The organism is Clostridium sp. UBA5119 (genome assembly GCF_002414285.1).
Taxonomy (GTDB): Bacteria; Bacillota; Clostridia; order Clostridiales; family Clostridiaceae; genus Clostridium_J; species Clostridium_J sulfidigenes.
This window is the reverse complement of sequence record NZ_DHYX01000059.1, coordinates 1-57,671: the sequence shown is the minus strand read 5'-3', so window position 1 is coordinate 57,671 and position 57,671 is coordinate 1. Positions and strand designations below refer to the sequence as shown.

Below are 57,671 nucleotides of genomic sequence, written 5' to 3'. Positions count from 1 at the left end.
AATGATGATATCTTAGCTATAAGTATAAGTCTTTCTTTATTTTCTAGTTTAAAATAGCCCAAATTTTCATTATTATTATCTCCATAAATGTCTGGAGCTAGAAGCATTATTTCTTTCTTATATTTGCTAATTAAATTTTTATCTGCAATACTCACTATTTTTCTTAATAACTGTGCAATAGTAACCTTTGTAGATTCTTCTTTATTACTTTTCATATAAAAACATCTAAGTCTTTTATTTTCTTTAACATTCATAATGTATTTTATGTGTTTTAATAACCGAGTCTTACCTATTCCAATTTCACCATGAATTAATATAATATTTTTAGTTTCATGATATTTAACTATATGATTTATGGACTCCATAATCATTTTTAACTCTTCATCTCTACCTATTAATGGGATATTAAAATTTAATTCTCTTTTTTCACTATTAACTTCATATTTAAAGTTCATGTTATATATAGAATTAACTTGTTTAATAATATCAAAAATACTATTTATTGAGTTATCTCTACTACTACATAGTTTATCTATTAAATTATATAGTTTTACTCCAAATAACTCTTTATATTCTTGTCCTTCATTACTTTCCATGTGTTTTATAATTATTTTACAAGTTTTAGAATCTCTATATCTTCCTTTATTTTTTAATGAAATATTAATTAATATTTCACATAATCTATTTATATAGTATCCTTCTTCTTTAAATTTATTAGAAGTAACCTCTTCTATGTCTTCTGAATAACTAGCTATACCTGTTTCTCTTGATTGTAAAAGTGTGGTTAATTTATCTTTTAATTTAACTTTAAAATCTAAACTTACATATATATTGTCATCACTAAATGGAACTACTTTCATATAATTGTAACTTTGATTATGTGCTACTACACATATTTCTAAAAATACTTTAATTAATATTTCTTCAGAAATGCCTTTTACAGCATCTAGCAATATCTTGTAATTACTATAAACTTCTGTAGTGTAATAATAATTATCCATCTTATCTTTGTTATCTACACTGTTTATTACACCAAAATCTAAAATTCTTATAACATCATTTTTTATAGTAGGTATTTTTTCATATTCAGATATACAATAATTAATTATTTTGTTTTCCATATTAGAATTATTTACAACATAAATGTTTACCATAGACATGTTATTATTTATGTCTATGGCTTCATATACAGAATAAATTCTATTTTGGTTTAATAATTCCACTATTTTATATCTTTCATTAATTATCTTCATATTTAGTACCTACCTAATTAAAATAATATTAAGTTTAATGTAGATTATTGTTAAATAACTCATAACTATCTATCTTTATTACATATTATACCATACAGCACCATAATAATGTACTTATCCATTTTCTTAATGACAAAATAATTTCTTGTATTTTTAGACAAAAATCTTCAATTTAATATTAAATTTTAACCCTATTGTATACAAATATATATTAAGTTAATATTTCATACCCATCTTCAGTAACCAGTATGGTGTGTTCCCACTGAGCAGATAACTTGTTATCTTCTGTAACGGCAGTCCAGTTATCATCTAACACAACAGTTTCTGGTACCCCTTCATTTATCATTGGTTCTACTGTAAATGTCATTCCTGGTAGAAGAATCATCCCTTCGCCTTTTTGTCCTATATGAGGTACAAAAGGTTCTTCATGAAATTCATTACCTACACCATGACCACCATAATCATAAACTACAGAATATCCTTTGGTAGTTGCAAGCTGATTTATAGCAAATCCTATATCTCCTAAAGTATTAAAAGGTTTTATTTGCTCTATTCCTATCTTTAAGCACTCTTTAGCAGTTTGTACCAAATCTCTTGCTTTATCACTAACGTTTCCCATGAGAAATGTTCTATTTGAATCACCATAATAACCATCTAGAATACAAGTTACATCAACATTAACTATATCACCATCTTTTATTATAGTTCCTTCGTCTGGTATACCATGACAAACCACACTATTTATAGATACACAGGTGCTCTTAGGAAAACCATGATATCCTAAAGGAGCTGGATATGCTCCATGGGATACTGTATATTCATGGACCCATCTATTTACTTCTTCTGTAGATATTCCTACTGTTATTTTTTCTTCTACCATATCTAGTATCTCTTTAGTTAGAGCACAACTTTTTCTTATTCCCCCTATATCCTTTTGAGATTTTATAATTTCTCTTGGTATTTTATATCCATACTGTTCACTTAACTTTTCTAAATACTTATCTTGCTCCATATGACACTTTTTATATTTTAATCCACTTCCACACCAACAACTATCATTTCTATTTAATTTATCCATGTTAACCTCCATCATAATTACCTCTTACATTCATATATAAATCTATTACATAATTACTCTATTTTATATACTATATGTTTTACTTCTATTATATCACTTATTCCTTCTTACCATATTTTAATAGTAAATAATAATAAAAAAGTTTTGTAGAAATACATCTACAAAACTTTAAACAATTAAAAATGATAAATATAAATATATCTTCCCTTTTTGTTCTTTAATAATTTTAAGTATTCGTATAAAGATACATGCTTTCTATTCAATGAATGCTGAGCTATAAATAAGTCATTTCTATTTAATGCTACATTAAACTCTTTAGCATGTACTACTTGAGAATGATATATTTTTTTGTTACTGTCTGCATATTGTATAACATCACCTATCATAATATAAGTATATAGTTCATCAAACCTAGCTATTGCTTCTTCTACTGTTAACTCCTTAAATTCATCTGCCATATTATTTCCTTGGCCATCTTTGTTTCCCCAATATTTTCTAAAGTATTCCGCACTTCTCCATGTCAGGGAAACTTTCTTTAAAGCCATTGGATCTTTAGTATAACAAAACCAATCTGTAAACTTTCTATAATCTGCCCCCTTCATTTTCATTCCACCTGCTACTAAAACTTGACTTATAAAATTAGTACAGTCATTATCCTTAAATACAGGGTATTCTTTTACATTGGGAGTCTCTGCATAAGCTTCAGCATAAGCCTTTGCTCTCGCTCTATTATATACATAGTTTTTTCTATTGATTATCTCATCTTTAAGTTGGGATTTGCTTTTGATCCTTTTGATTATTTTAAGTAGTCTTATACTCTTCATAATCAACCTCCCATCTTAAATAATAAAACTAATTAGGTTGTAATTTAACCTCTATAATACTTATATACTCACAATCTACTGATTTGTTTACTCTTCTCTTCTATTACCAACAAAAAATAGTGCTAATAGTCCTGCACCAGTATGACTGCCTATAGTCGGTCCTAAATTATTAATTATACACTCCTTAACTCTTCCACTTTTTCTACAGAACTCTTCTAACAACTTTGCATCTTCTACACAATCTCCATGAGAAATAGTTATTAGTTGATCTTCTCCTATGCTTCTTTCCTCAAATTTTTTTACAAGCTCTAGCATAGCTTTTTTTCTACCTCTAACCTTACTAAGGGGTATTAGTTTCCCATCATTATTCATATGAAGTACCGGTTTTACACTAAGTAAAGTTCCCACCGTTGCAGCAGAACTTGATACTCTTCCACCTCTTTTTAAATGCTTTAAATCATCTACTGTAAAGTAATGATTTATTTTTAGTTTTATTCCTTCCGCAAACTCAACTATTTCTTCTTTTGATTTATTTTCTTTCATCATATCATAAACCTTATATACTAGTAATCCTATTCCCATACTAGCAGATAATGTATCTATTATAGTTATATCACAATCTGGATATTCTTCTTTCACACTTAAAGACGCATTTATTGCATTATTTACAGTTCCTGATAACCCTGAAGATAGTCCTATATAAATAATTGCTTTTCCTTCTTTTACTATATTTTTAAAAGCTTCTTCAAATCTATATACATTAATCTGGGATGTAGTATACATATCTCCAGCTCTTAAGCCATCATAAAACTCTTTAATATCCAAAGTTTGACCAAAATAATCCTCTATATCTCGCCCTTTGAAATTACACCCAATAGGTAGACCTACTATGTTAGGTTGATTTATAAATTCAATAGGTAAATCGCTACCAGAATCAACTACTAAAACTACTTTGTTATTCATATATCATATTCCTCTCATTTATAAATTTATAAATTTATATAGCTTCTACTACATTCATTTTATATACTTAATTTTAATTATGGTCTCTTCTATATTATAATAGCTAGTTCAATTACTCATTTAATTATATATTAACAAAATAAAATAGACCAATTATTATTAGTATTATAATCATTTTACTATAAGTTAAAACAATTTACATCAATACTATATTATAATTAGTCATATATTACCATATTTTATTAGTTTATTCTATATATTTACCTAATTTTCTAAACTTATAATATCTCTTAGTCAATAAAGAGTCTACAGGTTCTTTACTTAATCTTTCTAATACTTCTTTTAAATTTGCTTTTATACTTAAAATCATTTTATTTGAATCTTCCTGTGCTCCTCCTTTAGGTTCTTTGATAACCCTATCAATAACTCCTAAACCTAATAAATCTGAAGATGTTATTTTCATTATTTCAGCTGCCTCTTTAGCTTTAGTAACATCTTTATATAAAATAGATGCAAATCCTTCTGGAGATAAAATTGAGTATATGGAATTCTCAAGCATCCATACCTCATCAGCAACAGCAAGAGCCAATGCTCCTCCACTTCCACCTTCTCCTATAATCATAGAAACTATAGGAACCTTTAAATTGCTCATAGTCATAAGGTTTTTAGCAATTGCCTCCCCTATACCGCGCTCTTCTGATTCTATTCCACAAAAGGCACCTGGAGTATCTACAAAAATAATTACAGGTCTTTTAAATTTTTCTGCTTGGAGCATAAGTCTTAATGCTTTTCTATATCCCTCTGGCTTTGGCATTCCAAAATTTCTTTCTATATTTTCTTTAGTACTATTGCCCTTTTGTATTCCAATAACTGTAACACTTTTATTTTCAAATTTAGCTATACCACCTACTATGGCACTATCATCGCCATAGCCTCTATCGCCTTTTAACTCTATAAAATCCTCAAATATACTATTAATATAGTTAAGTGCTGTAGGTCTCTTAATACTACGTGCTATACTTACCTTTTCCCACGAGCTAAACTTGTTATCCATCTACTTCCAACACCTCTATTCCTTGTATCTTCAATTCACATGTATTTTTATAATAGTACTAAGAGTACTCTTCATATCCTTTCTGTGTACAACCTTATCTACATAGCCCTTTTCCAAAAGAAATTCCGCTGTCTGAAAATTATCTGGTAGCTTTTGCTTTATTGTTTGCTCAATAACTCTTCGTCCCGCAAATCCAATAAGTGCATTAGGTTCAGCAAGTATTATATCTCCTATCATTGCAAAACTTGCTGTTACACCTCCAGTGGTTGGATCTGTTAGTACAGATATATATAGTAACCCTTTATCATTATGATAGGATAAGGCTGCTGACGTTTTGGCCATTTGCATAAGAGAAAATATTCCTTCTTGCATTCTTGCTCCTCCAGAGCAAGTAAATATTACTATTGGGAGCTCCTCCTTTGTTGCTAATTCTATAGCTCGTGTAATCTTCTCTCCAACTACACTTCCCATACTTCCCATAAGAAAATTACTATCCATAACACATATAACTACAGTATTACCATCTATCTTTCCTATACCAGCTATAACAGCTTCCTTCATATTAGTAACTCTTTGTATCTTACTTACCTTCTCCGTGTATTCTGGAAAATCTAAAGGATTGTCTGAAATCATATCTGCAAATAATTCTTTAAATGTTCCTTCATCTATTGTTTGCTTAATTCTTTCTCTTGCTGTAAGTCTAAAATGTCCTCCACAAGAATAACACACTTTTAAATTATTTACTAAATCTCCTCTATATATGGTATTACCGCATTTAGGACATCTAATCCACATTCCATCAGGTACTTGTGGTCTCTTTTTTATCTCGCTCTCTTTATTGCTCGGTTTTACTTCGATATAAACATTTTTTTTAAATAATGACCTTAAATCTTTCATATAATTACCTCATTTAGATTTAAACTATTTAACTTTATTAAGATATGCTTCTAAGAACCCTGTATCAAAAGTTCCTTCTACAAAACTCTCATTAGTTAAAATATCAAGCTGAAGGTCTATGTTAGTACTAACTCCTTCTATTATGAATTCACTTAATGCTCTTTTCATTTTGCTTATAGCTTCTTCTCTATCTTTACCGTGAACTACAAGTTTACCAATCATTGAATCATAGCAGTGTGGAATTTTATATCCTTGATATACCGCAGAATCTAACCTAATCCCATTTCCACCAGGTACATATAAATTAGTTATTTCACCTGGACAAGGTCTAAAATTTTTATAAGGATCCTCCGCATTTATTCTACACTCAATAGAGTGACCTGTAATTTTTATATCTTCTTGTGAAAAACTTAACTTTTCTCCATAAGCTATTCTAATTTGCTCTTTTATTAAGTCAATTCCTGTTACCATTTCTGTTACAGGATGCTCTACCTGTATTCTAGTGTTCATCTCCATGAAATAGAACTTCTTATGCTTATCTACTAGGAATTCTATAGTTCCAGCATTTACATACCCTATAGATTTAGCTGCTTTAACCGCAGTCTCTCCCATTTTTTTTCTCATACTATCATCTATAAATACTGATGGTGCTTCTTCTAACACCTTTTGATTTTTTCTTTGTATAGAACATTCACGCTCTCCTAGATATACTGTATTTCCATAATTATCTGCTATGAGTTGTATTTCTATATGCCTTGGTTTTTCTATAAACTTTTCTATATACATCGAATCATCGTTAAATGAAACTTTTGCTTCTCTCTTTGCTGCATTAAAATCACTTATAAGCTGATTCTCATTATTTACAATCCTAATTCCTTTTCCTCCGCCTCCGCTAGAGGCCTTTATCATTACTGGATATCCTATTTCTTTAGCTATTACTATAGCTTCCTCTTCATTATTTATAATTCCCTTTGATCCTGGTACTACTGGTATATTAGCCTTTTCCATAAGTTCTCTGGCTTTTGACTTGTTTCCCATATTGTTTATATTTTCTGCTGTGGGCCCTATAAATTTAATATTACACTCTTCACACATCTTGGCAAATCTACTATTTTCAGATAAAAATCCAAACCCTGGATGAATAGCCTCTGCACCTTTTAAAATAGTAGCATTTAATATATTATTTTCATTTAGATAACTATCCTTTGAGGCTGATGGTCCAATACAAACACACTCATCTGCCATTTGTGCATGCAAAGCTTCTCTATCACCTTCAGAATATACAGCTACAGTTTGTATTCCCATTTCTCTACAAGCCCTAATTATTCTAACTGCAATTTCTCCTCTATTAGCAATTAATATCTTTTTAAACATACGGCTACCTCTCTTACTTTTATACTCCTACTGCGAAGGTTAATTCACATTCACAAGCTACTACTCCATCAACTGTGGCAATTCCTTTACCAATACCCATTGGTCCTTTTATCTTTATAATTTCAACTTCTAATTTTAATCTATCACCAGGTATAACTTTTCTCTTAAACCTAGCATTTTTTATCCCACCGAAGTAGGCTATCTTGCCTCTAAACTTTTCATCATAAAGTAATGCAATGGCACCAACTTGTGCAAGAGCTTCTACTATTATCACTCCAGGTAATACTGGTTCTTGCGGAAAATGACCTTGAAAAAAATATTCATTCATAGTTATATTTTTATACCCTACTGCTTTTTTCATTGATTCTAAACCTTCTATTTGATCTACAAATAAAAATGGATATCTATGAGGTATTATTTCTTGTATCTCTTTTACATTGAGTTTTATTACATCACTATCTATTAGATCTAACATTATTTATACTACCTCCTTTATATAATATATATTTCTAAAGTTTTATCGCCATTATAGGCTGACCAAATTCTACTACATCTCCATTATTAACAAATATTTTAGCCACCGTTCCTTCAACTTCACATTCAATTTCATTCATCAATTTCATAGCTTCAATTATGAACAGAATTGACTCCTTTGATACTGAATCTCCTATTTTTATATAAGGTTCTCCATTTTCTGTAGGTGAAGAATAATATGTTCCTACCATAGGTGACTTAACTATAAAGCATTCTTCTAAATTACTTTCTTCAGTAATTATTTCTTCATGATTTGTTGATATTACTGAAGTATTATCACTTGCATTATTAGTATAACTAACAAACTCCGTATCACATTTATCTGTCATTTTAGATTCATTTAATGCTCTAGCATCTTCATTATAAATAATTTTGCTAGAATCATTTTTGCTCATCCTTATTCTAAGTCCTGCTTCTTCTAGTTCTAATTCCTTAAGATCGGAATCATTTATTAATTTAATTAGCCTTTCAATTGCTTCATAATTCATAATTTATTCCTCCCATTTCTTAAATAAAAGTGTAGCATTATGACCACCAAATCCTAAAGAATTAGACAAAGCATATTTTAGTTCTGCTTTTCTTCCAATATTAGGAACATAATCTAAATCACAATCTTCATCATTCTCTTCAAGACCAATAGTAGCTGGAATAAACCCTTCCTCTAAAGCCTTTATACATACAATTGATTCTATAGCACCTGATGCTCCCAATAAATGTCCTGTCATTGATTTTGTAGAACTAACTGGGATATTATAGGCTTGCTCTTTAAATAAATTTTTAATAGCTATAGTTTCAAATTTATCGTTATATGGAGTACTAGTTCCATGAGCATTAATATATGATATATCTTCTAACCTTACATTTCCTTCTTCTATGGCAAGTTTCATAGCTCTTGCTGCCCCTTCTCCATCAGCACTTGGCTGAGTGATATGATAAGCATCACAAGTAGCTCCATATCCAATAACTTCACCATATATTTTTGCACCTCTTGCCTTTGCATGCTGGAGCTCTTCTAAAATTAAAACTCCTGCTCCTTCACCCATTACGAATCCACTTCTATTTTTATCAAAAGGAGTAGATGCTTTTTTAGGATCCTCACTCTTACTTAAAGCCGTTAATGCAGTAAATCCAGCAAGACCTATTGATGTTATAGATGCCTCTGTACCACCTGTAATCATTACCTCTGCCCTATTTGCCTTTATCATCTCAAAAGCTTCACCTATACTATTAGTTCCTGTAGCACAAGCTGTCACTACAGATAGGCATGGCCCTTTAGCACCATATTTTATAGCAACATTTCCTCCTGCCATATTCTCTATCATCATAGGAATTAAAAATGGTGATACCTTAGTTGTATCTCTTTCTAACATTCTTTTATATTCATTTTCTAATGTATCGAGTCCGCCAATTCCTGAACTAATTAAAACACCGAATCTATATTTATCAATACTATCTAAATCTAAATTTGAAGATTTTACTGCCTCCTCTGCTGCTGCCATAGCAAGTTGACAATATCTATCCATTCTCTTAGCTTCTTTTCTATCAATAACTTCTGTAGGGTCAAAATCTTTAACCTCTGCAGCTATTTTAACTTTAAACTTTTCTACATCCATAGATTTTATAAAATCTATGCCACATTTACCATTCTTAACTCCATCCCAAAAGCTGTTAATATCATTACCAATAGGAGTTAATGCTCCCATACCTGTAATTACCACTCTTCTATTCACTTTATATGTCCTCCTTAAATAACTACATTACCATTCCGCCATCTACATTTATAACTTGACCTGTTATATAGTCTCCACCCTCTGATGCAAAAAAAATTACAGTCCTTGCTACATCTTCTACATTTCCAAATCTATTTAAAGGAATTAGTCCTAACATACCATCCTTTACTTTTTCACTTAATACATCCGTCATATCACTTTTTATAAATCCTGGTGCTACAGCATTTACAGTTATCCCTCTAGCTCCTACTTCCTTAGCTATTGACTTAGTAAGTCCTATAACACCGGCTTTAGATGCTGCATAGTTTGCCTGACCTGCATTCCCTACAACTCCTACTACAGAAGAAATATTTATAATCTTTCCACTTCTCTGTTTAAGCATGTGAGATACTGCACTCTTACAAGTATTAAATACACCCTTAAGATTTATATCTATAACCTTATCAAAGTGCTCTTCTTTCATTCTCATAATTAATCCATCTTTTGTTATTCCTGCATTATTAATTAATATGTCTATAGTTCCAAAAACTTTTACCGTTTCATCTATTAATTTTTTTCCTTCTTCGAAACTACTTACATCTCCTTTTACTAAAATAGCATTTCCTCCAAGGCTTTTTATTTCCTCGGCAACTTTTTCTGCCTCTGCATCACTACTAACATAATTTATAACCACATTAGCTCCTCTTTTACCAAACTCTATAGCTATAGCTCTTCCTATACCTCTACTTCCTCCAGTAACTACCACATTCTTCCCTTTAAACATATATATATCCTCTCCTATACATGAGCTTCTTGTAAATATTTCAATGTACTATAAATTGATTCTTTATCCTCAACATTTAATATTTTTACATCTTTATTTATTTTCTTTACAAAACCACTAAGGGCTTTTCCTGGTCCCACTTCTATAAAAGTATTAATTCCCATATCAATCATATTTTCTATTGTCTTTTGCCATTTCACAGAAGATTTAACTTGAGCTTCTAATAACTGTGTAAGTTCCATTACGTTTTGTAAAACCTCTCCTGTAACATTAGGTATTACTTCTATATTACTTTCATAAAAAGTTACCTCACTTAATACATCCCCTAATTTTTTAGACGCATTTTTCATTAATTGTGTATGAAATCCTCCACTTACTGGTAACTTAACAATTTTCTTAGCGCCTTTAATTTTTAAACTTCTCATAGCTTCTTCTACTAAGAAATCCTCTCCTGAAATTACTATTTGAGAACTACAATTATAATTTGCTATACCTATTATTCCTTTATCACTGAGTTCATTACAGACTTCTTCTATAATTTCTATTTTTCCACCAATGATAGCCGCCATGGAGCCGTTAGTTTTATCACTATCTTCCTTCATGAATATTCCTCTTTCTCTTACTACTCTTAATCCTTCTTCAAAATTCATAATTCCACTTGAGATTAAAGCAGAATATTCTCCAAGGCTCAATCCTGCAACAACTTTAGGATTTATTCCATAAGATTTTAAAATTTCAAATAATGCTATTGAAAGAGTTACTATAGCTACTTGATTATTTTCAGTAGAGGTTAGTTCTTCTATGGGTCCATTGAAGCATAACTCACTTATATCTTTATTTAAAATTTTGTTAGCTTTTTCAAATACTTTCTTAGCTTCTAAGAATTCTTCATGTATTTCCTTTCCCATACCTACGTACTGACTTCCTTGGCCTGGGAAAATAAATGCGATATTTTTCATAGTTACCTCTCAATTTTAAAATTTATTTATCATGGATTTTAGCAAAGTTTCAGTACCTTCTATAAAATCTTTAATTATTTCTTCACAACTTTCTTCTTTTTTTATTAAAGCTGCAATTTGACCTGCCATAATAGAACCATTATCTACATCACCGTCTATAACAGCCTTTTTAAGTCCACCAACCCCTAATTGTTCTAGCTCTTCAGCTGATGTACCTGACTTTTCAAGTCTTAAATATTCTCTAGATAGTCTATTTCTAAGAACTCTTACAGGATGCCCAGTACTTCTACCTGTAACTACTGAATCTATATCCTTTGATTCTATTACCTTCTTTTTATAATTTTCATGAATAGTGCACTCATTAGCTGCTAGAAATCTAGTTCCTACTTGAAATCCATTAGCACCTAATGCTAATGCAGCCAACATTCCTCTAGAATCTCCTATACCACCAGCTGCTATAACAGGTATATTTACAGCATCTACAACCTGAGGAAGAAGTGCCATAGTTGTAAGTTCTCCTATGTGTCCACCAGCTTCACAACCTTCAGCAATTACCATATCTGCTCCACTTCGCTCCATTCGTTTTGCAAGCCCTGTTGAAGCTACTACTGGAATAACCTTAATATTATGATCTTTCCNNATCTTTCCACATATTCATGTATTTACCTGGGTTTCCTGCACCTGTTGTAACAACCTTTACTCCTTCTTCACAAACAATCTTAGCAACCTCATCAGCATTATCACTAAGAAGCATTATGTTTACTCCAAAAGGTTTATCTGTAAGTTCTTTAGCTTTTCTTATTTCTAATCTAACATTTTCTGGAGAGTTATTTCCTGCCGCTATAATTCCAAGTCCTCCCGCATTTGATACGCTACTTGCTAATATGCTATCTGCAATCCAAGCCATAGCCCCTTGAATTATTGGGTATTTTATTCCTAAAGCTTCACATATATCTGATTTGAACATATATACCTCCTATGGTTAAGGTCAGATAGATAGCTATCTGACCTTTATTTTAATTAACTTTGCTTTCTATATAGCTTGAAATATCTTGAACATTTTTTATGTTTTCTATATCCTCATTTGGAATCTCAATATCAAACTCTTCTTCTAAACTCATAACAATTTCAAATATTTCTAGAGAATCTATTCCTAAATCATCTGTAAAACTTGCTTGTATATTTAATTCCTCTACCTCTACACCTAGTTCTTTTGCTATAACTTTTTTTACTCTTTCTAATACCATTTTTTATTCCTCCTATATACTTTTAATTATTTATTCCATTTTAACAGCGCACTACCATAGGTTAGTCCACCACCAAATCCTATAATTACTATGTTACTTCCTTGTTTAATTTGACCATTTTTATTTGCTTCATCTAAAGCTATTGGAATACTTGCACTAGATGTATTCCCCTTTTTGTCTAAATTTATAATGAATTTAGATAAAGGTATATCAATTTTCTTACTAACACTTTCTATCATTCTTATATTAGCTTGATGTGGAAGTATAAAATCTATATCTTCCTTTTTTATATTACTTTTTTCAATAATTCTATTAAATTCCTCTTCCATAACCTTAACAGCAAACTTATAAATATCTTTTCCATTCATCTGAATCTTATTATTATTTATAACTTCCTTGGTACATATATTCTCCATAGGAAGTATGTCACAAGTAAGGGATTCACCTTTAGATCCTACACTTTTACAGTTGATATAACTTATATACTCTTCAGAATCTTTTCCTATAACTACAGCTCCTGCTCCATCTCCAAATAATACACAAGTATTTCTATCTTCCCAATTGACGATTTTAGATAATACTTCTGCTCCAATTATTAAAGCTTTTGTAGCCCTACCTGTTTCTATATATCCCTTAGCTATATCTAGCGCAAATATAAACCCACTACATGCAGCATTTATATCAAAAGCCATAGCATTTACAGCACCTATTTCCTTTTGTACATTACATGCAACTGATGGAATTAAACTATCTGGTGAAACTGTAGCCACTAAAATTAAATCAATTTCTTTACCATCTACATTACTATCTTCTAAAGCCTTTAAAGCTGACTTTATTGCTAATTCTGAAGTATCTTCTCCAGTAGAAATTCTTCTTTCCGCAATTCCAGTTCTCTCTCTAATCCAACTATCTGAAGTATCTACAATATTCTCTATATCTTTATTGTAAACTATATTAGATGGTGTATAAGAACCTGTTCCTAGTATCCTTGAACCAATCACATTTATTCTCCTTTACTTATTTTTTAAGATTGTATTTTGACTTAAAGAAGCTATTTACTTTCTCTAGAGATCTTATTAGTACTTCTTCCTCTTCATCTGTTAAACCTTTTATAGTTTCACTAATCATGTCCTGATGAAATTTTTCATGAACTCTGTATGCTAACTTTCCTTTTCTGGTAAGAGCTATCATTACAGATCTTCTATCTTCTTCTCCTCTTGTACGTTCTACATATCCTTTTTTCACGAGTTTCGTTATGGCTGTAGTTAAAGTACCTACTGTAATATTTAAATCATTTGCTACTTCCGTCATAGTTCTTGGATGATACATTCCTATAGCTTCAATAGTATGTATCTCTGTAACCGATAAATCTTTAAGCACTCCTTCTTGTAGTGCAGTTTGTTCGATCTCTAAAATATCATTAAATATAGTTACTAATAATTCATTTAATACGTATTTATTTGAATTTAAGGATTTCATTCTACTTTATTCCCCTTTTGTTTGACTTTCAAATATTTTGATAATCAAAGTATATTACTAAAGAAAAATAAAGTCAATATTTTTTTTTACTTTTATTTTTACAAATAATTTAACTTGTCACAATTTATTCATTTTTACCAAAAATAAAGTCTAGATAAATCTAGACTTTATTAAAAATTTAATATCCAATTATCCCTGTATATCCTAAAGGATCCATTGGAACTCCATCTACTCTTATTTCAAAATGTAGATGTGGACCTGTGCTATCTCCAGTATTTCCAACTTCTGCTATAACTTGCCCTCTTAGAACCTGTTCACCTTCAGACACATTTAATTTGCTACAATGTGCATATACAGTCTGCAAGTTATCACTATGGTCGATTATTACTACTTTACCATATCCATCTGCTATCCCTGAAAAGCTCACTGTTCCATCTAGTGCAGCTTGAATTTCAGTACCTGTATTAGCAGCCAAATCAATTCCCTTATGATAATATCCTTCTCTCTTCTCACCAAAAGTAGAAGTTAGTATACCCTTTATAGGTGTTGTTATTGAATTGTGTAAAAAAACCTCTCTATTTATTTGGGTACTCCCCCTACTAAGAGGCGTAAAAGCAACTTGCGAATTATTAGTCTTTTGTATATATTTAACCTGATTTTCTTTTGTAACTGTAAAGTTAATTAAACTGTTATCATTTGTATCATTGTATCCTATTATTTTATTAGAAATTTCACTTTCACTTAAAACATCTTCTTTATTACATGTTATTTTTTTATATACTATTTTATTATTTACAGCAATATCTTTAACATTATCTATATTACATGTATCTATATAGATATCTCTTACTTTATTAAGAGCATTGTTACCTGTAGCTTCATCAGCAACTATGCCAATTTCTACACCATCTGATTTCATAACTACTGCCTTTATTTTTTCATTCGCTTTTACATTTTTCTTTGCTTCTACCGGATTCATGGTAATCATAGTTAAAATACATAAGAGTGATACACATACTATGACTAATTCTCGTAGTATATTTTTCATCATTGTATTACCTCCCTACTACAATGATAATATACCCCATTGAAATTATTTTAAACATAATGTATAAAACAATAGTCAATTTTATTATTAATAAAATATTAATTTTATATACTAATATATATACATTTATTAATTATTAAATTTTACTTTTAATAGGTTTACTATATGATATACTAAGGTTATAATATAATTCTTAATTGAAACTTATTCTAAAAGGTTATAAAAATAGCGCAATAAGATATAACTTATATAACAAATAAATAATTTATTTACTTATATATAATTATAACCTTAGTTTTCAACAAGAGTTTAATGTAATGCTATTACATTACGATAACATGGAAAGGTTGAGATTCTATGAGTACTTTTATGTTTAAAACCAAAAATTTAGATTATACTCCCGTAAGCAATGTGTTTATAGATAACTTCATGGCAAAGGCTAGAGGCGAGTATATAAAAGTTTATTTACTTGGTCTTAAATATTGTGTTAGTGGAGAAATAGGTGTAAACTCAACTCTTATAGCTTCAGCTCTATCCTTATTAGAAACTGACGTAATAAATGCTTGGAATTATTGGAATGACGAAGGTGTTATAAGATTAGTTCCCATAGATAACATGGGAAATTATAATATAGAATTCTTAGAACTAACTAAGGCTGCCGATAACGGAAAATCTGTGAATTTATTAAAAGAACTAGATAATTCTATGGTTAAAGATATGTTGCAAGATATAGAAAGATTATTAGCACGTCCACTTTCGCCCAAAGAAATGACTACTTATCTCGGATGGCAAAACGACTTTAATTTTTCTCCTGAAATTATACTTTTACTTATAGAATATTGTGTTTCTAAAGGGAAATCTGACTATAGATATATTGAGAAAATAGCTGTATCTTGGAGTGATAACAATATAACTAGTATAGACGAAGCACAAGACTATATAAAAAAGCATGAGGATAAATGGATTAATATAAGGAAAATCTTAACTTATTTAGGTCTGAAAAATGGTGATGTTATGAAACCTCAAGAAGAGCTTTTGGAAAAATGGTTAAATGTATATAATTTTTCTTTAGAAATTATATATAAAGCTTGTGACATATGCTTTGAAAGACTAAGTAGAGCTGACTTTAAATATATTGATGGTATACTTAATAGTTGGTTTAAAGACAAAATTAAAACTCTTCAAGATATTGAGTTAAAAGATAAGAAAAAAATTAACTTTAAACCTATTGTTAATGAAGTTTCAAATACCAATACAAAAAAAGGTAAAGGTAAATTTCATAGTTACGATCAAAGGACCTATGATTTTGATGATTTAGAAAGAAAACTTTTAGGATGGGATAATAATGATTAATAAACATCATTTAGAAATTATGAAACTTTATGATAAAATAAAGGAAAATCAAAAAAATGCTTTAGAATTAAGAAAATCAGAAGTAAAAAAACGTGTTCCTGAAATAGACGATATTGAAAATCATATTGGTAAGCTATGTATTAAGGTTTCCCTAGCAGCCTTTCAGGATGCGCCTAATAGAGAACAACATTTAAAAGAATTAAGGGAAAATATAACTAATTTAAGAGTTAAAAAGACTGAATTACTGGTATCAAACGGTTATCCTTTAGATTATTTAGACATTCATTATAATTGTAATAAGTGTAAAGATACTGGATTTGTAGGATTACAAAAATGTAGTTGCTATAAACAAAAACTTAATAGTATTTATTATAGAAATAGTGATTTATTCATAGTTTCTGATGATCATAATTTTGCTAATTTTAATATGGACTTCTATAGTGATAAAAGAATTGGCCGTGAAAAATATAGTCCAAAGGAAAATATGAAAAGTATTGTAAATCAATGTTTTAGATATATAGCAAACTTTGAGTTAACATCAGAAAATCTTCTTTTTTATGGTAATCCAGGCACTGGAAAAACCTTTTTATCTCGCTGTATCGCAAAAGAATTAATAGATAATGGATATTTTATAGTATATAAGACTTCTGAAGAATTGATTAAAAACTTAAAAGATATAAGATTTAATAACAATTCAGCTCTAGAAGATCACCTAATTAATTGTGATTTGCTTATAATAGATGACTTAGGTACAGAAGTATCATCAGAATTTGCTATATCTGAGTTATTTAACCTACTGAATACAAAGCTTCTAAGAAATAAAAAAATGTTAATATCTAGTAACTTTTCTTTAGATGAATTATTATCTATCTATTCAGAACGTATTACATCTAGACTTTTTGGTAATTTTTCCTTGTTTAAGTTTTATGGTGATGATATAAGACTTCAAAAAAATTTAAATAGTAAAGCATCCTCTAAATAACTTCATTTGATCAAAGCATTCTAACTTATACTTATATTAAGTTAGGATGTTTTTTTATTTAGAATAATCATAAAGGCCTCCCATCATTAAAAAATCTTCTGCCTTTTCATCTTCTAAGCCCCTTTTATTATTTGAGCTTATAAATGTAGATCTTATTATGGATGAATCTCCATATTTTTCTCTTATTTTATCTATGGTACTATCTAAGCTTCTTTGTTTATCTATTTTTTCATCATCAAATAAAGATTTTTGATATATACTATTATCACTCAACTTAGTTACTCTGACTCCTAATAATCTTATGGGTTCTCTACTCCACATCTCTTTAAATATTACTTTCACTAATTTAAAAATTTCTTCAGTCGAATCTGTTGGGGTTAAAAACTTTTTCTGATGAGAGTAAGTTGTAAATATATTCGACTTTATTGATACAGCTACAATACCACATAAAGATTTATTAGCTCTAAGTCTCTTAGCTACGCTTTCAGTAAGTGACAATAATACTTTTAGAGCTTCATCTATACTTAATATATCCTTGCTTGTAGTAGTTGAATTTCCTATGCCTTTTACATCCACATAATTATCACAGTTAATAGGTGAATTATCTATTCCATTGGCATATTCATAAATTATATTTGCATAGCTCTTAAATATATTTCTTAAAATGCTCAAATTATAATTTGCTAAATCTCCAATTGTAAATATATTTAAATCTATAAGCTTTTTTTCAGCTACTTTTCCAACCATAAATAAATCGCCTACTTTAAGTGGCCACATCTTTATTTTTATTTCTTCTTTAAATAATGTATGGATAGAATTTTTCTTAGAAAAGTCACTAGCCATCTTAGCTAATAATTTATTATTTCCTATTCCTATATTTACTGTAAAACCTAGGTCTTCTTCTATTTTTCTTTTAATATCCTTAGCCTTTTCCATGTAGTCATATTTAAAATGACTTGCTTCCATAAAAACTTCATCTATAGAATATCTTTCAATAAAATCAGAATATGGCTCTAACAATTTATACATATCATTACTAAACCTTGTATATAGTTTATGTTCTGGTGGATAAACTTTTAATTGAGGATACTTTTTCAACGCGGCTACTATAGGTTCTCCAGTTATTATATTAAATTTCTTAGCTGGAATTGATTTCGCTAAAACTACTCCTCTTCTATCTTCTATACTTCCACCTATTATAGAAGGAATTTTTCTTATATCTATTTCACTTTCTCCGCATCTTAATAAATTTATAGCTGTCCATGATAGAAATGCAGAGTTAACATCTATATGAAATATTATTCTCTCGGACTTATTCTCCACAAATATCACATCCTCAAAATTAACTTACATTCTTATTTTAACGAACAAATATTCGTTTGTAAAGATATAATTATATACCTTTATGATAATAATTTATTTTAAATTAAGATATGTCCTTAATTTTTATATATTTAATTATTTTTTACTTATGTATTAATTTTAAAAATAAAAAAAGATTCTGAATTAATTCAGAATCTTTGGAGCTGGCAATAGGAATCGAACCTACAACCTGCTGATTACAAATCAGCTGCTCTACCGTTGAGCCATGCCAGCATAAATGGCGACCCAGAAGGGACTCGAACCCTCGACCTCCGGCGTGACAGGCCGGCACTCTAACCAACTGAGCCACTGGGCCACATTAGATTATGTGGTGGTCGCAACAGGGATCGAACCTGTGACCCCCTGCTTGTAAGGCAGGTGCTCTCCCAGCTGAGCTATGCGACCTAGTATGGTGACTCCTAGGGGAATCGAACCCCTGTTACCACCGTGAAAGGGTGGTGTCTTGACCGCTTGACCAAGGAGCCATATGTCATTTTGCTTTTGTTTTGCCGGGTCATCCGACATTTATTATAATACAAAAATTTTAAACTTTTGTCAACAAAATTTTAAAAATAATTTTTTTTATTTTTTTCTCCAAAATTATATACAGAAAATATGTTATTTATTAGATATATTATAATTTAATAATAAACTTATATTATAGTTTTAATATGTAGTATAATTCTATATACTATAGTTAATATATTAGTTAATATGTTATAAAGTACATTTAAAGGCTTGAGGTGATTTTATTTTGTATCATGACTTAATTATTGTTGGTGGTGGATCTTGTGGCATAGTATCTGCAATTAAAGCAAAAGATTTAAGTATAGACGTAGCTATAATAGATAGTAGCGATAGAGTAGGTAAAAAACTGTTAATTACTGGTAATGGGCGTTGTAATTTAACAAACGAAAAATTATCCTTATCAAGATTTCATAGTGATAATAATAATTTTTTTAAAGATATTATTAATACCTATGATTTAGAATATACCCTTAATTTTTTTAAATCCATAGGAATATACACATGTACCTTAGATTCTGGAAAGATATACCCGTTATCTCTTCAAGCATCCTCCGTGTTAGATATTCTTAGAATGAATTTATCTGAAAGAAATATACCTACTTACATGAGTGAAAAAGTTTTAGATATAGTTAACACAAAGAAGGGTTACTTCGAAATTATTACTTCTTCAACTACTTATACCTGTAAAAAAGTTCTCTTATGTACTGGAGGAAAAAGTTATACTAGAACGGGATCTGATGGCTCTGGTCATAAACTAGCTAAAAACTTTGGCCATAGATTAATAAACTTAACACCTGGTATAGTTCAATTAAAACTAAACTATGATAGACTTAAGGCCATTTCTGGGGTGAAATTTGAAAGCTCTTGTAATATAGAAGTAAATGGTGAAACTAAAAAACAAGAATTTGGCGAAATCTTATTCACAGACTATGGTATATCAGGTCCTCCAATTCTACAGCTTAGTAGAATTGCTTCTAAAGGAATTCTAAGTAAGTCATCAGTTTTTATACATGTAAATTTACTTAATTCAGATTATGACCATATAGTAGATTTTTTTGAAACACACTTTGCAGTGTTTTCATATAGAAGTATTTCAGACAATCTAGTAGGAATTATAAATAAAAAACTTATTCCTATTATATTAAAAGAGTGTGAAATTACTGACATTCACATGCCTACATATTCCCTAGAATATGAATATAGATTTAAACTTTATAAGATTTTATGTGATTGGAAGTTTCAAGTTATTGACACCAACTCTTTTGAAAATGCTCAAGTTACCATAGGTGGAATAGATACTACGGAGGTAAACCCTATAACTTTAGAATCTAAACTAACTCTAGGTCTATACTTTGGTGGTGAAATTTTAGATGTTGATGGTGATTGTGGTGGTTTTAATTTGCAGTGGTGCTGGAGCTCCTCTAGCGCTGCTGTGAACGCCATTTATAATGCACTAAAGGATTAGATTGCATATTAACATAAAAGCTGTTATTCAAGGTAATTTGTGTGATTTTATATACCACTTAATTTAATATTTTTAAAAAATAAAACTGATAAGAAATAAATGTATTTCTTATCAGTTTTAAACTTTGAATTAATTTTTTCTAATCTTTCTTGCAATAACCTACTTTTAAAGATCTGCGATTCTCATAGTTTGATCTCTCTTTGGACCTACTGATATTATAGATATCCTAACACCAGTGAATTCTTCTATTTTTCTTAAGTATATCTTTGCATTTTCTGGAATATCTTCATATTTTCTAGCATCTTTTATACTTTCATCCCATCCATCAAATTCTTCATATACAGGTTCACATTTTGCTAAATCTTCAAGGCTAGCTGGGAAGTAGTCTATTACTTTTCCATCTAACTTATATCCTACACAAACTTTTATTTTATCAAGTCCAGCTAGTGTGTCAATCTTTGTTACTCCAAAACTAGTTAATCCAGAAACTCTAGCAGCACTTTTTAATATAACGAGATCAAGCCAACCACATCTTCTACTTCTTCCTGTAGTAACTCCATACTCAAATCCTTTTTCTCTTATCCAATCTCCAACTTCATTTTCTTGTTCTGTTGGAAAAGGTCCTTTTCCAACTCTAGTTGTATATCCTTTTACAATTCCTACAGCACTATCTATCATAGTTGGTCCTATACCAGAACCTGTACATATACCACCTGCTACTGTATTAGAAGATGTTACATATGGATATGAACCAAAATCTATATCAAGAAGTGTTCCTTGAGCTCCTTCAAATAACACATTTTTATTTGCTTTTATGCTATCAAAAACTCTAACTGATGCATCATCTACAAATGGCTTCATTCTCTTACCATATTCTAAATAGGCCTCGAAAACCTCATCAAAGCTTAGGGCTTCTCCACCATAAATTTTAACTATTAAATCATTTTTAGCTGGAAGATATTCTTGTAATTTTTCTCTTAAAACTTCTGGTTTAATAAGATCACAAACCCTTATTCCACATCTCTCAACTTTGTCAGTATAACAAGGTCCTATTCCTTTTTTAGTAGTACCTATATCGTTCTTTCCTCTAGCTTCTTCCTTAAGAGCATCTAATACCTTATGATAAGGCATTATAACTTGAGCTCTGTCACTTATTATTAATCTCTCTGGAGTTATGTTTTCTCCTAATCCTTTTAAATAATCCATTTCTGTAAATAGAGCTTCTGGATCTACAACCACTCCATTGCCTATTACATTAAGTTTGTCTTTATAAAGTATTCCTGATGGAATTAAATGTAGCTTATACTCCTTTTCTCCCACTACTACAGTATGACCTGCATTATTTCCTCCTTGGAATCTAACAACTACATCTGCACTTTCTGCAAGATAATCAGTCATTTTACCCTTTCCTTCGTCTCCCCATTGAGCTCCTAATACCACAAATGATGACATATTTTACATCTCCTTTTTTTACTCATTAGTAAAATTTACTATAAATTAAACTAGCTTACTATATTTCTCATCTAATATTCTAGCAACATAAACACCACTAGCAGATGCTTGTGATAGTGAATGTGTAACTCCAGACCCATCTCCTAATACATAAAGGCTTTTTACTTTTGTTTCTAAGTTATTATCCACTTCTATATTAGAATTATAAAACTTAACTTCTACACCATATAACAATGTATCTTCATTAGCTGTTCCGGGTGCTATATTATCTAAAGCATATATCATTTCTATTATAGCATCTAATTGACGCTTTGGTATAACTAAGCTTAAATCTCCCGGTGTAGCTTTTAAAGTTGAAATAGTAAAACTTTTACTCATTCTATGATCATTAGTTCTTCTCCCCTGTACTAAATCTCCAAATCTTTGAACTAATACTCCGCCACCTAACATATTGCTAAGTCTTGCTATAGATTCACCATATTCATTACTATTTTTAAATGGCTCTGTAAAATTATTAGTAACTAATAATGCAAAGTTTGTGTTTTCTGTATGAAGTTCTGGATTTGAATAGCTATGTCCATTTACTGTTACTATTCCATTTGTATTTTCACTAACTACCTCACCATGTGGGTTCATGCAAAATGTTCTGACTAAATCTCCATACTTCTTAGTTCTATATACAACTTTACTTTCATATACTTTATCTGTTATGTGTTCAAAAATAGCTGCAGGTAGTTCAACTCTAACACCTATATCTACTCTATTACTTCTACTTTCTATACCTAGCTTAGTACAAACCTTAGATATCCATTTAGATCCCGATCTTCCTGTGGCAACTATTATATCTTTACATCTAAATTCTTCATCCTCAGTTTTCACTATAAATTCTTTACCGTGCTTTTCTATATCCATAACTTCAGTGTTAAACTTCATCTCTATATTATCTTTTATCTTATTATATAAATTACCTAGTATTTTTACATTTCTATCTGTACCAAGATGTCTAACTTTAGCATCTAAAAGATGTAAATCATGTTTTAGTGCCTCAGTCTTTAGTGTACTATCCGCAGTTGAATATAACTTCGCATCACTTCCACCATGATCACATAAAACCTTATCTACATAATACATAAGATCTAAAGCTTCTTGCCTCCCGACATATTTATATAAATCTCCACCAAAGTTATTAGTTATATTATACTTACCATCTGAAAGACTTCCAGCGCCACCATAACCATTCATAATGTCGCAAGATTTACAATGAATACAAGTTTTTATTTTTTTCCCATCTATAGGACATTTTCTTTTTTCTAGGCTATTTCCTTTTTCTATCATTAATACTTTAGCCTTTGAGCCTAAAGCTGTTAATTCATAGGCTGCGAAAACACCACTAGCTCCTGCACCAACAATTATAATATCATAATTTTTATACATGTTAATCACCCCATAAATATATTAACAAAGAGATGTAGTATTTTCAATAAAAAATACGAATATTTTATATAATGTATTCAAAATTCTTCGTAAATATATTTCTTTAGAAATTTATTTTTCCCAATATTTATTTACTCTATCCTAGCATAGAATGCTTTTATTATTTCTTAATAACAAACTTTACATCTCCTAAAATATATTATATAAATGGCTTTATACAATATATTTTGTTAATCTAATATGTATAATTAGCTTTTTATTATAATTAAATTTATTATAATATTATCTTAAACCCTAAAAAGTGTAATACATCCTATAAGAATATATTACACTTTTTATATTTATATTATTCGTATTTATATGAATGATTTGTATATACTTATTCCATCTAAACTATATACTTTTTCAGAGAATTCACCTGGATTTAAATCCTTAGTAGCTTTACGCATATCATACATTCTAGCATCTAATACATCTAAATGATGTAACATTTCTGCTTCAGGTATCATAGGTTTCTTAGGACTTCCATACTCCGGCTCATAGTGATGCGTTAATATCATATGTTGTAATAACATAACTACTTCTTTATCTGCATTGACTTCCATTGCAGCATCCTCAATTAAATCAATTCCTTGTATTATGTGTCCGAGCAACTGGCCTTCCGTACTATATTTAGATACTATTCCTAGCTCACTAGATTCCATCTCCATTATTTTAGCTATATCATGAAGAATTATACCTGAATACAATAAATCTTTATTTAGATAATTATATATACCTAATAATTTTTCTGCTGCATTTAACATAGTAGTTATATGATATAAAAGACCACCTTTAATTGCGTGATGATTGGATTTAGCAGCTGGATAATGCATTAACTTGTAACTTAATTTACCGATAATATTTTCTGTAATATGTTTTATATCTTTATTTTCTATTTTCTCTATATAATCTAATAGAGTTTCAAACATATCTTCAGACTTATAAGGAGCAACTAGTATAAATTCATCTATATTAACATTATCTTCTTCTGTAGCTGGTCTAATTTTCTCTATCTTTAACTGTAATTTCCCTCTATATTCATTTACTACAGCTCTTACTTTTACAAGTATATTATCCTTTATTGAAGCTTCAATGTTTTCATTACATTCCCATAACTTTGCATTTATTTCCCCAGTTGAATCTATTAGCATAAGATCTAAATATTTATTCGTAGTACTATTGTTAGTTATTTTACATTCTGCATTTTTTACTAAGAAAAAACTTTCAATTCTATCCCCTTTGTTAAACTCACCAATTTTCTTATTTTCCATAACTGTTCTCCTTAATCTTTACTTCGTGTACTATATAAGATGAATATTATCAAATCTATTAAAATTATTCAATAATACTTAAAAAAGATATGTTTTACCACATCCTTTTAATTTTGATCTATGGACTTTTTTCTTTTAACAATTCTACCATATTCATCTGTAAAACTATTTATTACTATAGATACTAAATCTACTATAATCCATATGCCAAAACCACCTAGTGTAAGTAACATTAATATTGCAGTTCCTGCTTTTCCAACATAAAATCTATGGAAACCTATAAAACCTAAAAGTATACAAAACACTAATGTTGCTCCCCAACTTTTTTCGCTACAGTTTTTATCCTTAGATTCTAATATAGACCCTTTATCTTTGTCACAATAAAATTCTTTAGACTTAATTATTGTTACTTCTTCATTGTTGTTACTAATATCTCTTATATCTTTCATAATTCCATTATTATACAAGCTTATAATATCATCTTCATGTTCTTCTGTTATAGTAATGTCATCTAATTTCGAATGCTTGTGAAAATATGTCTCTTTTCCATTGTTAAACTTATCATCTATTAATTTATTGTTCTTCATCTCATTTACCATGAGTGATCTCACCTCACATAAAATATAGCTAATATATCTTTATGTAATAAGGCTTTAGTATATGCAATAAAAATAAATGATATTTAATTATACTTTATTACTACTTTCTATGAAATCTCTTTAAATTATTCTGGATGAACTAAGTCTAAGTTTCCAAATTTACTATATTTACCTATCCATGCTAAATTTACGGTTCCAACTTCACCATTTCTATGTTTAGCTAATATACATTCCGCTATGTTCTCGTCTTCTTTTTCTTTGCTATAATAAAATTCTCTATATAAGAACATAACTATATCTGCATCCTGCTCAATAGAACCTGATTCTCTTAAATCTGATAACATAGGACGATGGTCTGCCCTTTGTTCTGGTGCACGGGATAATTGAGATAATGCAATTACTGGACATTTCATTTCTTTAGCTAAAGCTTTTATACTTCTTGATATTTCTGATACTTCCTGTTGTCTATTATCAGAATTGCTTCCTGACATTAATTGAAGATAGTCTATGATAATTAAATCTATTCCATGCTCTATTTTAAGTCTTCTACATTTAGACCTCATCTCCATGACAGAAATACCTGCAGTATCATCTATATATATTCCCGCAGATGCAAGTGGTCCTGAAGCCCTTGCTATATTCTCCCAATCTCTATCGTCTAAATCTCCATTTCTAAGCTTAACCATATCTACATTAGCCTCTGCACAAAGGAGCTTATATGCTAATTGCTCCTTACTCATTTCTAATGAGAATATTGCAACTTTCCTACCATCTCTAATAGCTGCATTTTGAGCTATATTAAGACAAAATGTAGTTTTTCCCATAGATGGTCTAGCTGCTATTAGAACCATATCTCCGCTCTGAAACCCTGAAGTTTTTGCATCTAAATCTTTAAATCCACTAGCTACTCCATTTACTTGACCTTTATTATTAAAAATCTTTTCTATCTCTAAAAATCCTCTTTCCAATACAGTACTCATAGGTTCAAAATCACTAGTACTTCGTTTTTCAGATATATTAAATATATTTTTTTCTGCCAAGTCTATTACTGATTCTACATCATCTTGTTTATTATAGCTATTTTCAATTATTTCTGTTGAGCTTCTAATTAACCTTCTAAGGGTTGATTTATCTTCAACAATTTTTATATAAGAAGATAAATTAGCTGTAGAAGGTACTGAGGTGCTTATCTCCATAATATATGTTACCCCTCCAGCTTGCTCAAGCATATCATTAGATTTTAGATAATCTACCAAGGTTATCATATCTACAGGTATATCTTTATTGTATAAATCTCTAATAGCCTTAAAAATAGTCTTATGAGCATCTTTATAGAAATCTTCAGCTGAAAGAACCTCTGCAGCTTGTGCAATAGCATTCTTATCTATTAACATAGACCCTACTACTGACTGCTCAGCTTCTATATTTTGTGGCATAGTTCTAAGTGAGTCACTCATATTATTACCTCCTGCGATATATTAAAAGAAAACTCCTATATGTACTCTCAAGGAATAAATAATGTAGAAAACATTATTTATTATAAAATCCTTCTCTTTAATTATAATGTAGTTATAAAAAAATCCAAACATTAATTTATAAAATTAAATTAAAACCCTGTATAATCATTTTACAGGGTTTTAATAATTAAAGTATCTAAAATACTAACTCTAGTAGTTCTTCTATTGTTGATACAGCTGTAACTTCTATATTTTTAACATTAGCTGGAACATCTTTCAAGTTATCTTTTGGTATTATTACCTGCCTTATACCTTTTCTTTTTGCTCCATATATTTTTTCAAACACTCCTCCTACTGGTTTTATCTTACCTCTTATTGATATTTCACCAGTAATTGCAATATCCTGTCTTATTGGTTTTTCTAAAATGGCACTTAGAATACATGTTGCTATAGCTGCACCTGCTGATGGTCCATCAATTTTTCCACCACCAATAACATTTACATGAATATCATAATCTCTGATTTCCTTATCAGTAATCTTTCTTATAACAGAGGCTGCATTAAAAACAGAATCTTTTGCCATAGATCCAGCAGTATCATTAAATCTAACAGTTCCTTTACCTTTTTCCTTAGCCTCAAAACTTGAACATTCTATTTCTATAGTTGATCCCAAGAATCCAGATACTCCAAGACCAAAAATCTGTCCAACTTCCTTAGAATCTAAATCACTAATATCTTCATATGGTCTTAATCTATTATTAGATGCTACTTCATTAAAATCAGAAATAGTTATAACCACATCATTTCTATCTTCATTGTTTAATAATACATATCCATATACATCTGCAAGTATATTTACAGCTTTTCTACCTTCTATAGTATATCTACTTATCTCTTTTGCTAAACCATCCTCTAATTTAATATTTAACTTTTTAGCTGCATTTAATACAACTTTTTCTATATCTACAGAAGATAGTGGTTCAAAATAAACTTCTGTACACCTTGATCTTAATGCTGGGTTAATCTCACTTGGCTCTCTAGTAGTAGCACCTATTAGAACGAAATCAGCTGGAGCCCCATTGTCAAATAAATACTTAATATATTTAGGTGTACTTTCATCATCTGGATCATAATATGATGATGAAAATTCAACTCTTTTATCTTCTAAAACTTTTAATAATTTATTTTGAAGAGTATAATCTAATTCACCTATTTCGTCTATAAATAAAACTCCTCCATGTGCTTCTGTAACTAGTCCCGTCTTTGGTTCTGGAGTACCACTTTCAGCTAAATCTCTCTTTGAACCTTGATATATAGGGTCGTGTACTGAACCTAATAAAGGATTTGATATCTCTCTTGGATCCCATCTTAATGTGGTTCCATCTACTTCTACAAATTTTGCATCTTTATCATATGGCGTATGATTTAATTTCTTAACTTCTTCAAGAGCAATCCTAGCTGCCGTAGTCTTACCCACTCCTGGTGGTCCGTATAAAATTATATGTTGTGGATATGGAGATGCCATCTTAGATATTAAAGATTTAATAGCTCTCTCTTGACCAATTATTTCTGAAAAACTATCAGGTCTAAGCATATTCATAATATTTTGAGTTAAGTGCTTTGAATCTAAACATTCAAACTCTGCATATTTCTTTAATGTCTTACTATTCTCTGGTCCTCTTTGTTTCTTTATGATTCCTAATCTTACCTCATCTATATACTTGTCCTGTTTTTCTATAATTTGCTTTTCCACTTCTGCATCTAATTTATTTTGTACATATCTTTTAGCTAAAAGTTCACTTATTTCTAGGCTAGTTTCTTTTAAAACTTCTTCTATATTATTATCACTTGGTGGAATACTAATTCCTTTTCCATTAGTAACTATTTTATTTATGGCATAAAGTTTTCTATACATATCTTTACTATTTAAGTGCTTTTGAACCTTAAACTTTACTGCTCTGCCTCTAATAGTGCCTTCATCTAAAATCTTGTACATAACTTCTTCTAAAACTTCTATTTCTACTTCCATAGTTAATTCTTCTTCTAAGCTAAAATTATTTATTTTATCAACTGAATTTATATTCAAAATTATTAGCATAGAAGGATTTTTATACCTTCTATGCTTTCCTCCCCTCGGTTTTTAAAATCTATTGTTGTTCTTTTATAATAACCTTTATTTTAGTTGATATCTCAGGATATAGTTTTACTTCTACATCATATAATCCCATAGTTTTAATAGTATTGACTACTATTTTTTTCTTATCTATTGTTATGTTTAATTGTTTTTCCATTTCCTGAGAAATATCTTTTGTGGTTATAGCTCCAAATAATCTGCCATTGTCTCCTGACTTAGCATAGATAATTACTTCTTTATCCTTAAGTCCATTTGCAACTTTTTGAGCTTCCTCTATTTCAGCTAATTTCTTCTTTCTATCAGCTTCATTTTTCTTATTTAAAATATGCATGTTAACATCATTTGCTTCTTGCGCTAATTTCTTAGGAAACAAGAAATTCCTTGCATATCCATCGGAAGCATTAACAACCTCTCCTTTTTTTCCAACTGATTTTACATCTTGTAATAAAATAACTTTCATTATTATTCACCCTTCCTTAAGTATTTTTCTATAGCATCATTTAATAATTCTTCTGCCTCATCTTGATTAGAATCTTTAATTCTAGCAGCTGCCATTGTTAAATGTCCTCCACCACCTAAATATTCCAATATCACCTGAACATTTATTTCACCTAAGGATCTTCCACTTATATAAGTGCCCTCTTCTATTTTAGCAATAACAAAGGATGCTTGAATACCTGTAATATTTAGCAATTCATCCGCTGCTTGTGCTGGTAATACAGAATTTGATATTTCTGGTGGACATTTCGCTACAGCTATTCCACTTTTAACCTTTGCAGTTTTTATTATATCTGCTCTTGTTATGTAAATATCCAAAGCTTCACTAAAAATTCTTTTTACATCTACAGTATCAGCACCTAATCTTCTTAAAAATGCTGCTGCCTCAAAGGTTCTAACTCCAGTTTTAAAACAGAAATTCTTAGTATCTAGACAAATACCTGCTAATAGAGCTACAGCTTCTACTTCTCTCAATTTTGGCTTTTCAACCATATACTGAATTAATTCTGTTATTAATTCAGATGTTGATGATGCATAGGTTTCCACATAACTTAGCATTGTACCTTGTATAAAGTCTTTTGTTTTCCTATGATGATCTATAATTACTATTCTACTGAAGTAATCTACTACCTCCATCGAAAGTACGTAACTCTCATTATGAACATCAACTAATATTAATAAACTTTTATCGTTTTTTAAATTTTTAACTGCATTTATATTTATAAATGTATCTTTATAGTTATCATCATCATCTAATCTGTCCAACATATACTGCACAGCATCATGAGGCTCATCCATAACTATATAACATTCCTTATTTAAAGAACGTATGGTACTATACATTCCTATTGCTGCTCCCAAGCAATCCATATCTGGATTGTGATGTCCCATTATAATTACATTGCTACTTTCATTTATCAGTTCTAAAAGTGCATGACCAATTACCCTAGCTCTAACCTTAGTCCTTTTTTCAACTTCTTTAGTTTTTCCACCATAAAAAGATACTTTTTCAAAGCTCTTGACTACACATTGATCTCCACCTCTTCCAAGAGCCAAATCCTTTGCTATAGTGGCAAATTCATGATTTTGAGCTGGATTTTCTCCACCTCTACCCACTCCAATGCTTAGAGTAACTGTAAGTTTATTTCCACTGCTTACTTCTCTAATTGTATCTAGTATATCAAATTTTTTATTCATCTCAGTTTCTATATTAACATCTTTAGTAGTTAATACATATTTATTTGATGAATATTTTCTTATTAACGCTTTTAGGCTATTAGCATAGTTATTTATAGTTCTATCTATGTCTGCTATAAGCTGTGGTCTTAAATCTTCTTCTGTAGTCTTAATAACCTCATCAAGATTATCTACCTCTATGAGCATTACACTTTCTTTAGCATTATTAATTTGATTTATCAAATTAACATTATCTGTAATATCATCAAAAGAAATTACTATAAGATTATTATCTTCATTAATTTCATAATCTTGAATAATACTTATATAAATATCATAAATTCTATCCTTAAAAACAACATTTTTATACTCTGATCTTTTTCCTTCTAATGCTAATTTTATATTGAACTCTTTAATTATTTCTTTTATATTTTTACCTACTATATCATTATTTTCTAATCTTAAAGCTAAACTTTCGTTATACCATATTACCTCTCCATTTTCTAATAAAAACATAGTTGGAAAATGCACCTTAGAAAATGCCGTAGACTTAACAGTATCAACCTTGTGTATTATATTTTCAATTTTGTTAGAAAAATTATCTTTCTTGCTATTATCAAATATAATATACAAAAGAGCGGCTGCATATATTAGAAGTAGTATATTTGAAACAATTAACATATCCTTTATAAAAAACACTACTAATAATATAACTAAAATAGTTATAACTATTTTACTTTTTATAAAATTAAATAGCATTTCTTTAAAATTCTCTTTACTCATATATTACGCCTTTCTGATTCTATATGGATCCAGCTTTCTAAAATCTAACATCATTTCTACAAAGCCTACTATTCCTAAAATTTTTGATGATCCTATTATAAACAAAAGAACTACTAAAAGTATTCTCATTGCCTTGGGCATTCCTAGTTTCTTTCTAAAATAATAATCAGTTACAGCTGCTCCGTTCACAGCTAATATCATAATTGTTAACATTAAAATAGCATTATATAAAAATAAGCCACCTGTAATCCCCCTACTTCCTACTATTGCACATATGCTAATAATAGCAATTAATGTAGCTCCAACTAGATTAGATACATAAAACTCTGAAAACCTTAAGTATTTTATTTCTTTATATTTAAGTTTTCTAAATACTAAATGTGTAAATAATATTGTTGTATATCCTTGTATAAAGGAAGCTATAAATAATACAGTTGGTATCAACATAGCTAAGAGCTCAACTGTAAAGATAGATTCTATATGTTCAAACATTTGTAGTTGAGTAGCATTCATACCCATGTTGCTATAAATTTTTTTAGTTTGAGTTATATATTCCTTAAATTCATGTATATATGTATTCAATTTCTCATTAATAAATTGAATTATACTTATATTGCTAACAAGCCTACTAGTTAACCATACCTCAACCAGCATTGATATTATACATGCTATAATCAAGGCTATTAATATATTATATGGTTTCTTTTGATTTTTTAAGCAATAACCCAAGACCACACCTATTATCCCATAAGACATACCTGAAGTTATAGCCAAAATAGGATTCAGAAATATAGCTACTAATATTGTGCTTATTAATGCAGCTCCTATTGAATATTTCATTCCATTCCTATAATAAATAAGAGCTACTAAAATCGGCAACAATATTAAACCTATTATATAAAATAACAAAATGTATGATGCACTAATGCTTATTATAGTTATAATACCTGCCACCAACGCAGCTTCTACCAAACTTTTTGTATTAATCTTTTGTTCCATAACATCCTCCTTCTAATTCCTTTCTCTTATATGGTCATAAAGCTTACTAAGCTCTTTCCCATTTTTCTCAAGAGGATCACCTTCTACTATACCAACCTTTAATTTTTTCTTCATAGTTTCATCAATTGCTAAATGAGAATATCCTAATTTTTCTGCTAAAATATATAATATTATTATTGCTCCTGATATACAATCTAAAATTGCATCTTGCGCTATATTACTCCCTTTACTTAATAATTTAAAAAAATCACCTACAATACAAATTAATTCTGCCTTTAGTCCTTCTATTATCTTTATATTGGACATAATATTAAATTCTTCTCGTCTCATAAGAATCATCCTTTCTTTAGGCTATAAGTCTATTGTAAATTTTTTTTAATATTTATGCAACATGATTATAGGTATATTTACCTTTATTTCACAGTTATTCTGAGATTAAAATAAAAAACTAGTGAATAACAACGATTCACTAGTTTTTATTAATTATATGTTTGTTTTACCAAATAAATTATTACTATTCAGTTGTGAATGGTAATAATGCTATGTTTCTAGCTCTCTTAATAGCTACAGTTAGCATTCTTTGGTGTTTAGCACAGTTTCCAGAAATTCTTCTTGGTAAAATTTTACCCTTTTCTGTAACGTACTTTCTTAATTTATTGATATCTTTATAATCTATAGAAGTTGCTTTATCCATACAAAAAGCACAAACTTTTCTCTTAGCTCTTTTTCTATTTCCGCCTTTTCTTCTATCATTCTTATCGTTTCTATCATAAGCCATCGCTCTTTACCTCCTTACCTAATTATTAAAATGGCATATCCTCACCATCATCAATCGGAGTCATATCTCCTCCACCAAAGTAATCTGTTGGTATTGATGAATCATTGTGAGAAGCAGCTCCAGTATTCATTCCTGATGTTTTATTGCCACCCCATTCAAGGAAACTTACTTCATCAGCTACTACTTCAGTAACATATCTTCTTCCACCGTCTTTAGCTTCATAAGAACGAGTTTCAATTCTACCAGCTACACTTAAAAGTTTACCTTTACTCATGTAATTAGCAGTACTTTCAGCCTGTTTACCCCATACTACTACAGGTATAAAATCCGCATCCGGTTGACCTTCCTTCTTAAATCTTCTATTAACAGCAATTGTAAATGTGGCTACAGCTGTACCTGTACCTGGAGTAAATTTTAACTCTGGGTCTTTGGTTAATCTTCCGATTAAAACAACCTTATTCATTAATACCACCTACTTGCTTTCTGGATTGATTATAATATGTCTTATAACACCATCTGTAATTCTGAATACTCTGTCTAATTCTTTAGGTAATTCAGCGTCAGCTTTGAAGTTGATTAATGTGTATACACCCTCGTTAACTTTAGCGATTTCATAAGCTAGCTTTCTTCTACCCCAAACGTCAACGCTTTCAACTTCTCCACCATTGTTCTCTATTACACCTTTAAATTTTTCAACGTTAGCTTTAACAGCCTCCTCGTCTAATGATGGGTGTAATATGAATATAGTTTCATATGCTCTCATTAGTTTCACCTCCTCCCCCCGGACTAACGGCTGTGATTTTCACAGCAGGGATTACATCATCAAATTATATCATAGTAAAACTATCAAGTCAATATTGTTATCTTATTTTTCCTCATTCTTAACAACTTTCTTTACACTCTTTTCAAATTTACTTCTAGGAATCATAACAATTCTATCACATCCGGTGCATCTAATTTTTATATCTGCACCCATTCTAATTATTTCCCACTTATTACTACCACATGGATGTGTTTTTTTAGTTTCTACAATATCATTTAATTCAAATTCTTTCATATTTTTCTCCTATATCATTGTTTCCAAATATTTATATCAATAAACTATATTATTTTATACTTATTTTTTGCCATTTCATATTATGTTAGTCAATATTTAATTCTATTAACTTACTATCAATAAATTGATAAATAGTTTTGAATTCCATCTTTTTATCTTTTATTATCTCTTTTAAGCTATCTACAATACCAATATCCGCTTTTAAGCTTATTCCACAACTTTTTGTTATATATGTCGGTGTTGGCATCATAGTAACCTTAAGCTTTTCGTTAATACATACTGATTCAGCTTTCATAGCTTCATGAGTATTATTAAAAGTTACAATTAAAAATTCTTTCATTTCGTATATCTCCTAGCACTATTTCTTATAACTTTATAGTTTTTCCTTTATTCATCATTTCAATTATTGCATACATATTACTAATTTCTCCAACTGCAAGATTTTCCTTTAATCCATAAAAATCTAAACAAAGACCACAGCTTTGTACATTTACACCTCTTTCTACTAATCTTTTTAAACTATCAAGAGTAAGTGCTCCTTCAACCACTAACTTTACTCCTGCATTTAAAAATACTAAATTGGTTGGTATAACTTCTGCCTCTGAAAGTGCAAATAAATAACTCTTTATAAGAGCTATTCCAAGTTTATCATCTCCATTTCCCAATTTATCTGAACCTACAACAATAGTAAAAGTCTCTTCTTTTTCTTTAGAATTTTTTAGATTTAATTCTTCTACTGTAACTTCTCCCTTTGTAATTGTTATATAGTATAGATTCCCTTCTCTTTCTTCTATTTCATAGTTAAATCCATTTCCTTGAGCAAATTTAGCCACATTATTTTTGGCAACCTCATTATCTACAACAGTTACTCCTACACCACTTTCTAAAGCATCAAAATATTTTTTTGTATTTACTACCGGAATTGGGCAATTTAATCCTCTGCAGTCAATTTTATTTCTAATATTTTCCATAAAATTCTCCCCCTATTAAATATTATTTGATAATAATATTTAGTTAATATCTATTAATTAATATGTTTTATTTAATATAATATTGTATATATTTATTATATTGTTGTATTATTGTGTTATAACGACTTACTATAATACAACCTTTATTAACATACTAATTATATCAAATCTATACAATATATCATATCTAAATTTATAATATATAAATTTTACCTATTATATATCTAAATATGATAAATTCAACCTAGGAGGTAATACTATGCAAATTTATGCAGATAATGCAGCTACATCTTTTCCTAAACCAGATTGTGTTTATAATGATATACTAAATTATATGAGAAATATAGGCGGTAATCCTGGAAGAGGCGCATCTACTTCATCTCTAAAAGGAAATAAAGTTATATTCCAATGTAGAAATGCTTTATGTGATTTTTTTAATTTTCCTAATACTAAAAATGTAATATTTACATCTAATATTACTATGTCGTTAAATATTTTAATTAAAGGTATAGTTAAACCTGGATGGCATGTTATAACATCTTCTATGGATCATAACAGTACTCTTAGAACATTAAATGAATTAAAATCTAAAGGAATAATTGAATTAGACATAATTCAATGTAATAAATTAGGTGAAATTAATATTGATGATTTTCAAAGTAAAATCAAGCATAATACTAAACTTGTGACCCTTTCTCATAGTTCTAATATAATTGGTACTATTCAACCTCTAGAAAAAATTGGACAAATTTGCAAGCGAAGTAATATATTTTTCATCATAGATACTGCTCAAACAGCTGGGGTTCTTGATTTAAATTTTAAAAAGTTAAACTGCAATGCTTTAGCCTTTACTGGACATAAAAGTTTATTAGGTCCTCAAGGTATAGGTGGCTTTATCATAGATGATGAAATGAATGATATTTGTTCTTCATTAATTGTTGGTGGTACAGGAAGTGTTTCCTCAGACATAATTCAACCCAACTTCTTACCTGACAAATTTGAAAGTGGTACTATTAATGCACCTGGTATTGCAGGTCTTCTATCTGGAATAACCTTTATCGAAAACGAAGGATTGTCTACAATTAAAGATCATGAAGATTATCTAACACAAAAGTTCATTGATGGTATATTAAATATCTCTACAATGAAAGTTTATGGACATCTGAATACTGAAAATAGAACTTCAACTATATCTGTAAACTCTTCTAAAATTGATAATAGTGAACTTGGATTTATTCTTGACTCTGAATATAATATTATAACTAGAACTGGTCTCCATTGTGCTCCATTAGCTCATAAAACTATTGGAACATATCCTAATGGAACTTTACGTTTTAGTTTTGGATATTTTAACGATGATAAAGATGTAGATTATATCTTGTGTAGTATAAATTCTTCCATTAAAAAATTGTAATGAATTAATAATAAATGTATTAAATTTATCTATATGGTAATACTTTCTAATATAGGAGGGTGTTACTCATGGTTGAAAAAGTTATTTTCGATGCTTTATCTGATAATTCTATATATGATATAAGAGAAATTCTTTCAGCAGAACTAACCAAAGTAATTAAAGATAATAGAGATATTGTTATTTTATGCATAGGTACAGACAGATCTACAGGTGATAGTTTAGGTCCACTTGTAGGTTATAAACTCAAATTTTTAGTTAGAGATACGGTGTTTATCTATGGAAGTCTAGAAAACCCTGTGCATGCAAAAAATATTTCTGAAACCAATGATTTAATACTTAAGAGTCATAATGATCCATATATAATAGCTATAGATGCTTCTCTTGGAGGCCTTCAAAATGTAGGTAAAGTTATAATTGAATCTAAACCTCTGTATCCTGGAGCTGCTCTAAATAAAAATTTACCTTCTGTTGGTGATTTAAGTATTGTTGGAATTGTTAATATATCTGGCTCTTTAGAATTTATGGTACTTCAAAATACTCGATTATATATTGTAATGAAATTAGCTGAAGTAATCTCCTCAGGGATATACCATTCTATAATAAAAACTATAGGTGGACGTAAATCTTCCTCCAAGGTTAACAATAAATATATTCCTAAAGTTTTAGATGCAGACTAGAACTTACAAGAAGAGATAATAAATGTTTCACGTGAAACATTTATTATCTCTTCTTACTTGTTTAATATATAAATACTTCATTTTATGCTAAACTTAATTTTCCACTTCGATTTAATTAACTGTTCTACCTAAAATGAATTATTCTTATTTGCATTACTTTATATCAATTTAAAAAACATAAGTTATAATCTTGTTACTTTACTTTTTATATCCAATTACCACAATATCCTATACTTAATACTAAATATAGATGTAACAAAATAGATGNNCATCTATTTTGTTACATCTATTCCTTATTAGTATTGATAGCTTGATGCAGAACATTGTTTTCTTCCTGCGATAAATCATATCTAGATATCCCATCATCAATAGGTTTTGCATATGTAATACTTTCATTTCTTGAATAAATACTAGTTATTATTACACCGTTATTTCTTCCATCTAACAGAGCAATGGAGTAGCTTAAATCACTTCCAATATCCTCAAAAGCTTTATATCTTTGCATTGCAACCTTTTGAACACAAGATAAAACTTTATTAGATGTTTTATTACACATATCCTTAACTTCATTTGTTATTTCTTCCATATTGTCAATTTTATCTAATGAACTTACTAATAATTCTTCTAAATTTTTATTATTAGTCCCCTTCATAATTTTTCTATATTTGTCTTTCATCTTACTTGTTGATAATAGTGATATTATCAAAATAATCATTAATATGAATACTAATATTATTAACCCTATAGTTATAAATACATTATATTCATTGAGAAATTCTATAATTTGTTCCAAAAGCATTCATCCTCTCTAAAAATGTTTCACGTGAAACATTATATATTTAAAATTTCTATTATTCTTTGTAAATCTTCTGGAGAATAATATTCTATTTCTATTTTTCCTTTATTTTTAGAATTATTACTTATACATACTTTTGTATTAAAATGATTTTCTAATTTTGTTCTTATGTCTTTGTAATATATATCATTTTCTGATTTATTATTTATTTTTTTATACTTATTATTTTCATCTTTATAATAATTTCTAACTAGCAATTCAGTTTGTCTAACATTTAGGTTTTCATCAATAACTTTCTGGGCAACTACATATTGATCTTCTTTATTTTCTAATGCTAATATTGCTCTCCCATGTCCTTCTGATAAAACACCTTCAATTAAATACCCCTGTATTCTTTCATCAAGATTTAGTAATCTTAATGAATTGGCAATAGCACTTCTAGATTTTGAAACCCGTTTACTTATTTCTTCTTGAGTCAAATTAAAATCATTTAATAACTTATTATATGCTGTAGCTTCCTCTATAGGATTTAAATCTTCTCTAATTATATTTTCTATTAAAGAAATTTGTACAACCTCTACATCAGACAATTCCTTAATAATTATTGGTACTTCTTTTAAATTTAATAATTTTGCTGCTCTCCATCTACGTTCACCTGCAATTATTAAATAAAACTGATTTTCTTTTCTTACTACAATAGGTTGTATTATACCATGTTCCTTAATAGAATTTGCTAATTCTATTAACTTTTCATTATCAAAATGCTTTCGCGGCTGATCCTTATTAGGCTTAATTAAATTTATGTCTATACTTATAACCTGTTCATTATTACTGTCCTGAAAGTCATTTTCAGGAATTAATGAAGATAATCCTTTTCCTAAAACTCCTGCTTTCTTCATGCTATTTTCCTCCTTGTCTACTAATAAACTCCTCCGTTAAAGCTTCAAATGCTTCTGATCCCTTACATTTATCATCATATAGCATGATAGGAAGTCCAAAACTAGGTGACTCTGCTAATTTAACATTTCTTGGTATGAAAGTATCATATACCTTATCATTAAAGTACTTTTTAATTTCTTCAACTACTTCATTACATAATCTAGTTCTACTATCATACATACTCATGATTACACCTTCAATTTCAAGACCAGTATTTAAATATCTCTTAATTAATTGTATAGTACTCATCAATTGTCCTACACCTTCAAGAGCATAAAACTCACATTGGATTGGTATTAAAACTGAGTCAGATGCCGTTAACGCATTAATAGTTAATACACCTAACGATGGTGGACAGTCTATAAATATATAGTCATAATCATCTTTTATTTCATCAATTTTATTTTTTAAAACTTTTTCTCTTTGATCCTGACTTATAACTTCAACTTCAGCTGCTGCTAGAGTCATAGTTGAAGGTGCAATATAGAAATTATCTACTATTTCACTTTTTTTGATAATTTCTTTTAATGAAACATTACTTGTTAAAACGTCATACATAGAACAATGTATTTTTCTTTTATCTAATCCTATACCACTAGTTGTATTTCCTTGAGGATCTATGTCTATAGACAGAACTTTATATCCATTCATTGCTAAGTACGAACATAAATTTATATTAGTAGTTGTTTTTCCAACTCCCCCTTTTTGATTGAAAATACATATTACCTTCATATTCTCCCCCCTTACCTATAGTAGATTTTGTTTTAAATTACTTTATATTAGAAACTTTATATTACTAATAATTTTAATCATTATAAATTAATTTACCTATGTATTTATATTATATATTGATACAGGTTTTATTTAAAGTAATTATTACATAAATTAATAAGTATTTATTTTTTTATAAACATATTTAGATAAATTTACTATTTTAGATACTATTGATAATAATATTGTATAAATTTATTGTGCAATTTTTATATAAGTACTTCAATTCATATATTTATTGAAATTTTATTTATTCAAACTAACTTTAATTATGTAAAATTAATTGTTCAATAAAAGACTACAAAATGTTTCACGTGAAACATTTTGTAGTCTTTTATAAAAGTATTATTTCTTTTTTATTGTTATAGTAACTTGTATACTATCATCTAATTCCTTGGATCTATATTTAGCTTCTACCCCATATTTATCAAAAACTTGCTTTACAGTGTTAATATATATAGCTGGACTAAATGATCCTTTTATTCTCTTTTTACCATCTGATGCAACTTCAGTATGAGCTAATTTAAGTAATTCCCTATCTATAAGTTCTTCTGTTTTTTTAACATTTAGCCCATTTTTTATTACAATTTCTAATACTTCATTACGCAACTCATCAGTTGGTATTTTTAATAATGCTCTAGCATGTCTCTCTGTCAATTTATTGTCGATTATTGTACTAATTATTTTTTCATCTAACTTTAAAATTCTAAGCTTATTTGCTATTGTAGATTGTTTCTTACCTATAACCTCAGATAATTGCTCCTGAGTGTAAGAATGTACTTTAATTAAATTATGATATGCTAACGCTTCTTCATAGAAATTTAAATCTTCTCTTTGTAAATTTTCTAATAATGCAATTGCAGCAGAATCCTTATCATTAATATTAGCTATTATAGCTGGGACTTTTGATAATCCAGCTTCTTTAGCTGCTCTTAATCTTCTTTCACCTGCGATTAGCTCATAATTATTCTCATCTATTTTCCTAACTGATAAAGGTTGAATTATTCCATAAACCTTTATTGATTGTGCAAGCTCTTGTATTGATTCTTCATCAAATACTTTTCTTGGCTGATAAAGGTTAGGACTTATTGAATCAACCGCTATATAATTAATAGTATTTTCCATTTTATACCATCCTTTTATGAAATTCCTTATCTTTAATTAAAATTCTATATTAATCTCAAAATTCCTCTTTATATTTAACAATTAATATAAATATTTCTAGAAATTTATTTTATAGGATTTTTATTTGCTGTTCCAGCTTTTCTTGGATACTTTTTAGGTGTATCTTTAATCTTTTTTATAACTAACAAATTATGTTTAAGATCACTACCTGCAATATTAACCTCTATTATTTCTTGAATATGCCCACCTAATACTTTAAGTGCTACTTTAGAATCTTTTATTTCATCTTCTATAGCTGGTCCTTTTAATGCTACAAAATATCCACCAACCTTCACGAAAGGTAAACATAGCTCTAATAAAACCGTTAAATTTGCAACAGCTCTAGATACAGCTAAATCGAATTCTTCTCTGTATTCTGCCTTTTGTGCAAAGTCCTCTGCTCTACCATGAATGGTTTCTATATCTTTTAACTCTAATTTGTCAATAACTTCATTTAAAAAATTTATTCTTTTATTTAAAGAATCTAAAAGCACCATAGAAGACTCGGGCTTTACTATTTTCATAGGAATTCCTGGAAATCCTCCTCCTGTTCCTATATCTATAATTTTCTTAGCTTCTCTTACATATGGATATTCAAATACTTTAATAGAATCAATAAAGTGCTTTTTTATAATTTCCTCATCTTCTGTTATTGCTGTTAAATTAATTTTTTCATTCCACTCTTTAATTAATGCCTTATATTGAATAAAGTTATTATACATTGTTTCATCAAAGATTAATCCTTCATTCTCACAAGCTTCTTTCAACATATCAAAATACTCCATTTTAATCCTCCGTATAATTAATTAAGTTTTATATATTTTAATAAACTTTTATGTATATATTTCTATTTTAAACTAATACCTACTAATTATAAACCTAAATAATTAGTAGGTATTAATAAATACTTATTTCTTTTATTCTTAAATATTGTATATATTAATTGTCTATTTTTAAACTTCTTCTTCTTTGCTCAAGAAATATTAATAGAACATTTATATCTGCTGGAGATACTCCAGAAATTCTAGATGCTTGACCTATATTTACTGGTTTTATTGAATCTAATTTTTGAATAGCCTCTGTCCTTAATCCTTTAACTTTAGTATAGTCTAAATTTTCTGGTATAAATTTATTTTCATATTTAGTAAATTGACTAATTTGTTCTAATTGTTTTATTATATAGCCTTCATATTTAGATACTATATTAACTTGCTCCGTAACTTGTCTACTAAGTTCTTTTCTTTCCGGATCTAGGTCCTTAATATTGTAATAATCTAATTCTGAACGTTTAATTAATTCATATAATGAAGTTGGTTTTTTAAGTTCTGCAGAACCCATTTTTAATAAAAATTCATTTACTTCTTTTTTACCCGTTATTTGAAGATTTTTCAATCTTTCTATTTCTACATCTATATCTTCTTTTTTCTTAATGAATTCCTTATATCTTTCATCTTTAACTAATCCAACTTGATAACCAATTTCCGTTAACCTTAAATCAGCATTATCTTGTCTTAGTAAAAGTCTATATTCAGACCTTGAAGTCATCATTCTATAAGGTTCATTGGTTCCTTTTGTAACTAAATCATCTACTAAAACTCCTATATAAGCATCAGATCTTTTTAAAATTAAAGGCTCCTTTCCTTTAACTTTAAGAGATGCATTTATTCCTGCAAGAATTCCTTGTCCTGCTGCTTCTTCATAACCAGAACTTCCATTTACCTGTCCTGCTGAAAATAATCCATCTATATGCTTAAACTCTAATGATAATTTTAATTGTGTAGGATCTATGCAATCATATTCTATTGCATACCCAGTTCTCATTACCTCTACATTTTCAAGTCCTTCTATTGTTCTTAAAAACTCTAATTGTACATCCTCTGGAAGAGAACTACTCATTCCTTGAACATACATTTCTTCAGTACTTTCTCCTTCTGGTTCTATAAACAATTGATGTCTTTCTTTATCTCTAAATCTTATTACTTTATCTTCAATGGATGGACAATATCTTGGTCCTGTGCTTTTTATAGATCCATTATAAAGTGGTGATCTATCTATATTTTTTAATATTACATCATGGGTTTTACTATTGGTATAAGTTAGATAACAAGATACCTGTGATCTTTGTATATCTCCACTCATAAATGAAAATGGAACTACATCTTTATCACCCTTTTGCTCTTCCATTTTAGAAAAATCTACTGATCTAGCATTAATTCTTGCTGGTGTTCCTGTCTTAAACCTTCTTAATGTAATCCCTAAATCTATTAATGATTTAGATAACTCATTAGCCGGAAATAATCCACTAGGTCCTTCATTTACCACTACTTCACCTATTATTACCTGTGATTTCAAATAAGTACCGCTTGTTAAAATAACTGATTTACAATTAAAGTAAGCTCCATACTTAGTTAGAATACCTTTAACTACGTTGTTTGGTGCATCAATACTTACAACCTCAAGTTGTTTTAAATCTAAATTAGGCTCTGTCTCTATCACATGTTTCATTCTTTCAGAGTATCTCTTTTTATCTGCTTGAGCTCTAAGTGAATGAACTGCTGGACCTTTAGATATGTTAAGCATTCTAGACTGAATGTAAGTATCATCTATATTTCTTCCCATCTCTCCACCTAATGCATCAACCTCTCTAACTAAATGACCCTTTGCGGTACCCCCAATATTAGGGTTACATGGCATAAGCGCTAAACTATCAAGATTAAGTGTACACATTAAAGTTTTTAATCCCATTCTAGCCGTAGCTAAAGCAGCCTCACAACCAGCATGACCAGCTCCTACTACAACTACATCATAATCTCCTGCTAAGTATTTCATTATTTCACCTCTATTTACCTAGACAAAAATCTTTAAATATTTTATCTATAATATTTTCTTCTAATGAATCTCCTGTAATCTCACCTAAAAATGTCCAAGCATTTCTAATATCAATAGATGCAAGGTCAATAGCAAAAGTATAATTTAAAGTATTTATAGCACTCTCAATGCATTCATAAGCTCTTAAAAGAGCTTCTTTATGCCTTGTATTAGTTATTATAACATTGTTAGTACTAATTTCTCCTTTGAAGAACATATCTTTAATAGCTGTCCTAACCTCATCTATACCTTTACCCGTTTTAGCTGAAATACTATATATATTGGTACAATTAATATTTTCTAAATCCTTTTGAGTAATTTTGCTATTTAAATCACTCTTGTTTAATAATATCATATATTTTTTATTACTTATATGATTAATAATTTCCTTATCTTCCTCAGTTAACTCATTGCTAGAATCTAATATAAGAATAATTAAATCCGCATCATTAATTTTAGCTCTTGATCTTTCTACACCTATTTTCTCTACTACATCATCTGTTTCTCTTATTCCTGCAGTATCAATAATCTTTATTGGAATTCCAGAAATATTTATATATTCCTCTATAACATCTCTTGTAGTGCCAGGTATATCTGTAACTATAGCTCTATTTTCTTTAGTTAATGCATTTAAAAGCGATGATTTTCCTACATTAGGCTTACCTACAATTACGGTACTTAATCCTTCTCTTAATATTTTTCCTTCTTCAGCAGTTTCTATAAACTCTTTTATTTCTTTTTTTATTATATCTAAATCCCTTATAGCCATTTCAGATGTTACTTCTTCTAAATCATCTTCTGGATAATCTACAGTAGCCTCTATATGTGCAATTGTTGATAATAACTTTTCTCTTAATCCTCGGATTTCCTTGGAAATTAATCCTTCACTTTGCATTAATGCTGACTTCATACTTAAATCAGTTTTAGCATTAATTATATCAATCACAGCTTCAGCCTGCGATAAATCTATTCTCCCATTTAAAAAAGCTCTTTTAGTAAATTCTCCTGGTTCAGCAATCCTAACCCCTTGCTTTATAACCTGTTCTAAAACCTTGTTTGTAGCAACTACCCCACCATGACAATTTATTTCTATAGTATCCTCTGCTGTAAAACTTCTAGGTCCCTTCATAAAAGAAACTATAACCTCATCAATGTGATTGTTATTTTCATCTATTATATACCCATATTTCATGGTATAACTTTTCATATCTTTAATTGATTGACCATTTTTAGCTTGAAATATTTTCTCAACAACATCTTTAGCCTTGTCTCCAGAAATTCTTACAATGGCAATGCCACCTTCTCCTATACTTGTTGATATAGCACCTATTGTATCAAAATCCTTCATGTTAGTCCCTCCTTTTTTATATTACAACATAACTTAATATAAATTGTACCCACAAATCACTATTGTATCACACTACTTGAAAATATAAAAAGAAAGCCGCTAGGCTTTCTTTAATTCAATAACTACTCTTCTATAAGGCTCATCACCCTCACTATGGGTAGTTACATATGCATTGTTTTGCAAAGTTGAATGAATAACTCTTCTTTCATATGGGTTCATAGGTTCTAATTTTAAAGTCTTTCCATTAATTCTTACCTTATCTCCCATTTTAAGTGCCAATTTTTTAAGTGTTTCCTGTCTGTTTTGTCTATAATTAACAGTATCAAGAATTACTCTCTTGTATGTTTCATCATGATTCTTATTAACCACTAAGCTCAGTAAGTATTGAAGAGAGTCTAAAGTTTCTCCTCTATACCCTATTAATACCCCCATATTAGGCCCTACTAAATTAATATTTATTTCATTATTTTCTTCTTTTATATGAATCTCAGCTTTTACATTCATAGCATTAAGAATCTCTCTTAAGAACTTTTTAGCATCACCTATATAATCTCTCTTTAGTCTCACCTTAACTTTTGCTGGCTTAACCCCTATTATATTTAAAAATCCTTTACTACCTTCTTCTAATACTTCTATAGTAACTTTTTCTTCTGTAACATTTAATTCTCTTAAGGCATTCTGTATAGCTTCTTCAGCAGTCCTACCAATTATTTCAATACTTTTCATGCTTTAGATACCGCCCTTCCAATAATAAAATGATTTTATTATGCCGATTTAGTACTAGGCTTTTTATAAATTTTATTTAATATTAAAGATTGTGCCATTTGGATTAAGTTTCCTACTGTCCAGTAAAGTACTAATGCTCCTGGAAATTGTAATGACATAAATCCAAAGAAAATTGACATACCAATATTCATCATATTAGTTTGCTTAGCTGCATCTCCAGTAGCAGGTTGCATAGCCTTACTAGAAAAATATGTTGTTAAACCTGAAACTATTGGTAATATCATTGTTGGATCTTTTTGTGCTAAATCTGGCATCCATAAAAATCCAGCTCCTTGATAATCTATTGATTTAAACACATAAAACAATGCTATCATAATTGGAAACTGAATAAGCATTGGTAAACATCCACCAAACATGGACACATTATTTTCTTTATATACTTTCATTATTTCAGTCTGCTGTCTTTGAGGATCGTTTTTATACTTTTCTTGAACCTTTTTAATTTCAGGCTGAATTGCACTCATTTTAGCCGTAGATTTAGTTTGTTTTAGCGATAATGGTAATAAACATATTCTTGCAAGCAATGTAAATATTATTATTGCAATACCGAATGATATGTCTGGATTTGTTGTAATTAACTGAACAAATTTATGAACCGATTTAAATACTTCTACAAATATACCAGATAAGTAATTCAAATTAACCCCTCCTAATACTTTCTATTTAACAGGATCATATCCTCCCTTATGATAAGGATGACACCGTAAAATTCTCTTAATAGCCATAAAACCTCCTTTGATTGCGCCATATTTTTCGATAGCTTGAATTGCATATAAGGAACAGCTTGGTTCAAATATGCAACATGGCGCTTTCATAGGAGATATATATTTTCTATAACATTTAATTACTAATAGTAATATTTTTTTCAACATTATTAAGCCCTGATTTCTTAAATAAATATTTAACCGAGTTTTCAATTTCTTTATAACTCTTATCCTTTGAAGCACTTCTTGCAACAAAGACTAGATCATGCCCCTGCTTTAATCCTTGTTTATTTAATCTAACACTTTCACTTATAAGTCTCTTTACTCTGCTACGAACTACACTCTTCCCTACTTTTTTACTTACAGATATTCCTACCCTATTAATTCCTTTATTGTTTTTGAATACGTATAACACTAATAAAGATGTAGATAACGATTTCCCTCTTCTATATACTAATCTAAACTCAGGGTTTTTTCTTAGCCTTTCTTCTTTCATAGTTCTATGTTGCTCTCTTTCTTAATTACAGAAAAAGGCCACATTAGCGGCCCTTATGCTGTCAATTTTTTTCTTCCTTTTTGTCTTCTTCTCTTAAGAACAGTTCTTCCAGAAGCAGTACTCATTCTTTTTCTGAATCCATGCTCTTTCTTTCTGTGTCTTTTTTTAGGTTGGTAAGTCATGAACATGTGCTTGCACCCCCTTCATCTTATATGTCATTTATAGTAATTAAATTATCACTACTTTATAAGTTTCACTATTAGATTATAAATGTAAGTAACTCTTATGTCAAGATAACTATTTAGAACATTTTCTAACATTATTAATATGTCATTTTTTTGTGTTTTTAAACCCCCTTGTTAATAAAAGTTCCACAAAACTATTTTTTTTGTGGATAACTTATTGAATAGCATGCAATCTTTTGATATCATTATGTATGGATGTTGATAAGTTATTTTTCGAACAAGTTATACACAATCTGTTGATTATTCTGTGAATAACTCTTATTTTTTCTCTTTTTTTTGTGTTTTTACATGAAATTTTAATGTTTTTCACCACTTTTGCCTGTGTATAACTTATAATTATATATTGTTAGTAAGTATAATTTACTATTTATTAAAACACAAATTATAAACATGTGAATAAAAATTTTAACAATGGTAAACAACTTTATATGTATCTATTATTCTGTTGATACTCTTGTGGATTTTTATCTCTTTTCTATTATTAACTATAGATATAACTATTTTAAGAGGAGGATATAAAATGAACACCTATGTAAATGAAATTTGGGAAAAAGCCTTAGAAATACTTAAAGCTGAACTGACCGAAGTAAGTTTTAATACTTGGATAAAAAGTATTGACCCACTAAAAATGACTGATTCAACTATAACTCTTGGTGTTCGTAATGACTTCACTAAGGATATCCTAGAGAATAGATATAAAGACCTAATAAAAAATTCTATTCAAGCAGCATGCAATAAATCATATTCAATAAACTTTGTTATAAGCTCTGAGGAAGCTTCTGATTTGGATACATCAACCTCTAAGCATGCAAATAATAAACATAATTTAATTGTAAATGATGAAATGTCAGCAATCCTAAATCCTAAATATACCTTTGATTCTTTCGTCATAGGAAATAGTAATAGGTTTGCTCATGCAGCTTCTTTAGCTGTAGCAGAGTCTCCAGCTAAGGCTTATAACCCACTATTTATTTATGGAGGAGTTGGACTTGGAAAAACACACTTAATGCATGCTATTGGGAGTTACATACAGACAGTTAATTCAAAGTCTAAAGTGGTTTATGTTTCATCAGAAAAATTTACAAATGAGCTTATTAATTCTATTAAAGATGATAAAAATGTTGAATTTAGGAATAAATACAGAAATGTAGATGTACTTCTTATTGACGATATTCAATTTATAGCAGGTAAAGAATCTACTCAAGAAGAGTTCTTTCATACCTTTAATGCTCTGCATGATGCTAATAAACAAATAATACTATCAAGTGATAGACCTCCTAAGGAAATTCCTACATTAGAAGACAGGTTAAGATCTAGATTTGAATGGGGACTTATAGCTGATATACAACCGCCTGACTTTGAAACTAGAATTGCTATACTAAAAAAGAAGGCTGATGTAGAAAATTTAAATATTCCTAATGAAGTTATGGTATATATAGCTACACAAATTAAGTCTAACATAAGAGAACTAGAGGGTGCTCTTATAAGAATAGTTGCCTATTCTTCTTTAACAAATAAAGATATAAGTGTAGATTTAGCATCTGAAGCTCTAAAAGATATAATATCAAACAGGAATTCAAGGCAAGTTACTATTGAATTAATTCAAGATATAGTTTCTAGTTATTATAACTTAAAGGTAGATGACTTCAAATCTGCAAGAAGAACTAGAAATGTTGCTTTTCCAAGACAAATTGCTATGTACCTTTCAAGAAAGCTTACAGATACTTCTCTTCCCAAGATAGGTGAAGAATTTGGCGGTAGAGATCATACTACAGTAATTCATGCATATGAAAAAATTTCTCAGAACCTAAAGAAAGATGAAAGCCTTCAATCAGCTATAGCTGAATTAAGTAAAAGAATTAATCAGAAGTAATTAATAACATTTGTTAATAATAATTAAAAGATTTATTGTGGATTACTTTTCAAAAAAAATATATTCTTAATACTGTGGATAACTACTTAATTTCAAAATTAGTTTATCCACAATTTATTTTACACAGAAATTGTGGATATCATTAGCCTAGAAGTACTTATCAACAAATCAACAGCCCCTACTACTACTACTACTAAATATTATTTAATTATCTAAGCTATTTATAGTAATTTTATATGTGTATAAGGAGGAGGATTTTTATATGAAATTCTTAATAGAAAAAAGCTTATTACAAGAAGCAATTTCAGATGTTCAAAAAGCTATTACAGGTAAATCAACATTGCCTATACTTCAAGGTATATATCTATCTGCAAAAGATGGATTACTAACTTTAATTGGATCTGATATAGAAGTTAGCATAGAAACAAAAATACCAGCCAATATTATAGAAGAAGGTGAAGTCGTTCTTGACTCTAAAATATTTGGCGAGATTATAAGGAAACTACCTAACGATATAGTTGAAATAACTGAAATCAATAGTAATGAGGTAGAACTAAAGTGCCAAAAATCTAATGTTCAATTAGTATACTTAAATCCAAAAGAATATCCAACGGTACCGAGCATAGAAGAAGATGTGGTGCTATCTGTATCTCAAAAAACTTTAAAAAACATGATAAAATCAACTATTTTTGCTATTGCTCAAGATGATACAAGACCTATATTGACAGGGATATTACTTCAAGTTAAAGAAAATAAACTAAATATGGTTGCACTAGATGGATTTAGAGTAGCCTTAAAAAGTGAATCCATGGATTGTAAATCTAATAAGGAATCAGTTATACCAGGAAAAACACTTAATGAAGTTTCTAAAATTCTTAAAGATACTGATGATGTTGTACAAATTACATTTACAAAGAATCACATATTATTTAATTTTGGAAATACTAAAGTCGTCTCTAGATTATTAGAGGGGGATTTTATTAAATATGAATCTATCATTCCTAAGGAACATAATTTAAAAGTTACGGTTAACAGAAATGAAATTTTAGGTTGTATAGAAAGAGCTTCACTTATGGCGAAGGATGGAAACACTAATCTTGTAAAATTTGATATTTCTGATGATACCCTAGTTGTAACATCGAATTCTCAATTGGGAAAGGCTAGAGAAGAAGTTCAAATAATATTGCAAGGAGAGGGGATAAAAATTGCATTTAACTCTAAATATTTAATTGATGTATTTAAAATAATGGAAGAGGAAAATATAATCATGGAATTTACATCTACGGTTTCTCCTTGTGTAATAAGAAATCAAGATAACGATAACAGTGTTTATTTATTACTTCCAGTAAGAGTTGCCAATAATAATTAGGATGTGAGAAATATATGGTAGAAATAAAAATAGATACAGAATTTATAAAGCTAGACTCATTTTTGAAGTTTACTGGAGCTACTACCTTAGGGTCAGAAGCTAAATTTTATATACAAAATGAAGATGTTAAGGTTAATGGTGAAGTGGAAGTAAGAAGAGGAAAAAAGCTATATAGAGGTGATAAAATAGAATTTCAAGAAGAAGAATATATTATTGTATAAAACATTAGGCTGATAAGTATTTCAGCCTTTTGAGTTTTATAGTTATTATAATTAAGAGATTTAGCTATATTTATATTTTTACAGTAATTTTCACACTTAGAATGTATATTATGATATAATTTTAGGTGGGTGTTTTTATGTATGTTAGATATTTGAATTTAATAAATTTTAGAAATTATAAAAATGTGACCTTAGAATTATGTGATGGAACTAATGTTTTTCAAGGTGATAATGCTCAAGGAAAAACTAATATACTTGAGTCGCTATACTATTCGAGTGTTGGAAAATCACATAGAACTAATAAAGATAAAGAACTTATATATTGGGACAGTAACGAGGCCTATATTAGTGCTTATGTGGTAAAAGAACGTTTAGATAAAAAAATCAATATAAAACTTTTTAAAGATGGAAAAAAAGCTATAAATATAAACTCAATAAAAATAACTAAGCTACAAGATATGGTAGGTGTTGTTAATGTAGTTATATTTTCTCCAGAAGATTTAGATATTGTTAAGAATTCGCCATCATTCAGAAGGCGATTTTTAGATATTGAACTTTGCAAACTGGACAAAAAATACTACCATTATCTATCTTCATATAAAAAAGTTTTAAATGAAAGAAACATTATATTAAAGAAATTTAGCGCTGACATAGATATGATAGATATATATGATATTAGATTAGCTGAATTTGGGAGTTACATAATAGCTCAAAGAATTAAGTATATAGAAAAATTAAATGAATTCTCTAAAAAAATTCACAGCGATATAACTCAGGGAAGTGAGTTTATTAAATTTAATTATATAATGCAGCTTAAGGGTGTTGATAATCTGCAAGAAGAGTTATATAACCTACTTAAAAGTAATAGAAAAAAAGACCTAGAGAAAAAAATTACATCTGTAGGACCACATAGAGATGATTTTTCTATATTTATAAATGATATAGACGTGAAGATATTTGGATCGCAAGGTCAGCAAAGAACTTCTGTTTTGACGATAAAATTTGCATCATTGCGAATAATAAAAGAATTAATAGGAGAATATCCATTGTTATTACTTGATGACGTATTGTCTGAACTAGATACAAAAAGGCAAGAATATATATTGAGATCTATAAATGGAATTCAAACCTTAATAACATGTACAGGAATTACAGGAATAAAAAAATATTTAAAAGGTAATAACATGAAAATATTCAATGTTGAAAAAGGAAGCGTACAAGAAATAATGTGATGGAGTTAGGGGGAAATACTATGTTTTTACACTTAGGAGAAAGTATAGTTGTGCCAATTAAAGATATAATAGGTATTTTTGACATAGAATCTACTATGTATAGTCCAGACACTAGCCAGTTCATAAGGTTAGCAGAAGAAGATGGGTTTGTAGAACGTATAACTAGTGACAAACCTAAATCATTTATTATAGCTGAAGTAAACAAGAAGAGTAAGATTTATTTGTCACCTATATCATCATCTACTTTGTGTAAAAGGACTAATATGTCATACTGTGAACTTTAGGTTAAGTTAGGAGGATAGCTATGGTTAATAATGAAAAATATGATGAAAATCAGATACAAGTCCTTGAAGGACTTGAGGCAGTTAGAAAAAGGCCTGGAATGTATATTGGAAGTACTAGCATCAGAGGCCTACACCATTTAGTTTATGAGATTGTTGATAATAGTATAGATGAAGCGTTAGCGGGCTTTTGTGAAAGTATACAAGTTATTATTCATAAAGATAACTCAGTTACAGTAATAGATGATGGAAGAGGAATGCCAGTAGGCATACACCCCAAAATGCATATACCTACAATTGAAGTTATAATGACAGTACTTCACGCTGGTGGAAAATTTGGTGGCGGAGGATACAAGGTATCAGGAGGACTTCACGGGGTTGGAGCTTCTGTTGTTAATGCATTATCAGAGATTTGTCCAGTTACAGTAAAAAGAGATGGGCATATATGGTATCAAAGTTTTTCAAGAGGTAAGACTGTTACACCTTTTGATAAAATCGGAAATACTGATGATCATGGAACAATAATTCACTTTATGCCGGACGAAGAAATATTTGAAAGTATTGAATTTGAATATGATACATTGTCTCAAAGATTAAGAGAGTTAGCATTTCTTAATAAAGGTATAAATATCAAAATTACAGATGAAAGATATGAGAAAGAAAATAAGTTTCATTATGAAGGTGGGATAAAATCCTTNNTAAAGGGAAAATTCATAATGAACCAGTCTATATAGAAGGAATAAAAAATACAACTTCAGTAGAATTAGCATTTCAGTACAATGACACATATAACGAGAATTTATTTTCCTTTGCAAATAATATAGATACAGTTGAAGGTGGAACTCACTTAGTTGGCTTTAAGACAGCATTAACTAGAGTTCTTAATGATTATGCTAAAAAGTTTGGATTTTTAAAAGAAAATGATAAAAATCTAAGTGGAGAAGATGTTAGAGAAGGGTTAACAGCAGTTATATCTGTTAAGCTTACAGATCCTCAGTTTGAAGGTCAAACTAAGACTAAGCTTGGTAATAGTGAAGTAAGAGGAATAGTAGAATCGATAGTAGGAGATGTTGTAGGTTCATTTTTAGAAGAAAATCCTACTGTAGGTAAAAGCATTATAGAGAAGGGTTTAAATGCAGCTAGAGCTAGGGAAGCAGCTAAAAAGGCGCGTGAACTTACTAGAAGAAAATCAGTGCTTGAGAGTACAACTTTGCCAGGGAAACTTGCTGATTGTTCTTCTAAAGATCCATCTGAATGTGAAATTTATATAGTTGAGGGAGATTCTGCGGGGGGTTCTGCTAAGCAAGGAAGAGATAGGCGATTCCAAGCCATACTTCCCCTTAGAGGAAAGATAATGAATATAGAAAAGCAAAGGCTTGATAAGATATTAGCATCAGATACAATTAGATCTATGATAACTGCATTTGGTGGAGGCGTTGGTAAAGATTTTGATGTATCAAGGATTAGATATGATAGAGTGATAATAATGACAGATGCCGATGTAGATGGTGCTCACATCAGAACACTACTACTTACATTTTTCTATAGGTTTATGAGAGACCTTATAGACCTAGGACATGTATATATTGCACAGCCACCTCTTTATAAAGTTAAAAAGGGCAAGATTGAACAATATGCTTATAGTGATGATGAACTTGATAAGTTGTTAATAGAAATAGGTGGAAAAGATAGTAGTACAGATATACAAAGATATAAAGGTCTTGGAGAAATGAATCCAGAACAATTATGGAGCACAACAATGGACCCATCAGGAAGAATATTATTAAAAGTAAACGTTGAGGATGCTATGGCTGCTGATGAAATATTTACAATATTAATGGGGGATAAAGTTGATCCACGTAGAGAATTTATAAAAGAAAATGCTAAGAGAGTTAGTAATTTAGATATATAGTATTAGGCTATAGTAAAGGTAGGTGTAAATATGGACACTATAGATAAAATAATACCAGTTGATATAGAAAAAGAAATGAAAAAATCTTATATAGATTATGCTATGAGTGTTATTGTTGGAAGAGCATTACCCGATGTTAGAGATGGATTAAAGCCTGTTCATAGAAGAATTCTATACTCTATGCATGAGTTAGGAATAACTTATGAAAAAGGATATAGAAAGTGTGCAAGAATAGTCGGAGATGTACTTGGTAAATATCACCCACATGGTGATAGCTCAGTATATGATGCGTTAGTTAGAATGGCACAAAGTTTCTCAATAAGATATATGCTTGTTGATGGTCATGGGAATTTTGGTTCCGTTGATGGTGATGGAGCTGCAGCAATGAGATATACAGAAGCTAAGATGAGTAAAATTACAAGTCAAATGCTTAGAGATATTAATAAAGAAACGGTAGATTTTATGCCCAACTTTGATGGAGAAGAAAAAGAGCCAGTAGTATTACCTGCAAGATTTCCAACCTTGCTTGTAAATGGATCTTCAGGTATAGCAGTTGGTATGGCTACTAATATTCCACCTCATAATCTTACAGAAGTTATAAATGCAGTAATTATGCTTATTGATGATCCAGATGTTACTGTATCAGACTTTATGTCTGAGATTAAAGGACCAGACTTTCCTACTGGAGGAATGATACTTGGAAAGAGTGGAATTAGAAGTGCATATGAAACTGGTAGAGGAAAGGTTCTAGTTAGATCAAAAGCTGAAATAGAAGAGCATAAAGGTAGGAATAGAATAATAGTTACAGAAATACCTTATATGGTAAATAAAGCAAATCTTATAGAATCTATAGCAAATTTAGTTAAGGAAAAGAAAATAGATGGAATATCTGATTTAAGAGACGAATCAGATAGAGATGGAATGAGAATTGTTATAGAATTAAAAAGAGATGCTAATGCAAATGTTGTTTTAAATAGACTTTATAAACATACGAAGATGCAAGACACTTTTGGTATTATTATGCTTGCATTAGTTGATAATGAACCTAAAGTACTTAATTTAAAACAAATTTTAACACATTATTTAAATCACCAAAGAGATGTAATAACAAGAAGAACTATTTTTGATTTAGACAAAGCTAATGCTAGAGCTCATATTCTTGAGGGATTAAGAATTGCACTTGATCATATAGATGCAGTTATATCTTTAATTAGGGCGTCTAAAACAGCTCAAGAAGCTAAAGAGGGATTAATTGAAAAGTTTAATCTTTCAGAAAAGCAAGCACAAGCTATTTTAGATTTAAAATTGCAAAGATTAACAGGTCTGGAGAGAGATAAGATTGAAGATGAGTATAATGAACTAATGAAAACAATAGCTTATCTACAATCAATACTTAATAGTGAAGAAATTCTACTTAACATCATAAAAGATGAATTAATTGAAATAAAGACAAAGTATGGCGATGATAGAAGAACTCTTATAGAAAAAAATCCTTATAGCTTTGAGGATGAAGATTTAATTGATGATGATGATATAGTAATAACATTAACCCATGGAGGATATATCAAGCGTCTACCAGCTGATACCTATAATGCTCAAAAAAGAGGTGGAAGAGGTATTCAAGGGGTTACTACTAAGGAAGATGATTTTGTAGAGCATATTTTAATAACACCAACTTTAAATAATATACTATTCTTTACAAACAAAGGAAAGGTATATAAATTAAAGGGATATGAAATCCCAGAAGGTGGCAGAACTGCTAAGGGAACTAATATTGTTAATATGCTACCACTAGATCCAGATGAAAATATACAAGCAGTTATGTCTATAAGAACCTTTGATAGTGATAATTATCTCTTAATGGGTACTAAATCAGGAATGGTTAAAAAGACATCATTAGATAAGTTTGAAAACATTAGGAAGAATGGACTTAATGCTATTAACTTAAAAGAAGATGACGAAATTGTTGGAGTTAGAATAACTAAAGGTGATGATGAAGTATTATTTGTCACTAAGTATGGATACTCTATAAGATTTAGTGAAAAAGAAGTTAGAAATATGGGAAGAACTACTACAGGGGTTAAGGCTATAACATTAAGAGATGATGATATAGCTGTATCAATGATAATAGCAAAACCAGACGAAGAACTTCTTGTAATTAGTGAAAAAGGATTTGGTAAACGAACAGCTATAGAAAACTACACACTTCAAAGAAGAGGTGGAAAAGGAATCAAGACTTATAAGATATCAGAAAAGACAGGTAACGTGATTAGTGCTAGGGTAGTTAGAGATGTAGATGAAATTATGTTAATTAACAGTAATGGTATAATAATAAGAATTAACGTTAGTGATATATCTACAACTAGTAGAAATGCTATGGGAGTTACTCTTATGAAAACCGGAGAAGATGTAAATATAGTGGCTGTTGCAAAAATTAACTATAATAGTGAAGAAGAAAAGAATGAGGATAAACAAATGTCTATAGATGGAATTGTAGACAATGAAAATAACTTATCAGAAAACTCAGATGAAAGTGATAATTTAGAAGAGAGTAATGAACTTGAAAAAAGTAATGATAAGACTTTAGAGTAAATTGATTAATTTATTATCAAATAGAAAATGATTTTCTTAAAATGGAATTATCTATTTTAAGAAAGTCCTTTTCTTTTGTTTTGAAATACGTAAATTCATATATATTGTTAATTTAAATATAAGTAAAATATCCTATGTATATTATTAGCGATTTAAATAATACAAACACATATCCAAGTGTATCAATACATGAATAGTTAAGAAAAATAATGAAATTTAAAGATATATAGTTATAAATTTAGTTAATGGGATTTAATTATAAATAATTTACTAAATAATCATGATAAGATATGTTTTGTCGCTGAGCGATACAATGACAGTTAAACATCAAATCAAAATTAAAAGTTTTTGAAAAGTTGTTGACAATATAAAGTTTATGTAGTAAACTAAGAAAGTCGTTGATAGTAAGCGATAAATTAAATGGTCTTTGAAAATTAAA

At 29.2% G+C, this 57,671-nt stretch carries 56 protein-coding genes, 4 tRNA genes and 2 pseudogenes (1 of these 62 running past the window's edge); 12 read left to right on the top strand and 50 right to left on the bottom strand.

Translation table 11 applies throughout. The features are described from left to right. The 17 genes and pseudogenes from B2671_RS09825 to B2671_RS09745 form a co-directional block, all read right to left on the bottom strand. Window positions 1–455, bottom strand: the 5' end (the start) of a protein-coding gene (locus B2671_RS09825; protein ID WP_422653234.1) for an AAA family ATPase. The gene continues 2,533 nt to the left of window position 1, outside the view; the window shows 455 of its 2,988 coding nt (coding positions 1–455); it begins with the start codon at window positions 453–455; its stop codon lies off the left edge, out of view. A 1,009-nt stretch (window positions 456–1,464) separates the two neighbouring features. Next, complete coding sequence (gene map, locus B2671_RS09820; protein WP_346870247.1) at window positions 1,465–2,331, bottom strand: type I methionyl aminopeptidase; 867 nt, start codon at window positions 2,329–2,331, stop codon at window positions 1,465–1,467. Between the two features lie 176 nt (window positions 2,332–2,507). Beyond that, complete coding sequence (locus B2671_RS09815; RefSeq protein ID WP_346870246.1) at window positions 2,508–3,155, bottom strand: amidase domain-containing protein; 648 nt, start codon at window positions 3,153–3,155, stop codon at window positions 2,508–2,510. Window positions 3,156–3,242: 87 nt separating this feature from the next. Continuing rightward, window positions 3,243–4,118, bottom strand: coding sequence for a DegV family protein (locus B2671_RS09810; RefSeq protein ID WP_346870245.1), 876 nt, complete (start codon window positions 4,116–4,118; stop codon window positions 3,243–3,245). A gap of 247 nt (window positions 4,119–4,365) precedes the next feature. Beyond that, a complete protein-coding gene (locus B2671_RS09805) occupies window positions 4,366–5,172 on the bottom strand; it encodes an acetyl-CoA carboxylase carboxyltransferase subunit alpha (RefSeq protein ID WP_035134571.1) in 807 nt (268 codons plus the stop codon). Between the two features lie 30 nt (window positions 5,173–5,202). Beyond that, window positions 5,203–6,069, bottom strand: coding sequence for an acetyl-CoA carboxylase, carboxyltransferase subunit beta (accD, locus tag B2671_RS09800; RefSeq protein WP_346870244.1), 867 nt, complete (start codon window positions 6,067–6,069; stop codon window positions 5,203–5,205). A gap of 24 nt (window positions 6,070–6,093) precedes the next feature. Next, window positions 6,094–7,443 carry an acetyl-CoA carboxylase biotin carboxylase subunit gene (locus B2671_RS09795; protein WP_346870243.1) on the bottom strand — a complete coding sequence of 450 codons (1,350 nt, stop codon included), beginning with the start codon at window positions 7,441–7,443 and terminating at the stop codon, window positions 6,094–6,096. Window positions 7,444–7,462: 19 nt separating this feature from the next. Next, window positions 7,463–7,918, bottom strand: coding sequence for a 3-hydroxyacyl-ACP dehydratase FabZ (fabZ, locus tag B2671_RS09790; protein ID WP_346870242.1), 456 nt, complete (start codon window positions 7,916–7,918; stop codon window positions 7,463–7,465). A 34-nt stretch (window positions 7,919–7,952) separates the two neighbouring features. Next, window positions 7,953–8,465: an acetyl-CoA carboxylase biotin carboxyl carrier protein gene (gene accB / locus B2671_RS09785; protein ID WP_346870241.1), complete on the bottom strand. Its 513-nt coding sequence runs from the start codon at window positions 8,463–8,465 to the stop codon at window positions 7,953–7,955. A 3-nt stretch (window positions 8,466–8,468) separates the two neighbouring features. Then, the gene (gene fabF / locus B2671_RS09780; RefSeq protein ID WP_346870240.1) at window positions 8,469–9,707 is read right to left on the bottom strand and encodes a beta-ketoacyl-ACP synthase II; all 1,239 of its coding nucleotides are present in this window, start codon (window positions 9,705–9,707) and stop codon (window positions 8,469–8,471) included. Between the two features lie 22 nt (window positions 9,708–9,729). Beyond that, window positions 9,730–10,470, bottom strand: coding sequence for a 3-oxoacyl-[acyl-carrier-protein] reductase (gene fabG / locus B2671_RS09775; protein WP_346870239.1), 741 nt, complete (start codon window positions 10,468–10,470; stop codon window positions 9,730–9,732). A gap of 14 nt (window positions 10,471–10,484) precedes the next feature. Continuing rightward, window positions 10,485–11,429, bottom strand: coding sequence for an ACP S-malonyltransferase (fabD, locus tag B2671_RS09770; protein ID WP_346870238.1), 945 nt, complete (start codon window positions 11,427–11,429; stop codon window positions 10,485–10,487). Window positions 11,430–11,444: 15 nt separating this feature from the next. Continuing rightward, window positions 11,445–12,396, bottom strand: a pseudogene (fabK, locus tag B2671_RS09765) (enoyl-[acyl-carrier-protein] reductase FabK). Between the two features lie 49 nt (window positions 12,397–12,445). Beyond that, complete coding sequence (acpP, locus tag B2671_RS09760; RefSeq protein WP_035134562.1) at window positions 12,446–12,676, bottom strand: acyl carrier protein; 231 nt, start codon at window positions 12,674–12,676, stop codon at window positions 12,446–12,448. A gap of 26 nt (window positions 12,677–12,702) precedes the next feature. Next, window positions 12,703–13,677 carry a beta-ketoacyl-ACP synthase III gene (locus B2671_RS09755; RefSeq protein WP_346870237.1) on the bottom strand — a complete coding sequence of 325 codons (975 nt, stop codon included), beginning with the start codon at window positions 13,675–13,677 and terminating at the stop codon, window positions 12,703–12,705. A gap of 16 nt (window positions 13,678–13,693) precedes the next feature. After that, complete coding sequence (locus tag B2671_RS09750) at window positions 13,694–14,155, bottom strand: MarR family winged helix-turn-helix transcriptional regulator (protein ID WP_035134559.1); 462 nt, start codon at window positions 14,153–14,155, stop codon at window positions 13,694–13,696. A gap of 178 nt (window positions 14,156–14,333) precedes the next feature. Beyond that, on the bottom strand, window positions 14,334–15,206 hold the full coding sequence (locus tag B2671_RS09745) for a M23 family metallopeptidase (protein WP_346870236.1): 873 nt from the start codon (window positions 15,204–15,206) through the stop codon (window positions 14,334–14,336). Window positions 15,207–15,560: 354 nt separating this feature from the next. Between B2671_RS09745 and B2671_RS09740 the strand changes: the two genes are divergently transcribed. Both B2671_RS09740 and B2671_RS09735 read left to right on the top strand, forming a co-directional pair. Beyond that, entirely contained in the window at window positions 15,561–16,556 is a 996-nt protein-coding gene (locus tag B2671_RS09740; RefSeq protein ID WP_346870235.1) for a DnaD domain protein, read from the top strand. Next, complete coding sequence (locus tag B2671_RS09735; protein ID WP_346870234.1) at window positions 16,549–17,538, top strand: ATP-binding protein; 990 nt, start codon at window positions 16,549–16,551, stop codon at window positions 17,536–17,538. The genes B2671_RS09740 and B2671_RS09735 overlap by 8 nt, the downstream gene beginning before the upstream one ends. A 54-nt stretch (window positions 17,539–17,592) precedes the next feature. On the opposite strand, the gene B2671_RS09730 is transcribed toward B2671_RS09735, so the two are convergent. The 5 genes from B2671_RS09730 to B2671_RS09710 all read right to left on the bottom strand — a co-directional run bounded on the left by B2671_RS09730 (window position 17,593) and on the right by B2671_RS09710 (window position 19,385). Beyond that, on the bottom strand, window positions 17,593–18,861 hold the full coding sequence (locus B2671_RS09730; RefSeq protein ID WP_346870233.1) for a DNA polymerase IV: 1,269 nt from the start codon (window positions 18,859–18,861) through the stop codon (window positions 17,593–17,595). Between the two features lie 198 nt (window positions 18,862–19,059). Continuing rightward, a tRNA-Thr gene (locus tag B2671_RS09725) sits at window positions 19,060–19,134 on the bottom strand. A 5-nt stretch (window positions 19,135–19,139) separates the two neighbouring features. Beyond that, window positions 19,140–19,216: transfer RNA gene (locus tag B2671_RS09720), tRNA-Asp, on the bottom strand. A gap of 13 nt (window positions 19,217–19,229) precedes the next feature. After that, window positions 19,230–19,305, bottom strand: a tRNA-Val gene (locus B2671_RS09715). A gap of 5 nt (window positions 19,306–19,310) precedes the next feature. Beyond that, a tRNA-Glu gene (locus B2671_RS09710) sits at window positions 19,311–19,385 on the bottom strand. Between the two features lie 269 nt (window positions 19,386–19,654). On the opposite strand from B2671_RS09710, the gene B2671_RS09705 reads away from it, so the two are divergent. Then, on the top strand, window positions 19,655–20,893 hold the full coding sequence (locus B2671_RS09705) for an NAD(P)/FAD-dependent oxidoreductase (RefSeq protein ID WP_346870232.1): 1,239 nt from the start codon (window positions 19,655–19,657) through the stop codon (window positions 20,891–20,893). Window positions 20,894–21,058: 165 nt separating this feature from the next. Here the strand turns inward: B2671_RS09705 and B2671_RS09700 are convergent, their stop codons facing one another. The 16 genes from B2671_RS09700 to yedF all read right to left on the bottom strand — a co-directional run bounded on the left by B2671_RS09700 (window position 21,059) and on the right by yedF (window position 35,535). Further along, a complete protein-coding gene (locus B2671_RS09700) occupies window positions 21,059–22,345 on the bottom strand; it encodes an adenylosuccinate synthase (RefSeq protein WP_346870231.1) in 1,287 nt (428 codons plus the stop codon). A 45-nt stretch (window positions 22,346–22,390) separates the two neighbouring features. Beyond that, complete coding sequence (locus B2671_RS09695) at window positions 22,391–23,779, bottom strand: NAD(P)/FAD-dependent oxidoreductase (RefSeq protein ID WP_346870230.1); 1,389 nt, start codon at window positions 23,777–23,779, stop codon at window positions 22,391–22,393. A gap of 356 nt (window positions 23,780–24,135) precedes the next feature. Next, window positions 24,136–25,092, bottom strand: coding sequence for a 3'-5' exoribonuclease YhaM family protein (locus B2671_RS09690; protein ID WP_346870229.1), 957 nt, complete (start codon window positions 25,090–25,092; stop codon window positions 24,136–24,138). Window positions 25,093–25,199: 107 nt separating this feature from the next. Then, window positions 25,200–25,691 carry a TM2 domain-containing protein gene (locus B2671_RS09685; RefSeq protein WP_346870228.1) on the bottom strand — a complete coding sequence of 164 codons (492 nt, stop codon included), beginning with the start codon at window positions 25,689–25,691 and terminating at the stop codon, window positions 25,200–25,202. Window positions 25,692–25,816: 125 nt separating this feature from the next. Further along, window positions 25,817–27,148, bottom strand: coding sequence for a replicative DNA helicase (locus B2671_RS09680; protein WP_035131996.1), 1,332 nt, complete (start codon window positions 27,146–27,148; stop codon window positions 25,817–25,819). Between the two features lie 196 nt (window positions 27,149–27,344). Then, window positions 27,345–29,177 (bottom strand): Lon family ATP-dependent protease, encoded by a 1,833-nt coding sequence (gene lonC, locus B2671_RS09675; RefSeq protein WP_414632630.1) that lies wholly within the window; start codon window positions 29,175–29,177, stop codon window positions 27,345–27,347. A gap of 118 nt (window positions 29,178–29,295) precedes the next feature. Beyond that, window positions 29,296–29,742 (bottom strand): 50S ribosomal protein L9, encoded by a 447-nt coding sequence (rplI, locus tag B2671_RS09670; protein ID WP_346870226.1) that lies wholly within the window; start codon window positions 29,740–29,742, stop codon window positions 29,296–29,298. Between the two features lie 2 nt (window positions 29,743–29,744). Then, on the bottom strand, window positions 29,745–31,739 hold the full coding sequence (locus B2671_RS09665; RefSeq protein ID WP_346870225.1) for a DHH family phosphoesterase: 1,995 nt from the start codon (window positions 31,737–31,739) through the stop codon (window positions 29,745–29,747). A gap of 3 nt (window positions 31,740–31,742) precedes the next feature. Next, window positions 31,743–32,738 carry a DUF2232 domain-containing protein gene (locus B2671_RS09660; protein ID WP_346870224.1) on the bottom strand — a complete coding sequence of 332 codons (996 nt, stop codon included), beginning with the start codon at window positions 32,736–32,738 and terminating at the stop codon, window positions 31,743–31,745. A 12-nt stretch (window positions 32,739–32,750) separates the two neighbouring features. Continuing rightward, on the bottom strand, window positions 32,751–33,068 hold the full coding sequence (locus B2671_RS09655; RefSeq protein ID WP_346870223.1) for a MazG-like family protein: 318 nt from the start codon (window positions 33,066–33,068) through the stop codon (window positions 32,751–32,753). A 184-nt stretch (window positions 33,069–33,252) separates the two neighbouring features. Then, window positions 33,253–33,516 (bottom strand): 30S ribosomal protein S18, encoded by a 264-nt coding sequence (gene rpsR / locus B2671_RS09650; RefSeq protein ID WP_035132005.1) that lies wholly within the window; start codon window positions 33,514–33,516, stop codon window positions 33,253–33,255. A gap of 25 nt (window positions 33,517–33,541) precedes the next feature. Continuing rightward, on the bottom strand, window positions 33,542–33,979 hold the full coding sequence (locus tag B2671_RS09645; protein ID WP_343825207.1) for a single-stranded DNA-binding protein: 438 nt from the start codon (window positions 33,977–33,979) through the stop codon (window positions 33,542–33,544). Window positions 33,980–33,988: 9 nt separating this feature from the next. Then, complete coding sequence (rpsF, locus tag B2671_RS09640) at window positions 33,989–34,279, bottom strand: 30S ribosomal protein S6 (protein WP_035132009.1); 291 nt, start codon at window positions 34,277–34,279, stop codon at window positions 33,989–33,991. Window positions 34,280–34,381: 102 nt separating this feature from the next. Next, window positions 34,382–34,573, bottom strand: coding sequence for a DUF951 domain-containing protein (locus B2671_RS09635; RefSeq protein WP_346870222.1), 192 nt, complete (start codon window positions 34,571–34,573; stop codon window positions 34,382–34,384). 85 nt (window positions 34,574–34,658) lie between these two features. Further along, entirely contained in the window at window positions 34,659–34,913 is a 255-nt protein-coding gene (locus tag B2671_RS09630; protein ID WP_346870221.1) for a DUF3343 domain-containing protein, read from the bottom strand. 25 nt (window positions 34,914–34,938) lie between these two features. After that, window positions 34,939–35,535: a sulfurtransferase-like selenium metabolism protein YedF gene (gene yedF / locus B2671_RS09625; RefSeq protein ID WP_414632631.1), complete on the bottom strand. Its 597-nt coding sequence runs from the start codon at window positions 35,533–35,535 to the stop codon at window positions 34,939–34,941. A 268-nt stretch (window positions 35,536–35,803) separates the two neighbouring features. On the opposite strand from yedF, the gene B2671_RS09620 reads away from it, so the two are divergent. Both B2671_RS09620 and yyaC read left to right on the top strand, forming a co-directional pair. Then, window positions 35,804–36,958, top strand: a complete 1,155-nt coding sequence (locus B2671_RS09620; protein WP_346870219.1) for an aminotransferase class V-fold PLP-dependent enzyme — start codon at window positions 35,804–35,806, stop codon at window positions 36,956–36,958. Window positions 36,959–37,026: 68 nt separating this feature from the next. After that, window positions 37,027–37,635, top strand: a complete 609-nt coding sequence (yyaC, locus tag B2671_RS09615; protein WP_346870218.1) for a spore protease YyaC — start codon at window positions 37,027–37,029, stop codon at window positions 37,633–37,635. Window positions 37,636–37,921: 286 nt separating this feature from the next. Here the strand turns inward: yyaC and B2671_RS09610 are convergent, their stop codons facing one another. From B2671_RS09610 to rpmH, 12 genes are all read right to left on the bottom strand, one after another. Beyond that, complete coding sequence (locus B2671_RS09610; protein ID WP_346870217.1) at window positions 37,922–38,428, bottom strand: DUF4446 family protein; 507 nt, start codon at window positions 38,426–38,428, stop codon at window positions 37,922–37,924. Window positions 38,429–38,466: 38 nt separating this feature from the next. Next, window positions 38,467–39,330, bottom strand: a complete 864-nt coding sequence (locus B2671_RS09605; protein ID WP_346870216.1) for a ParB/RepB/Spo0J family partition protein — start codon at window positions 39,328–39,330, stop codon at window positions 38,467–38,469. 1 nt (window position 39,331) lies between these two features. Further along, on the bottom strand, window positions 39,332–40,102 hold the full coding sequence (locus B2671_RS09600; RefSeq protein WP_035135527.1) for a ParA family protein: 771 nt from the start codon (window positions 40,100–40,102) through the stop codon (window positions 39,332–39,334). A 384-nt stretch (window positions 40,103–40,486) separates the two neighbouring features. Further along, on the bottom strand, window positions 40,487–41,266 hold the full coding sequence (locus B2671_RS09595) for a ParB/RepB/Spo0J family partition protein (protein ID WP_035135525.1): 780 nt from the start codon (window positions 41,264–41,266) through the stop codon (window positions 40,487–40,489). 104 nt (window positions 41,267–41,370) lie between these two features. Then, a complete protein-coding gene (gene rsmG, locus B2671_RS09590) occupies window positions 41,371–42,090 on the bottom strand; it encodes a 16S rRNA (guanine(527)-N(7))-methyltransferase RsmG (RefSeq protein ID WP_346870215.1) in 720 nt (239 codons plus the stop codon). Between the two features lie 154 nt (window positions 42,091–42,244). Beyond that, a complete protein-coding gene (gene mnmG, locus B2671_RS09585; RefSeq protein ID WP_346870214.1) occupies window positions 42,245–44,134 on the bottom strand; it encodes a tRNA uridine-5-carboxymethylaminomethyl(34) synthesis enzyme MnmG in 1,890 nt (629 codons plus the stop codon). A gap of 10 nt (window positions 44,135–44,144) precedes the next feature. Then, window positions 44,145–45,521: a tRNA uridine-5-carboxymethylaminomethyl(34) synthesis GTPase MnmE gene (mnmE, locus tag B2671_RS09580; protein ID WP_346870213.1), complete on the bottom strand. Its 1,377-nt coding sequence runs from the start codon at window positions 45,519–45,521 to the stop codon at window positions 44,145–44,147. A gap of 99 nt (window positions 45,522–45,620) precedes the next feature. Then, window positions 45,621–46,247, bottom strand: a complete 627-nt coding sequence (gene jag / locus B2671_RS09575; RefSeq protein WP_346870212.1) for an RNA-binding cell elongation regulator Jag/EloR — start codon at window positions 46,245–46,247, stop codon at window positions 45,621–45,623. 38 nt (window positions 46,248–46,285) lie between these two features. Beyond that, on the bottom strand, window positions 46,286–46,945 hold the full coding sequence (yidC, locus tag B2671_RS09570; protein ID WP_346870211.1) for a membrane protein insertase YidC: 660 nt from the start codon (window positions 46,943–46,945) through the stop codon (window positions 46,286–46,288). Between the two features lie 21 nt (window positions 46,946–46,966). Then, a complete protein-coding gene (yidD, locus tag B2671_RS09565; RefSeq protein ID WP_414632068.1) occupies window positions 46,967–47,179 on the bottom strand; it encodes a membrane protein insertion efficiency factor YidD in 213 nt (70 codons plus the stop codon). Continuing rightward, window positions 47,148–47,507, bottom strand: coding sequence for a ribonuclease P protein component (gene rnpA, locus B2671_RS09560; protein WP_346870210.1), 360 nt, complete (start codon window positions 47,505–47,507; stop codon window positions 47,148–47,150). The genes yidD and rnpA overlap by 32 nt, the downstream gene beginning before the upstream one ends. A 53-nt stretch (window positions 47,508–47,560) precedes the next feature. Beyond that, a complete protein-coding gene (rpmH, locus tag B2671_RS09555) occupies window positions 47,561–47,695 on the bottom strand; it encodes a 50S ribosomal protein L34 (RefSeq protein WP_035135513.1) in 135 nt (44 codons plus the stop codon). Window positions 47,696–48,272: 577 nt separating this feature from the next. Here rpmH and dnaA point away from each other — a divergent pair. The 7 genes and pseudogenes from dnaA (at window position 48,273) to gyrA (ending at window position 57,232) form a co-directional block, all read left to right on the top strand. After that, the gene (gene dnaA / locus B2671_RS09550) at window positions 48,273–49,625 is read left to right on the top strand and encodes a chromosomal replication initiator protein DnaA (protein WP_346870209.1); all 1,353 of its coding nucleotides are present in this window, start codon (window positions 48,273–48,275) and stop codon (window positions 49,623–49,625) included. A 262-nt stretch (window positions 49,626–49,887) separates the two neighbouring features. Further along, window positions 49,888–50,994, top strand: a complete 1,107-nt coding sequence (gene dnaN / locus B2671_RS09545) for a DNA polymerase III subunit beta (protein WP_346870208.1) — start codon at window positions 49,888–49,890, stop codon at window positions 50,992–50,994. A gap of 14 nt (window positions 50,995–51,008) precedes the next feature. Beyond that, a complete protein-coding gene (gene yaaA / locus B2671_RS09540; RefSeq protein WP_346870207.1) occupies window positions 51,009–51,215 on the top strand; it encodes a S4 domain-containing protein YaaA in 207 nt (68 codons plus the stop codon). A 137-nt stretch (window positions 51,216–51,352) separates the two neighbouring features. Next, complete coding sequence (gene recF, locus B2671_RS09535) at window positions 51,353–52,447, top strand: DNA replication/repair protein RecF (protein ID WP_346870206.1); 1,095 nt, start codon at window positions 51,353–51,355, stop codon at window positions 52,445–52,447. Between the two features lie 20 nt (window positions 52,448–52,467). Further along, window positions 52,468–52,731, top strand: coding sequence for an extracellular matrix regulator RemB (gene remB, locus B2671_RS09530; protein WP_035135503.1), 264 nt, complete (start codon window positions 52,468–52,470; stop codon window positions 52,729–52,731). A 20-nt stretch (window positions 52,732–52,751) separates the two neighbouring features. Beyond that, window positions 52,752–54,640: pseudogene (gyrB, locus tag B2671_RS09525) on the top strand (DNA topoisomerase (ATP-hydrolyzing) subunit B). 30 nt (window positions 54,641–54,670) lie between these two features. Beyond that, window positions 54,671–57,232 (top strand): DNA gyrase subunit A, encoded by a 2,562-nt coding sequence (gyrA, locus tag B2671_RS09520; RefSeq protein ID WP_346870205.1) that lies wholly within the window; start codon window positions 54,671–54,673, stop codon window positions 57,230–57,232. Window positions 57,233–57,671: the final 439 nt, after the last annotated feature.

Excerpts from the sequence above, each read along its gene's own strand:
- map (WP_346870247.1), bottom strand. The coding sequence starts at position 2,331 with ATGGATAAATTAAATAGAAATGATAGTTGTTGGTGTGGAAGTGGATTA.
- B2671_RS09815 (WP_346870246.1), bottom strand. The coding sequence starts at position 3,155 with ATGAAGAGTATAAGACTACTTAAAATAATCAAAAGGATCAAAAGCAAA.
- B2671_RS09810 (WP_346870245.1), bottom strand. The coding sequence starts at position 4,118 with ATGAATAACAAAGTAGTTTTAGTAGTTGATTCTGGTAGCGATTTACCT.
- B2671_RS09805 (WP_035134571.1), bottom strand. The coding sequence starts at position 5,172 with ATGGATAACAAGTTTAGCTCGTGGGAAAAGGTAAGTATAGCACGTAGT.
- accD (WP_346870244.1), bottom strand. The coding sequence starts at position 6,069 with ATGAAAGATTTAAGGTCATTATTTAAAAAAAATGTTTATATCGAAGTA.
- B2671_RS09795 (WP_346870243.1), bottom strand. The coding sequence starts at position 7,443 with ATGTTTAAAAAGATATTAATTGCTAATAGAGGAGAAATTGCAGTTAGA.
- fabZ (WP_346870242.1), bottom strand. The coding sequence starts at position 7,918 with ATGTTAGATCTAATAGATAGTGATGTAATAAAACTCAATGTAAAAGAG.
- accB (WP_346870241.1), bottom strand. The coding sequence starts at position 8,465 with ATGAATTATGAAGCAATTGAAAGGCTAATTAAATTAATAAATGATTCC.
- fabG (WP_346870239.1), bottom strand. The coding sequence starts at position 10,470 with ATGTTTAAAGGGAAGAATGTGGTAGTTACTGGAGGAAGTAGAGGTATA.
- fabD (WP_346870238.1), bottom strand. The coding sequence starts at position 11,429 with ATGAAAAATATCGCATTTATTTTCCCAGGCCAAGGAAGTCAGTACGTA.
- acpP (WP_035134562.1), bottom strand. The coding sequence starts at position 12,676 with ATGGTATTAGAAAGAGTAAAAAAAGTTATAGCAAAAGAACTAGGTGTA.
- B2671_RS09750 (WP_035134559.1), bottom strand. The coding sequence starts at position 14,155 with ATGAAATCCTTAAATTCAAATAAATACGTATTAAATGAATTATTAGTA.
- B2671_RS09745 (WP_346870236.1), bottom strand. The coding sequence starts at position 15,206 with ATGATGAAAAATATACTACGAGAATTAGTCATAGTATGTGTATCACTC.
- B2671_RS09740 (WP_346870235.1), top strand. The coding sequence starts at position 15,561 with ATGAGTACTTTTATGTTTAAAACCAAAAATTTAGATTATACTCCCGTA.
- B2671_RS09735 (WP_346870234.1), top strand. The coding sequence starts at position 16,549 with ATGATTAATAAACATCATTTAGAAATTATGAAACTTTATGATAAAATA.
- B2671_RS09700 (WP_346870231.1), bottom strand. The coding sequence starts at position 22,345 with ATGTCATCATTTGTGGTATTAGGAGCTCAATGGGGAGACGAAGGAAAG.
- B2671_RS09695 (WP_346870230.1), bottom strand. The coding sequence starts at position 23,779 with ATGTATAAAAATTATGATATTATAATTGTTGGTGCAGGAGCTAGTGGT.
- B2671_RS09690 (WP_346870229.1), bottom strand. The coding sequence starts at position 25,092 with ATGGAAAATAAGAAAATTGGTGAGTTTAACAAAGGGGATAGAATTGAA.
- B2671_RS09685 (WP_346870228.1), bottom strand. The coding sequence starts at position 25,691 with ATGGTAAATGAGATGAAGAACAATAAATTAATAGATGATAAGTTTAAC.
- B2671_RS09680 (WP_035131996.1), bottom strand. The coding sequence starts at position 27,148 with ATGAGTGACTCACTTAGAACTATGCCACAAAATATAGAAGCTGAGCAG.
- lonC (WP_414632630.1), bottom strand. The coding sequence starts at position 29,177 with ATGGAAGTAGAAATAGAAGTTTTAGAAGAAGTTATGTACAAGATTTTA.
- rplI (WP_346870226.1), bottom strand. The coding sequence starts at position 29,742 with ATGAAAGTTATTTTATTACAAGATGTAAAATCAGTTGGAAAAAAAGGA.
- B2671_RS09665 (WP_346870225.1), bottom strand. The coding sequence starts at position 31,739 with ATGAGTAAAGAGAATTTTAAAGAAATGCTATTTAATTTTATAAAAAGT.
- B2671_RS09660 (WP_346870224.1), bottom strand. The coding sequence starts at position 32,738 with ATGGAACAAAAGATTAATACAAAAAGTTTGGTAGAAGCTGCGTTGGTG.
- B2671_RS09655 (WP_346870223.1), bottom strand. The coding sequence starts at position 33,068 with ATGAGACGAGAAGAATTTAATATTATGTCCAATATAAAGATAATAGAA.
- rpsR (WP_035132005.1), bottom strand. The coding sequence starts at position 33,516 with ATGGCTTATGATAGAAACGATAAGAATGATAGAAGAAAAGGCGGAAAT.
- B2671_RS09645 (WP_343825207.1), bottom strand. The coding sequence starts at position 33,979 with ATGAATAAGGTTGTTTTAATCGGAAGATTAACCAAAGACCCAGAGTTA.
- rpsF (WP_035132009.1), bottom strand. The coding sequence starts at position 34,279 with ATGAGAGCATATGAAACTATATTCATATTACACCCATCATTAGACGAG.
- B2671_RS09635 (WP_346870222.1), bottom strand. The coding sequence starts at position 34,573 with ATGAAAGAATTTGAATTAAATGATATTGTAGAAACTAAAAAAACACAT.
- B2671_RS09630 (WP_346870221.1), bottom strand. The coding sequence starts at position 34,913 with ATGAAAGAATTTTTAATTGTAACTTTTAATAATACTCATGAAGCTATG.
- B2671_RS09620 (WP_346870219.1), top strand. The coding sequence starts at position 35,804 with ATGCAAATTTATGCAGATAATGCAGCTACATCTTTTCCTAAACCAGAT.
- yyaC (WP_346870218.1), top strand. The coding sequence starts at position 37,027 with ATGGTTGAAAAAGTTATTTTCGATGCTTTATCTGATAATTCTATATAT.
- B2671_RS09605 (WP_346870216.1), bottom strand. The coding sequence starts at position 39,330 with ATGAAGAAAGCAGGAGTTTTAGGAAAAGGATTATCTTCATTAATTCCT.
- B2671_RS09600 (WP_035135527.1), bottom strand. The coding sequence starts at position 40,102 with ATGAAGGTAATATGTATTTTCAATCAAAAAGGGGGAGTTGGAAAAACA.
- B2671_RS09595 (WP_035135525.1), bottom strand. The coding sequence starts at position 41,266 with ATGGAAAATACTATTAATTATATAGCGGTTGATTCAATAAGTCCTAAC.
- rsmG (WP_346870215.1), bottom strand. The coding sequence starts at position 42,090 with ATGGAGTATTTTGATATGTTGAAAGAAGCTTGTGAGAATGAAGGATTA.
- mnmG (WP_346870214.1), bottom strand. The coding sequence starts at position 44,134 with ATGAAATACTTAGCAGGAGATTATGATGTAGTTGTAGTAGGAGCTGGT.
- mnmE (WP_346870213.1), bottom strand. The coding sequence starts at position 45,521 with ATGAAGGATTTTGATACAATAGGTGCTATATCAACAAGTATAGGAGAA.
- jag (WP_346870212.1), bottom strand. The coding sequence starts at position 46,247 with ATGAAAAGTATTGAAATAATTGGTAGGACTGCTGAAGAAGCTATACAG.
- yidD (WP_414632068.1), bottom strand. The coding sequence starts at position 47,179 with ATGTTGAAAAAAATATTACTATTAGTAATTAAATGTTATAGAAAATAT.
- rnpA (WP_346870210.1), bottom strand. The coding sequence starts at position 47,507 with ATGAAAGAAGAAAGGCTAAGAAAAAACCCTGAGTTTAGATTAGTATAT.
- rpmH (WP_035135513.1), bottom strand. The coding sequence starts at position 47,695 with ATGTTCATGACTTACCAACCTAAAAAAAGACACAGAAAGAAAGAGCAT.
- dnaA (WP_346870209.1), top strand. The coding sequence starts at position 48,273 with ATGAACACCTATGTAAATGAAATTTGGGAAAAAGCCTTAGAAATACTT.
- dnaN (WP_346870208.1), top strand. The coding sequence starts at position 49,888 with ATGAAATTCTTAATAGAAAAAAGCTTATTACAAGAAGCAATTTCAGAT.
- yaaA (WP_346870207.1), top strand. The coding sequence starts at position 51,009 with ATGGTAGAAATAAAAATAGATACAGAATTTATAAAGCTAGACTCATTT.
- recF (WP_346870206.1), top strand. The coding sequence starts at position 51,353 with ATGTATGTTAGATATTTGAATTTAATAAATTTTAGAAATTATAAAAAT.
- remB (WP_035135503.1), top strand. The coding sequence starts at position 52,468 with ATGTTTTTACACTTAGGAGAAAGTATAGTTGTGCCAATTAAAGATATA.
- gyrA (WP_346870205.1), top strand. The coding sequence starts at position 54,671 with ATGGACACTATAGATAAAATAATACCAGTTGATATAGAAAAAGAAATG.